The 57513-nt window shown below is 57.9% G+C and carries 51 protein-coding genes and 1 tRNA gene (2 of these 52 only partly in view); 33 read left to right on the top strand and 19 right to left on the bottom strand.

Features of this window, described 5'->3' with window-relative positions; genetic code table 11:
- The 6 genes from chpT to RBB47_RS16325 all read left to right on the top strand — a co-directional run.
- Positions 1-356: the 3' portion of a histidine phosphotransferase ChpT gene (gene chpT / locus RBB47_RS16300; protein ID WP_305986908.1), read on the top strand. The gene continues 289 nt to the left of window position 1, outside the view; 356 of the gene's 645 nt are visible here — the last part of the coding sequence; the start codon falls outside the window, past its left edge; it ends in the stop codon at positions 354-356.
- Between the two features lie 132 nt (positions 357-488).
- Positions 489-3296: a chemotaxis protein CheW gene (locus RBB47_RS16305; protein ID WP_305986909.1), complete on the top strand. Its 2808-nt coding sequence runs from the start codon at positions 489-491 to the stop codon at positions 3294-3296.
- On the top strand, positions 3293-3784 hold the full coding sequence (locus RBB47_RS16310; protein WP_305986910.1) for a chemotaxis protein CheW: 492 nt from the start codon (positions 3293-3295) through the stop codon (positions 3782-3784). Before RBB47_RS16305 ends, RBB47_RS16310 begins: the two co-directional genes overlap by 4 nt.
- 33 nt (positions 3785-3817) lie before the next feature.
- Positions 3818-4183: a PleD family two-component system response regulator gene (locus tag RBB47_RS16315; protein ID WP_305986911.1), complete on the top strand. Its 366-nt coding sequence runs from the start codon at positions 3818-3820 to the stop codon at positions 4181-4183.
- Positions 4184-4203: 20 nt separating this feature from the next.
- Positions 4204-5424, top strand: a complete 1221-nt coding sequence (locus RBB47_RS16320; RefSeq protein ID WP_305986912.1) for a chemotaxis response regulator protein-glutamate methylesterase — start codon at positions 4204-4206, stop codon at positions 5422-5424.
- On the top strand, positions 5421-6305 hold the full coding sequence (locus RBB47_RS16325) for a protein-glutamate O-methyltransferase CheR (RefSeq protein WP_305986913.1): 885 nt from the start codon (positions 5421-5423) through the stop codon (positions 6303-6305). The genes RBB47_RS16320 and RBB47_RS16325 overlap by 4 nt, the downstream gene beginning before the upstream one ends.
- Positions 6306-6344: 39 nt before the next feature.
- Here the strand turns inward: RBB47_RS16325 and RBB47_RS16330 are convergent, their stop codons facing one another.
- Positions 6345-7256, bottom strand: coding sequence for a LytTR family DNA-binding domain-containing protein (locus RBB47_RS16330; protein ID WP_305986914.1), 912 nt, complete (start codon positions 7254-7256; stop codon positions 6345-6347).
- Between the two features lie 291 nt (positions 7257-7547).
- Between RBB47_RS16330 and RBB47_RS16335 the strand changes: the two genes are divergently transcribed.
- Entirely contained in the window at positions 7548-8516 is a 969-nt protein-coding gene (locus tag RBB47_RS16335) for an MBL fold metallo-hydrolase (RefSeq protein WP_305986915.1), read from the top strand.
- Between the two features lie 207 nt (positions 8517-8723).
- Positions 8724-9089, top strand: a complete 366-nt coding sequence (locus RBB47_RS16340) for a VOC family protein (protein WP_305986916.1) — start codon at positions 8724-8726, stop codon at positions 9087-9089.
- Between the two features lie 108 nt (positions 9090-9197).
- On the opposite strand, the gene ctrA is transcribed toward RBB47_RS16340, so the two are convergent.
- Positions 9198-9890, bottom strand: coding sequence for a response regulator transcription factor CtrA (ctrA, locus tag RBB47_RS16345; RefSeq protein WP_299483262.1), 693 nt, complete (start codon positions 9888-9890; stop codon positions 9198-9200).
- A gap of 371 nt (positions 9891-10261) precedes the next feature.
- Here ctrA and fliI point away from each other — a divergent pair, with 371 nt between their 5' ends.
- The 3 genes from fliI (at position 10262) to RBB47_RS16360 (ending at position 12676) form a co-directional block, all read left to right on the top strand.
- On the top strand, positions 10262-11587 hold the full coding sequence (gene fliI / locus RBB47_RS16350; protein ID WP_305986918.1) for a flagellar protein export ATPase FliI: 1326 nt from the start codon (positions 10262-10264) through the stop codon (positions 11585-11587).
- A gap of 28 nt (positions 11588-11615) precedes the next feature.
- Positions 11616-12023: a flagellar export protein FliJ gene (gene fliJ / locus RBB47_RS16355; RefSeq protein WP_305986919.1), complete on the top strand. Its 408-nt coding sequence runs from the start codon at positions 11616-11618 to the stop codon at positions 12021-12023.
- 203 nt (positions 12024-12226) lie between these two features.
- Complete coding sequence (locus tag RBB47_RS16360; RefSeq protein WP_371932799.1) at positions 12227-12676, top strand: paraquat-inducible protein A; 450 nt, start codon at positions 12227-12229, stop codon at positions 12674-12676.
- Between the two features lie 33 nt (positions 12677-12709).
- Here RBB47_RS16360 and RBB47_RS16365 read toward each other — a convergent pair whose 3' ends face one another.
- A complete protein-coding gene (locus tag RBB47_RS16365) occupies positions 12710-13780 on the bottom strand; it encodes a DUF2336 domain-containing protein (RefSeq protein WP_305986920.1) in 1071 nt (356 codons plus the stop codon).
- Between the two features lie 291 nt (positions 13781-14071).
- On the opposite strand from RBB47_RS16365, the gene RBB47_RS16370 reads away from it, so the two are divergent.
- Positions 14072-16354 carry a mechanosensitive ion channel domain-containing protein gene (locus tag RBB47_RS16370; protein ID WP_305986921.1) on the top strand — a complete coding sequence of 761 codons (2283 nt, stop codon included), beginning with the start codon at positions 14072-14074 and terminating at the stop codon, positions 16352-16354.
- 175 nt (positions 16355-16529) lie between these two features.
- Here the strand turns inward: RBB47_RS16370 and RBB47_RS16375 are convergent.
- Positions 16530-16612: transfer RNA gene (locus RBB47_RS16375), tRNA-Tyr, on the bottom strand.
- Positions 16613-17375: 763 nt separating this feature from the next.
- Here RBB47_RS16375 and glpD point away from each other — a divergent pair.
- From glpD to RBB47_RS16430, 11 genes are all read left to right on the top strand, one after another.
- Positions 17376-18896: a glycerol-3-phosphate dehydrogenase gene (glpD, locus tag RBB47_RS16380; protein ID WP_305986922.1), complete on the top strand. Its 1521-nt coding sequence runs from the start codon at positions 17376-17378 to the stop codon at positions 18894-18896.
- A gap of 73 nt (positions 18897-18969) precedes the next feature.
- Complete coding sequence (glpK, locus tag RBB47_RS16385) at positions 18970-20463, top strand: glycerol kinase GlpK (protein WP_305986923.1); 1494 nt, start codon at positions 18970-18972, stop codon at positions 20461-20463.
- Between the two features lie 298 nt (positions 20464-20761).
- Positions 20762-22366 (top strand): ABC transporter substrate-binding protein, encoded by a 1605-nt coding sequence (locus tag RBB47_RS16390; protein ID WP_305986924.1) that lies wholly within the window; start codon positions 20762-20764, stop codon positions 22364-22366.
- A 116-nt stretch (positions 22367-22482) separates the two neighbouring features.
- Positions 22483-23490, top strand: coding sequence for an ABC transporter permease subunit (locus tag RBB47_RS16395; protein ID WP_305986925.1), 1008 nt, complete (start codon positions 22483-22485; stop codon positions 23488-23490).
- Positions 23491-23505: 15 nt separating this feature from the next.
- Complete coding sequence (locus tag RBB47_RS16400; protein WP_305986926.1) at positions 23506-24435, top strand: ABC transporter permease subunit; 930 nt, start codon at positions 23506-23508, stop codon at positions 24433-24435.
- Between the two features lie 3 nt (positions 24436-24438).
- A complete protein-coding gene (locus RBB47_RS16405) occupies positions 24439-25275 on the top strand; it encodes an ABC transporter ATP-binding protein (protein WP_305986927.1) in 837 nt (278 codons plus the stop codon).
- A gap of 1 nt (position 25276) precedes the next feature.
- Complete coding sequence (locus tag RBB47_RS16410) at positions 25277-26107, top strand: dipeptide ABC transporter ATP-binding protein (RefSeq protein ID WP_305986928.1); 831 nt, start codon at positions 25277-25279, stop codon at positions 26105-26107.
- Positions 26108-26181: 74 nt separating this feature from the next.
- Positions 26182-27522 (top strand): MFS transporter, encoded by a 1341-nt coding sequence (locus tag RBB47_RS16415; protein WP_305986929.1) that lies wholly within the window; start codon positions 26182-26184, stop codon positions 27520-27522.
- A gap of 68 nt (positions 27523-27590) precedes the next feature.
- Positions 27591-27941 (top strand): helix-turn-helix transcriptional regulator, encoded by a 351-nt coding sequence (locus RBB47_RS16420; RefSeq protein WP_305986930.1) that lies wholly within the window; start codon positions 27591-27593, stop codon positions 27939-27941.
- 25 nt (positions 27942-27966) lie between these two features.
- Positions 27967-28455 carry an arsenate reductase ArsC gene (locus tag RBB47_RS16425; protein ID WP_305986931.1) on the top strand — a complete coding sequence of 163 codons (489 nt, stop codon included), beginning with the start codon at positions 27967-27969 and terminating at the stop codon, positions 28453-28455.
- Between the two features lie 14 nt (positions 28456-28469).
- Positions 28470-29144: an MIP/aquaporin family protein gene (locus RBB47_RS16430; RefSeq protein ID WP_305986932.1), complete on the top strand. Its 675-nt coding sequence runs from the start codon at positions 28470-28472 to the stop codon at positions 29142-29144.
- A gap of 32 nt (positions 29145-29176) precedes the next feature.
- Here RBB47_RS16430 and RBB47_RS16435 read toward each other — a convergent pair whose 3' ends face one another.
- Together RBB47_RS16435 and RBB47_RS16440 are read right to left on the bottom strand one after the other, a co-directional pair.
- A complete protein-coding gene (locus tag RBB47_RS16435) occupies positions 29177-29614 on the bottom strand; it encodes a GNAT family N-acetyltransferase (RefSeq protein ID WP_305986933.1) in 438 nt (145 codons plus the stop codon).
- A gap of 78 nt (positions 29615-29692) precedes the next feature.
- A complete protein-coding gene (locus RBB47_RS16440; protein WP_305986934.1) occupies positions 29693-30340 on the bottom strand; it encodes a GntR family transcriptional regulator in 648 nt (215 codons plus the stop codon).
- A 274-nt stretch (positions 30341-30614) separates the two neighbouring features.
- Between RBB47_RS16440 and RBB47_RS16445 the strand changes: the two genes are divergently transcribed.
- The 3 genes from RBB47_RS16445 (at position 30615) to RBB47_RS16455 (ending at position 33221) form a co-directional block, all read left to right on the top strand.
- A complete protein-coding gene (locus RBB47_RS16445; RefSeq protein ID WP_305986935.1) occupies positions 30615-31241 on the top strand; it encodes a hypothetical protein in 627 nt (208 codons plus the stop codon).
- 159 nt (positions 31242-31400) lie between these two features.
- Positions 31401-32162: a hypothetical protein gene (locus RBB47_RS16450; RefSeq protein ID WP_305986936.1), complete on the top strand. Its 762-nt coding sequence runs from the start codon at positions 31401-31403 to the stop codon at positions 32160-32162.
- A 300-nt stretch (positions 32163-32462) separates the two neighbouring features.
- Complete coding sequence (locus tag RBB47_RS16455) at positions 32463-33221, top strand: hypothetical protein (RefSeq protein WP_305986937.1); 759 nt, start codon at positions 32463-32465, stop codon at positions 33219-33221.
- A gap of 2 nt (positions 33222-33223) precedes the next feature.
- Here the strand turns inward: RBB47_RS16455 and RBB47_RS16460 are convergent, their stop codons facing one another.
- Together RBB47_RS16460 and RBB47_RS16465 are read right to left on the bottom strand one after the other, a co-directional pair.
- A complete protein-coding gene (locus tag RBB47_RS16460) occupies positions 33224-35680 on the bottom strand; it encodes a Tex family protein (protein ID WP_305986938.1) in 2457 nt (818 codons plus the stop codon).
- A gap of 251 nt (positions 35681-35931) precedes the next feature.
- Positions 35932-36339 carry a nuclear transport factor 2 family protein gene (locus RBB47_RS16465; RefSeq protein ID WP_305986939.1) on the bottom strand — a complete coding sequence of 136 codons (408 nt, stop codon included), beginning with the start codon at positions 36337-36339 and terminating at the stop codon, positions 35932-35934.
- Between the two features lie 391 nt (positions 36340-36730).
- Between RBB47_RS16465 and RBB47_RS16470 the strand changes: the two genes are divergently transcribed.
- Positions 36731-37381, top strand: a complete 651-nt coding sequence (locus tag RBB47_RS16470; protein ID WP_305986940.1) for a TetR/AcrR family transcriptional regulator — start codon at positions 36731-36733, stop codon at positions 37379-37381.
- Here RBB47_RS16470 and RBB47_RS16475 read toward each other — a convergent pair.
- Positions 37365-38486, bottom strand: a complete 1122-nt coding sequence (locus RBB47_RS16475; protein ID WP_305986941.1) for an ATP-dependent RecD-like DNA helicase — start codon at positions 38484-38486, stop codon at positions 37365-37367. The two genes, RBB47_RS16470 and RBB47_RS16475, sit on opposite strands and share 17 nt — an antisense overlap.
- Before the next feature lie 331 nt (positions 38487-38817).
- On the opposite strand from RBB47_RS16475, the gene RBB47_RS16480 reads away from it, so the two are divergent.
- The 3 genes from RBB47_RS16480 to RBB47_RS16490 all read left to right on the top strand — a co-directional run bounded on the left by RBB47_RS16480 (position 38818) and on the right by RBB47_RS16490 (position 41078).
- Positions 38818-39738, top strand: coding sequence for a fatty acid desaturase (locus RBB47_RS16480; protein WP_305986942.1), 921 nt, complete (start codon positions 38818-38820; stop codon positions 39736-39738).
- 8 nt (positions 39739-39746) lie between these two features.
- Positions 39747-40562 carry a phosphate/phosphite/phosphonate ABC transporter substrate-binding protein gene (locus RBB47_RS16485; protein ID WP_305986943.1) on the top strand — a complete coding sequence of 272 codons (816 nt, stop codon included), beginning with the start codon at positions 39747-39749 and terminating at the stop codon, positions 40560-40562.
- Between the two features lie 210 nt (positions 40563-40772).
- Positions 40773-41078: a hypothetical protein gene (locus tag RBB47_RS16490; RefSeq protein ID WP_305986944.1), complete on the top strand. Its 306-nt coding sequence runs from the start codon at positions 40773-40775 to the stop codon at positions 41076-41078.
- A gap of 19 nt (positions 41079-41097) precedes the next feature.
- Here the strand turns inward: RBB47_RS16490 and RBB47_RS16495 are convergent, their stop codons facing one another.
- The 3 genes from RBB47_RS16495 to RBB47_RS16505 are packed head-to-tail and all read right to left on the bottom strand — an operon-like array spanning position 41098 to position 46591.
- The gene (locus RBB47_RS16495) at positions 41098-42474 is read right to left on the bottom strand and encodes a Xaa-Pro peptidase family protein (protein WP_305986945.1); all 1377 of its coding nucleotides are present in this window, start codon (positions 42472-42474) and stop codon (positions 41098-41100) included.
- Between the two features lie 48 nt (positions 42475-42522).
- Positions 42523-44958 carry an FAD-dependent oxidoreductase gene (locus tag RBB47_RS16500; protein ID WP_305986946.1) on the bottom strand — a complete coding sequence of 812 codons (2436 nt, stop codon included), beginning with the start codon at positions 44956-44958 and terminating at the stop codon, positions 42523-42525.
- A gap of 52 nt (positions 44959-45010) precedes the next feature.
- Entirely contained in the window at positions 45011-46591 is a 1581-nt protein-coding gene (locus RBB47_RS16505) for a trimethylamine methyltransferase family protein (RefSeq protein ID WP_305986947.1), read from the bottom strand.
- Between the two features lie 256 nt (positions 46592-46847).
- On the opposite strand from RBB47_RS16505, the gene RBB47_RS16510 reads away from it, so the two are divergent.
- Complete coding sequence (locus RBB47_RS16510; protein ID WP_305986948.1) at positions 46848-47765, top strand: phosphotransferase; 918 nt, start codon at positions 46848-46850, stop codon at positions 47763-47765.
- Between the two features lie 58 nt (positions 47766-47823).
- Complete coding sequence (locus tag RBB47_RS16515) at positions 47824-48870, top strand: ABC transporter ATP-binding protein (RefSeq protein ID WP_305986949.1); 1047 nt, start codon at positions 47824-47826, stop codon at positions 48868-48870.
- Between the two features lie 99 nt (positions 48871-48969).
- Here the strand turns inward: RBB47_RS16515 and RBB47_RS16520 are convergent, their stop codons facing one another.
- Positions 48970-50670: an iron ABC transporter permease gene (locus RBB47_RS16520; RefSeq protein ID WP_305986950.1), complete on the bottom strand. Its 1701-nt coding sequence runs from the start codon at positions 50668-50670 to the stop codon at positions 48970-48972.
- Positions 50671-50838: 168 nt separating this feature from the next.
- Positions 50839-51819: an ABC transporter substrate-binding protein gene (locus RBB47_RS16525; protein WP_305986951.1), complete on the bottom strand. Its 981-nt coding sequence runs from the start codon at positions 51817-51819 to the stop codon at positions 50839-50841.
- Between the two features lie 256 nt (positions 51820-52075).
- Between RBB47_RS16525 and gndA the strand changes: the two genes are divergently transcribed.
- A complete protein-coding gene (gndA, locus tag RBB47_RS16530) occupies positions 52076-53500 on the top strand; it encodes an NADP-dependent phosphogluconate dehydrogenase (RefSeq protein ID WP_305986952.1) in 1425 nt (474 codons plus the stop codon).
- A gap of 494 nt (positions 53501-53994) precedes the next feature.
- Here gndA and RBB47_RS16535 read toward each other — a convergent pair whose 3' ends face one another.
- The 5 genes from RBB47_RS16535 to RBB47_RS16555 all read right to left on the bottom strand — a co-directional run.
- Complete coding sequence (locus RBB47_RS16535; protein WP_305986953.1) at positions 53995-54414, bottom strand: thioredoxin family protein; 420 nt, start codon at positions 54412-54414, stop codon at positions 53995-53997.
- A gap of 23 nt (positions 54415-54437) precedes the next feature.
- Positions 54438-55154: a cytochrome c biogenesis CcdA family protein gene (locus RBB47_RS16540; RefSeq protein ID WP_305986954.1), complete on the bottom strand. Its 717-nt coding sequence runs from the start codon at positions 55152-55154 to the stop codon at positions 54438-54440.
- A gap of 150 nt (positions 55155-55304) precedes the next feature.
- Positions 55305-56123 (bottom strand): sugar phosphate isomerase/epimerase, encoded by an 819-nt coding sequence (locus RBB47_RS16545; protein WP_305986955.1) that lies wholly within the window; start codon positions 56121-56123, stop codon positions 55305-55307.
- Between the two features lie 84 nt (positions 56124-56207).
- A complete protein-coding gene (locus tag RBB47_RS16550) occupies positions 56208-57155 on the bottom strand; it encodes a glyoxylate/hydroxypyruvate reductase A (RefSeq protein ID WP_305986956.1) in 948 nt (315 codons plus the stop codon).
- A 141-nt stretch (positions 57156-57296) separates the two neighbouring features.
- On the bottom strand, positions 57297-57513 hold the final stretch of the coding sequence (locus tag RBB47_RS16555; protein WP_305986957.1) for a TolC family outer membrane protein. Its footprint extends 1388 nt past the window's final position; 217 of the gene's 1605 nt are visible here — the last part of the coding sequence; its start codon lies off the right edge, out of view; it ends in the stop codon at positions 57297-57299.

The following is a 57513-nucleotide window of genomic DNA, read 5'->3' on the forward strand; positions in this document are numbered from 1 at the left end:
ACGAAAAATCCGATCTAGTTTGGCAAGTGTCCCGGCACCTGATGCCGAAGAACTACGTCAAGCTTCTCCTTAACCTTATACTTATTGCCAACCAGTGTGTTCCGCGCGGAGGCGAAATTAAAGTTGAAATGGAAGGCGACCCGCAATCTCCGTCCTTTGTGCTGACGGCGAGCGGACTCAACCCCCGTATCCCCTTGGGAATGAAAGAAACTCTGGGTGGAGAAGAGCCTGAACGGGTGGATGCGCACTCGGTTCAGCCAATTTACACGTTGCTGCTCGCCCGAGAATCCGAAATGGTATTAACGATAGATAAACAAGAAGAATTGGTAAAAATAACGGCCCTTCCAAAGATCTAAATAGAGCTACAAAAGTCTCCGCTGGTTTCAGCGTATCTTAACTCTTTGAGGTCAACCTGCTCACATGGACTTTTCGGTCCAGACATCCGTTTCCGGATGCGGAACCAGTAACAAGTCGGGTGAGAGCAGGCCATGGACGACCTCCTCAGGGAATTCATTACCGAGACGAACGAGAGTCTCGATGTTGTTGACGTTGAGCTCGTAAAGTTCGAGCAGGAACCGAACAACGCAACCATTCTTGATAACATTTTCCGTCTCGTGCACACGATTAAGGGCACTTGCGGATTTTTGGGCCTGCCCCGGCTTGAAGGTATTGCTCATGCGGCGGAAACGCTCATGGGCAAGTTTCGTGATGGCGCGCCCGTCACGCAGGAAGCGGTTTCGCTTATCCTGATCTCTATCGATCAGATCAAGGACATCCTCCAGGAACTCGAGGCTGCGGAAGGTGAAGAACCTCAAGGTGACGACAGCGAGCTGATCGGCAAGCTGGAGGACATGTCGGCCAAGGCAGACGTGGCCATGGCTGGCGGCGGTGAAGCCGAAGCAGAGGTGGTCGACGAGACACCTGCTGCGGAAGAGGCTGAAGAGGTATCGGAAGAAGAAAATCCTGAGCAGACACTTGAGCGACCGCTGCGTCCCGGCGAGGTCTCTCTTGATGAACTGGAGAGGGCTTTCCAGGAGACCGAGATCGAGGTCGAAATCGCCGAAGTGGCACCGATTGAAGCCGAAGACATGGCTGATGAGATCGATGAGCCCGCACCGGCGCCGGTTGCCGCAAAGGTTGAAGCCAAGCCCGAGCCCAGCAAGGCGGTTGCCGCCAAGAAGGCCGGTGGTGACGGCGGTGAGAAGAAAGCTGCCGGTGGCGGTGTCTCAAACCAGAGCATTCGTGTTGCCGTCGATACGCTTGAGCACCTGATGACCATGGTGTCCGAGCTGGTGCTGACCCGCAACCAGCTGCTTGAAATCGTACGCCGGCACGAAGACAGTGAATTCAAGGTGCCGTTGCAGCGCCTTTCAAACGTGACTGCGGAGCTGCAGGAAGGGGTCATGGCGACCCGCATGCAGCCGATCGGCAATGCCTGGCAGAAACTGCCGCGCATCGTGCGCGATCTGAGCCAGGAACTGGCGAAACCGATCGAACTGGAAATGATCGGTGCCGATACAGAACTGGACCGTCAGGTTCTTGAGATGATCAAGGATCCGCTGACACATATGGTCCGCAATTCGGCCGACCATGGTCTGGAGCGCCCCGAGGAGCGCCGCGCCGCCGGCAAGCCGGAAAAGGGTATCATCACTCTTGCCGCTTATCATGAGGGCGGTCACATCATCATCGAGGTCCGTGACGACGGTAAGGGCATCGATGTCGAGAAGGTGAAAGCGAAAGTTCTGGAGCGTGGCCTGGCCACGGAAGCCGAATTCGAAAAGATGACGGATTCCCAGATCCACAAGTTCATCTTCCATGCAGGCTTTTCCACCGCCGCCGAAGTCACCAGCGTTTCCGGACGCGGTGTCGGCATGGATGTGGTGCGCAACAACATCGAACTGATTGGCGGCACCGTCGACCTGCGCTCTGCGACCGGCAAGGGTTCCAGCTTCATCATCAAGATCCCGCTGACGCTCGCGATCGTGTCAACGCTGATTGTTGAGGCCAGCGGTGATCGGTTTGCAATCCCGCAGCTTTCTGTCGTGGAGCTTGTCCGGGTCCAGACAAATTCCGAGCATCGTATCGAACGGATCAAGGACACGCCGGTCCTGCGCTTGCGCAACAAGCTTCTGCCGCTTGTCCACCTGTCCCAGCTTCTGGGAATTTATGAAGGCGAGGACGCCGACCAGGCGATTGATGCCGACAACGGTTTCATTGTCGTCATGCAGGTCGGCAGCCAGACATTCGGTGTTGTGGTCGACGGTGTCTTCCATACCGAGGAAATCGTGGTCAAGCCGATGTCGACCATGCTTCGAGCACTCGACATGTTCTCCGGCAACACCATCCTGGGCGACGGCTCGGTGATCATGATCATCGACCCGAACGGCATCGCCGGTGCAATGGCAAGCCATGCTTCGAGCGCGGTCGCCGAATCGCAGGAAGACGAACAGGAAGACCTGCAGCGCAAGGCCATGTCCGGCCAGAACGCAATTTCGCTGCTGCTGTTCCGTGCCGGCGCGCCGGAGCCAAAGGCGGTCCCGCTGTCGCTGGTCACCCGCCTGGAGGAATTCGAGGTCTCCAAGATCGAACGGTCCAACGGTCGGGACCTGGTGCAGTACCGGGGCTCGCTCATGCCGCTGGTCTATGTCAACGAAGGCGACTGCCACAAGACGGAAGGCACCCAGCCGATGCTGGTCTTCTCCGACTCCGGCCGCTCCATGGGCCTGGTCGTCGACGAGATCGTCGACATTGTCGAGGACCGCATGAACATCGAGGTCGGCTCTGAACGTCCGGGCGTGCTCGGGTCCGCCGTTGTCAAGGAACGCGCAACCGAAATCATCGACCTCGGCTATTATCTGCCGCAAGCGTTTGAAGACTGGTTCATGCGCAAGGAGATGGACATTGAAGCGCTGACGAAGAAGGTGCTCTTCGTCGACGACAGTTCCTTCTTCCGCAACATGCTGACACCGGTGCTGAAGGCCGCAGGCTATGACGTGACAACCTGCACCGGCCCGCAGCAGGCATTCGATCTCCTGGAAAACGGTGACAAGTTCCACGCGATTGTCAGCGATATCGAGATGCCGGAGATCAACGGGTTCGAGTTCTGCGAATCCCTGCGCCGCGATCCGCGCTTCCGCAACATCCCGATCCTCGCGCTGTCCTCGATGGTGACGCCGGCATCGATCGAGCGTGGCCGCCAGGCCGGGTTCGACGATTATGTCGCCAAGTTCGACCGGCCCGGGTTGATTGCTGCCCTGAAAGATGTCTTCTCCAATGAACTGGGAGCTGCCGCATGAGTGTCCTGGAAAACAAAGTCAACGGGGACGCTGGTGCTGCCAGCGATACGATCCAGTATGTGACGGTGGTCATCGGTGGCCAGCTCTTCGGCCTTCCGATCTCGCAGGTCCATGACGTATTCGTCCCCGAGAGTGTCACACGGGTGCCGATGTCAGCTCCGGAAGTGCAGGGTGTCTTGAACCTGCGCGGCCGTATCGTCACGGCGATCAACATGCGCCGGCGCCTGCATCTTCCGCCGCTGGAAGACGAGCAGATGATGGCGGTCGGGATTGAGTACAAGCAGGAAAGCTACGGTCTCGTCATCGACACTGTTGGCGAAGTCCTGACTCTTCCGGCAGCGTCCGCGGAGCCGAACCCGTCGAACCTCGACCGCCGCTGGGCGGAGATTTCCGGTGGTGTGCACCGCCTGGACGGACAGTTGATGGTCATTCTGGATGTCGATCGTCTTCTCGGCGCATTGTTTACCGAGCCGATGGCAGCAGCGTAACGGCCTGACGGCCAATGAGTGGAGTAACAGGTGATGAAACAGTGCCTTGTAGTTGATGACTCAAGCGTCATCCGTAAGGTCGCCCGCAGGATCCTCGAAGACATGGACTTCGAAATCACCGAAGCGGAGGACGGTCAGCAGGCGCTTGACGAGTGCAGGAAAACCATGCCGGACGCAATCCTCCTGGATTGGAACATGCCGGTAATGGACGGTCTTGAGTTTCTGACCAGCCTCAGAGCTGAAGAGGGCGGAGAAAATCCGATCGTTGTTTTCTGCACGACGGAAAACGACGTCGCCCATATCGCACGGGCGATCCGCGCTGGTGCAAATGAGTACATCATGAAACCGTTCGACCGGGAAATTGTCGAAGCCAAGTTTCAGGAAGTCGGTCTTATTTAGTTTCGAGTTGGGCAGTCTTAATGGCTTTTGCGCAAAGAAGCGTTCCTGCGGGCGCTAATCCGGGCAGCGACCCGATCAAAGTTATGGTCGTTGACGATGCCGTGGTCATCCGCGGCCTGCTGACCCGTTGGCTTGGGGAAGACAAGTCTCTCAAGGTTGTCAGTTCTCAACGCAACGGCAAACTCGCCGTTGACGATATAGAAAAAAGCAATCCCGACGTCGTCGTTCTCGATATCGAGATGCCTGAAATGGATGGCATGACGGCGCTGCCGCTGATGCTGGCGAAGAAGCGCGATCTTGTGGTCATCATGGCCTCGACGCTGACGCGCCGGAACGCCGAAATTAGCCTGAAGGCACTTTCGCTCGGCGCAGCCGACTACGTGCCCAAACCGGAGTCAAATTCCGAGGTCACGACGTCCATCGACTTCCGGCGGGAGCTTATTGAAAAGGTCAAGGCGCTCGGTGCTCGCGCGGTTCGCATGCGTGGTCCGGCCAGGACAATGCGCGCCGAAACGCGTGCCGGACAGACGGCGCAGCCTGTCAGGCCCGTGTCGGCAAGACCAGCGACCGATACGCGCGCAAGTTTCCGGGGAGCCGCAAAACCGGCACCGGCTGCAGCGGGGTCCAAGTTCCAGACACGTCCTTATTCGTCTGCCCGGCCGCGCATTCTGGCGATTGGTTCGTCGACCGGCGGACCCCAGGCCCTGCAGGACGTGATGAAGGAAGTCGGCACCGCGATGAACGACATTCCGGTCGTCATTACCCAGCATATGCCGCCGACATTCACCTCGATCCTGGCTGAGCATATGGGCAAGGCGGCGCTGCGTCCGGCCAAAGAGGGCGAGGACGGCGAAATCCTTAAGGCCGGCAACATCTACGTTGCGCCAGGTGGCAAGCATATGGTCCTTGAGAAGGACGCCGGCGCGGTCCGTATCCGTCTGGACGACGGGCCGCCGGTCAATTTCTGCAAGCCTGCGGTCGACCCTCTGTTTGACAGCGTCGCTAAGGCCTACGGATCGGCAAGCCTTGCCGTCATCCTGACCGGAATGGGCCATGACGGCGCAGACGGGGTCAAGACCATCGCCGCCGGTGGCGGCAGCGTTATCACGCAGGACGAGGCAACCAGCGTCGTCTGGGGCATGCCGGGTGCAGCTGCACAAACAGGCATGTGCTGCGAGATCCTGCCGCTGAACCAGATCGGGCCTAAGATTTCACGCGTTTTGAAGGGGAATACACGATGACTCCCAGCGAGTTCGAATTCCTCAAGAATTTTCTCAAGACCCGCTCCGGCCTGGTCCTTTCCAACGACAAGCAGTATCTCGTTGAGAGCCGTTTGCTGCCGATCGCCAGGAGCTCGAAACTTGAGACCTTGAGTGCTGTGATCCAGCAGCTCCAGCGCGGCACGAACCGCGCCCTGGAGACAGATGTCATTGAAGCCATGACGACGAACGAGTCGTTCTTCTTCCGCGACAAGACACCTTTCGAGCATTTCAAGGATACGATGCTGCCCTCCTTGATGGAGGCACGCGCCACGCGCCGGCAGCTCAAGATCTGGTGCGCAGCAGCTTCCACCGGTCAGGAGCCTTATTCGCTCGGGATCTGCCTGAAGGAATATGCGGCCAAAATGGCGGGCTGGCGCACGCGCATTCTTGGTACCGACCTGTCCCAGGAAGTGCTTGAGAAGGCGAAAACCGGGCTTTACAGCCAGTTTGAGGTGCAACGCGGCCTGCCGATCCAGATGCTCCTCAAATATTTCGAGCAAAAAGGCGACATGTGGCAGATCAACCCTGATATGCGGGCAATGATCGAATGGAAGAAACTGAACCTGCTCGAGAGTTTCACGCATCTCGGCGAATTCGATATTGTTTTCTGCCGGAACGTGCTGATTTATTTCGATCAGACGACGAAATCCGAGATTCTCGGACGCCTCGCCAAAACGCTTCCTGACGACGGCTACCTGGTTCTTGGCGCGGCCGAGACCGTGGTCGGACTGACGGACGCATTCAAACCGGTTGCCGGGAAACGCGGTCTTTTCCAGAAGAAGCAAGCGGTTCAGGCGGCGCCCGGAACCGTGTCCGGGCCGAGGCTTGCCGTTGGCGGCGGTGTTGGATTTCGCCGCTGATCCGAACCGGACAATCAGCTGGTAAACACAAATGGGCGGTCAATTGACCGCCCTTTTTGCGTCCGCTTCAAGCTTCCCGAAGCGTGCCTGGACCGGCGCGGTATATTTGCGGCTGACAGGGACCTTCGACCCATCCCTGACGACAATCCATAGACGGCCGCCATCGCGTGCGAGGTTTTCAACCGCGGCGAAGGCTATCCAGTGGCTTCTGTGAACCTGCATTCCAACGGTGTCCGGCAGTTCGGCAACAACATCGTTGAACCGGTAGAGAATCATGCGGTTTTCCTGATCGGTGACCAGACGGACATAGTGTTCCTGGGCTTCGACCCTCAGCAGTATGCCTTTCAACGGCTGGTCCAAATGCCGGAGGTAGCCTGCACCGGCGGACTGTGCTTTCTCGGCTTCTGGCTCCATCGCGCCGTTTTCGTCTGAGGTTTCCTCCGGGTCCTGCGCCGCGTCGGAAAGTGAGCCCGCGGTCGCGCCGGTGTTTGCAAGCGCTTGAAAGAGCTTGGGAGCCGTCAACAATAGGCACAGCGCAAGGTGATTGTCCGACAGGTAGACAATCTCCCGGAAAAAGGAACCAATCCGGCTGTCTGTAGAGCTCTGTGCGACAGCGGCTCCAGCTTGTGCGTTGTCAAATGACACGGATCCGTCAAGTTCCGGTAATCCCAAGATCAGGTCCATTGCGGTTATCGACAAGGCAAAGGGCACAAGACTGACAATCGCCGCCAGGGCGGCTGTTGTGAGAACATGTGGCTTCAAGCCAGGCAGGCGTCCGATCAGTTCGGCAAACGCCACAAAGAGGCCAGCCTCTATCAGGACACGGACAGTCCAGTAACCGTAAAGGCCTGCAAGCGACCAGTGATCGGGCCGCTGGGTCTGCGTTGATGCAAGCAGCAGCGCGGCGGCCAGTGCAAGAAACGAAATCTGTGCGGCGTAGGTCCGGATCATCACGAAAGTTCAAACTTCAGTCAGCGCGAGTATGACGAATCTGCCCCGCCATTCAAGAAGCATGAATTGCACGCAGTCTATCCCATTGAAATATAGACAATAGTTTTGTCGACAACGGCAATCCGAGAATTGGCGAAAAAGATCCCATCTGAAGAAGCTGTGTCTTTTCTTTCCAAAGCTTTGCGCCACTTTACGCGGTGAGACGAGCGGGACGTTGCCCTGTGGTTGTGTCCTCCGATATTTGCGCGGGCTCGTTGGAAACGGTCCATTGGACGCTGCTGGAGACTGAATATGACCATAAAAGTGGAACTGACACGCCGGGCCGCACTCATGGGTGCGGGCGGAGCCATTGCAGGGGCGAGCCTTGCCTCATCAAATGTTGCCTTTGCAGCTGCAGAAAAACAGGGACCGATGACCGCACCGATCGCCCGATACGCCGTTGGCGATTTCGAAGTCACCACATTGCTTGACGGTGCAGTGACTGTTGGTGAGCCCCAGAAAACCTTCGGCATGAATGTCGAGCCGGATGCGTTCGTGGCTCATTCCGATGACAATTTCATTCCGTCCGACACCTTCAAGGCGTATTTCACGCCGACCGTGGTGAATACAGGCAGCGAGCTGATCCTGTTCGACACCGGTGTCGGTGAGGGTGGCCGTCCGGCACGCGGCAACATGCGCGCGGCCCTGGAAAGCGCCGGCTATACGCCCGAGCAGGTCGATGTTGTTGTCATCACGCACATGCATCCCGATCACATTGGTGGCCTTATGGAAGGTGGGGCACCTGCTTTTGCAAATGCGCGCTACGTGACCGCGCAGAAGGAATATGACTTCTGGGCTGCCATGGATCCGGAAGCCAATGGTGTCACCAAGCTGATGACGAAAAACGTCAAGCCGCTTGCAGAAAAGATGACGTTCCTGGGCGGTGGCGGATCGGTCACCTCCGGCGTAACGGCGGTCGACGCGCATGGCCACACGCCGGGTCACACGGTCTACATGCTGGAGAGCGGTGGACAACAGCTGTTGCTGGCGGCAGACACGGCCAACCACTATGTCTGGTCGCTTGCACGCCCCGAATGGGAAGTCCGCTTTGATATGGACAAGGAAGCGGCAGCGGCGACCCGCCGGAGCGTCCTTGACATGCTGGCCACCGACAAGATCCCGTTTGTCGGCTACCACATGCCGTTCCCGGCTGTTGGATATGTTGCCGTGGATGGCTCAGGTTACCGGTATGTACCGGCGTCCTACCAGATGCATCTATAAGAAAAACCAGTGCACGTGGGGAGAAGAAAGGCCGGCATTGCCGGCCTTTCGCATGTCGCGAGCTTGGTTTTGCGGTTTGGAAAACCGCTGATAAGCCGCGATGCTGTGTTGCCTGACTTCGCGGAGCTTCTGAAGCCTTGCTGACATTGCACAGGGAGAGGTGTCATGATCAGGTTGTTCAGGCACTTCAGATGACAGGAGCGTGCGATGAAAAACCTTTTGGGAATCGGCGGTGTGTTTTTCCGCGCAAAGGATCCTGAAGCCCTTGCGCTTTGGTACGAGACACATCTTGGCATCAACCAGGCTCCAAAGGACATGCAGTCGCCCCCCTGGATTTCCGAGCGGGGTGTGACCGTGTTCGCTCCCTTTTCCGAGGACACGGACTATTTCCCGAAAGACCGGCAATTCATGCTGAATTTTCGGGTCCTGGACCTGGACGCTCTTTTGACAGAGCTTCGAGGGCAGGGCATTGCGGTTTCCCATGAAGAAAAAATGGACGGCATCGGGCGTTTTGCCAGGGTCCACGATCCGGAAGGAAACCCGATTGAATTGTGGGAGCCGCAAGGCAACTAGGGTCGCGTTGACCTCAGAGATATCCAACCTCTGCTTGATTGCGAAAGGCAGAAAAACAAAAAGCCCCGGGTGACCCGGGGCTTTTTTAATCCTTGAAGTGGCCGCCCGTCAGGCAGCAGCTTCGACATCCGGTTCGCGCAGAACGTAGCCACGGCCCCAGACAGTTTCGATGTAGTTCTTTCCGGACGTTGCCGATGCAAGCTTCTTGCGCAGCTTACAGATGAACACGTCGATGATTTTCAGTTCCGGCTCATCCATTCCGCCATACAGATGATTGAGGAACATTTCCTTGGTGAGCGTGGTGCCCTTGCGCAGCGAGAGCAGCTCCAGCATCTGGTATTCCTTGCCGGTCAGGTGAACACGCTGGCCGCCGACTTCGACGGTCTTGGTGTCCAGATTGACCTTCAGGTCGCCGGTCACGATCACTGACTGGGCATGGCCCTTGGAACGGCGGACGATCGCATGAATGCGTGCGACCAATTCGTCCTTGTGGAACGGCTTGGTCATATAATCGTCGGCGCCAAAGCCGAGCCCGCGAACCTTGTCTTCGATACCCGCGTTGCCGGACAGGATCAAAATCGGTGTTTTGACCTTGGAAACGCGAAGTGTGCGGAGAACCTCATACCCGGACATGTCCGGCAGGTTCAAATCCAACATGATAATGTCGTAGTCGTACAGTTTGCCGAGGTCGATGCCTTCCTCGCCAAGATCTGTCGTGTAGACGTTGAAGTTCTCGGACTTCAGCATCAACTCGATGCTCTGCGCTGTCGCGCTATCATCCTCAATCAACAATACACGCATGCCAATCCCCTTGTTCTGCCTTTCCTGGGCAAGTCGCAACGGCTGTGTCGGCGCCTGCTACGAAGGACTGTGTTAACCCCGACTCAAAGCTATCGATTAATGGTTAACAAAATATGATTCGCAGCGGCAAGCTCCGAAGAAGAGAATCTGTGAACAACGAACAACTTGTTGAATCCCCAGAAAAAACTCAGATTCACAAATCTTAATGTTGAACATTAACAAACGGATCTAAGCGACTCCGTTCAGATTCCTTTCAACAAAGCCGGTTTGACTTCGAAATGACCCTCGCTTGTCAGCCTTCCAAAGGTTAAGATTAACCAGAGTCGTAAACGATCGGTTACCAAATCCGTTAACAACGGAAGGAATTTTCATTGAAGGCGCTTTTCGCCGAGATTGATTCGCTCATGCCGACCGAGATTTACGGGCGGGTTACCGCGGTTCAGGGGCTTCTCGTGGAGATCGCCGGACCGATTCACGAAATGAGTGTCGGTTCACGACTTTTAATCGACAGCGGTGAGGATAACCCGAAAGTTCCGGCTGAAGTTGTCGGTTTCAGAGATGGACATGCGCTTTGCATGCCGTTTTCCGGACTGGAAGGCGTCCGGATGGGGTGCAAGGCCGTCATCAAGTCCCGCGAGAGTGTCGTGCATCCCGGAAACGCCTGGCTCGGCAGGGTGGTCAACGCACTTGGCGAACCGATCGACGGGAAGGGCGAACTTGCAAACGGGGAAGTGCCGCGAAAGCTGCGCAGCGCGCCGCCGCCGGCCTCCGAGAGACAGCGCGTCGGCCCGCCGCTCGATCTCGGCGTAAGAGCGCTCAACACGTTCGTGACCTGTTGCGAAGGCCAGCGCATGGGGATTTTCTCAGGATCGGGCGTTGGCAAATCGGTGCTGATGTCCATGCTCGCGCGCAATACCAAGTGCGATATCGCCGTGATCGGATTGATCGGTGAACGCGGACGTGAAGTGCAGGAATTCATCGAGGATGATCTCGGAGAGGAAGGTCTCGCACGCTCCGTCGTCGTAGTGGCGACTTCGGACGAGAGCGTCCTGATGCGCCGGCAGGCTGCTTATCTGGCGATGACAGCGGCGGAACACTTCCGCGACGAGGGCAAGAATGTCCTGTGCATGATGGATTCCGTAACACGGTTTGCCATGGCACAGCGGGAGATCGGGCTTTCGGTGGGCGAACCGCCGACCTCCAAGGGATATACACCGACGGTGTTCACGGAGCTGCCGCGGCTTCTGGAGCGGGCCGGCCCCGGGAAAACGGGCGCCGGTTCGATTACAGGGCTTTTTACCGTGCTTGTGGAAGGCGACAATCACAATGAACCGGTTGCCGACGCTGTTCGCGGCATCCTGGACGGTCACGTGGTCATGGAACGCGGCATTGCCGAGCGGGGACGGTATCCTGCAATCAATGTCCTGAAATCCGTTTCAAGGACCATGCCGAGATGCGTTCCGGACGAGCACATTCCCGTTTTGCGCAAGGCAAGGCAGTTGCTGTCGACCTATACTGATATGGAGGAGCTCATCCGTCTGGGTGCATATCGAAAAGGCTCCGATCCGACCGTCGATGAGGCAATTCACCGATTTGCGCTGATTGACGACTTCCTGAATCAGGGAAAAGACGAGGCGACGTCACTTTCTGAAGGATATTTGCAGCTTGCCAACCTTTTGGAAATGACTCCGGGGTAGACTGCCCGAGTTAGGGGAGTATTGAGTTATGAAAACCCGCGACAGTTTGATCCGTTTGAAGCGGTTTCAGGTTGATGAAAAACGACGGCAACTTGCTCAGATCGAGAGCATGATTGCCGAGTTCAACCGTATGGCTGACGAACTTGATGACCAGATTCGGTCCGAGCAGGAGCGCGTCGGGATCACGGATGTTACTCATTTTGCATATCCGACTTTTGCGAAGGCCGCTGCGGATCGCCGAGACAATCTGCGCAATTCCGCACATGAGCTGGACGATCAGTTGCAGCGTGCCCAGGATGAACTCAGTGAGGCGATCGAAGAACTGAAGAAGTTCGAACAGCTTGAGGAACGCGACCATCAGCGTGAGCGGACGGCTCAAGAGATTGCCGAACAGGAGCAGCTCGACGAAGTCGCTGCAAGGGCAAGAGCACGCTAGGCGGCGGGCTCTGGGGCTTTTTCTGACAAGACGGAACACTTCAAGGCGAAGTGTTCACCTGGTGCCTGATCGCCATCCCCGGCGATCGGGTTTTGTTGTTTGGGCTGGCTGAAATCCCGGGCGCAGCTTCAATTTGTTGAAAAGCGACCGCCCAATGTGCACTTGTCTGTGAGCTGATTTACGCAAAACCCGGGGAGTAAGCATTGTCGTTGCGATTATTTCTGGCTCTGCTTTTGCCGCTTGCAACCTTTTCCTTTGCGTTGGGGCTGACGCAGCCGCTGATGCGGTTTGAGCGGCTGTATTTCCTTGAGGACCGCCCGAACCTGATTGAAATGATCACGGAGCTCTGGATGCAGGGGGATATTGCCCTTGCGTCGATTGTCGGTCTGTTTTCGGTCGGTTTCCCGGCCGTGAAAATCCTCCTGATCCACATTGCGGCCTTTACCGGTGGCAATTCACGCTCGCTGGCGCTTCTTTCCACCGTCAGCAAGTGGTCGATGCTGGATGTCATGCTGGTGGCACTTGTTTTGTTCGCCGCCAAGACCAGTGGCCTCGCCGCAGCGGCAATCCTGCCAGGCCTTTGGTTCTATGCAGCCGCCACGTTGACGACCGCCGTCGCGGCAAGCCTGTGCGCGCGGACTTCAAACCGGTAGGAAAAATGCTGCGGCTGACTGGTCTTCGCGTGATCAGGACCTGGCGCGGCGCCGGGTCTGAAAATCCTCGCAACGGTGCTGCCTGGCCTTCGAAGATGCGATCTGCTTGACGTAAGCAGATGTCCATTCCGCTCCCTGTGCAGGAGAGATTTTAAGATGTGCGCAACGCGCCTTGGCCAGCAGGGCGAAGGCCGGCACGTTTAATCCCGCCTTGGTCGCGGTTCTGAGGACGACGTCAAGCTTGCCGTTGTATATCGCGTCCCTGAGGGACGATTGCGCGATCCGGCCACGTGCGCTCAGAAGCTCAATCGCGTGGCTGAAGCGCCCGTCCTGCAGCAGCAGGATCATGAGCTCATCAAGCGTGACAGCAGATCGCTCCGCTTCCCGCCAAAGTGTTCCGACATCCTGCGATTCCAGTGCGTTGCTGAAGGTCCTGCGCAGCACTTTCAACCTTGCAATCTGGTCGAGTTGTTCCTGTGACAAGGAACCCTCGATTATGTTTCGCAAGCGTTTCTTGGTCTCGTCGTCAACAAGCGGCAGCAATTCCTGGCACACCGCCGGCGAAAGGTCGGATCTGAGCGCGAGGTCTTCGCGCATCAACTCGTCTTCCGCAGCCAGTTTGACAAGCTTCAGCATGGTATCGCGGGAGAGTTTGATTTCCCTGTTGCCCGCCAGGATGCGCTGAACCGGCCGGTCGCCCTTGTTCACCAACACGTCCGAGACTTCCGTCGGCAGGTTTTTGCGCCGGGCAAGAACCTGCATGTGGGTCTCTCCGACCTGTTCGATCAGATCGAGAAGATCTTCCTGGCTCAACAACGGAGAGTCGGCGAGCACCGGCATCGCGACCCTGACTTCGTCCTTGGCAATCCTCAGAACAAGGTCAGACGGGCTGTGCGAGCACGGCGCAAGCTTTTGTGCCAGCCGAAGACGGTCTTCGGCAGTGCTGTTGCTGTAGAGCTTCAGCATGACTTCGGCGAAGAGGGCCAGCTCTGTGTCCGACCGGTCGTCCAGATCGGCAGCGACAAGCCTACTGACCTCGGCGAACAGTTGCCGTCGGGCCTCGACAGTCTCATCCTGTGCAAGTTTGATGAGCGAGCTTGTCATTTCTCCTCCATACTTGGAAGAATTAGTCAATATTGTTATTTTTACGTTACCGAAAAGTGGAGTTTCAATATAGTGACGTCACGTTAGTTCGTGGAAATTTGAAAAAATCAGTCTAGAGTCGACATTATTTGTCCAAATGAAATAATTCTTGGAACTGGTTTCAGTTTTTCTTTTCGATGTCTGAAAACCGTTGAGCGGCGGATTGAATGGCTTCCCTTTGGGCCGGGTTCTTTCCTATTGTCGATGCAAACGAACGCAACGCGTTCCGTATTTTAGCGAAGCGGGTTTGACATGAAGTTATTGCGCCTGTGCCTTGCAGTCTGTCTGGGGATGCTGCTTTTTTCTGCGGTTCCGGCTGCAGGTCAAAGCGAAACCAAAGCCCCTGAAGAGAGCGCGGATGTAAAGCAGGCGAGCGATGCGCTTATCAAGGTTCTGAACGATCCGGAAAGCCGCAAGCAGCTTATTGAATTGCTGCAGAAAAATGCTGGCGAAGGAGAGGAAACCTCCGAGCAACAGGGTGAAACGACGGGCGAAGAACAACCGGCGGAAGCTTCAGAACCGGCGGCTGGGCAGGGCTTTGTCATCCGCATCGGGGAGTACACGCGTGCCCTGGCTGATGAGCTCGGTGTGGTGCTGGACCGGTCCAGGCATTCCCTGAAAGGACTGCTGCTCGTTTTCCGCGGCGATATTCCCATCAAATGGGACCGTGTCCAGGAAGTCCTGCTGCAAGTCGCAATCGTTTTGGTCTGTGCCTATGCGGCGTTTTGGACGGGGCAGTATATCGCCCGCCGGATCTACCCGAAGATGGCCGTGCGCGCCCGTTATGGCGGCGGGCTTATGCGCGCATTCATCCTTGTGCTGACCACCATCATCGACGGCCTGACGGTCGCGCTTGGGCTCGGGGTTGGCTATTTCGTTGCCCTAACCGGCTATGGCGGACTGGAGACTGGTGTCACGATTCAGGAGAGCCTGGCGCTCAACGCATTCTTCATCACCGGAATGTCGAATGTTGCCCTTCGCTTCGTGTTTGCGCCCCGCAGACCCGAATTGCGCTTGCTGCCCTTTGCTGACGGGGCCTCGGACTACTGGTACTCGCGCTTGCGCATCTACATGTACTGGAACAATTTCGGCGTGTTCCTGGCGGTGCCGGCTGCAAACCTTGCGGTCTCTTTCGTCCTCGGAAATGCCCTCCGGTTCATTATCGTCCTGACGGGCATGTTGTACCTGATGGTGCTGATCGCGAAGAACCGGGTCAACGTTCGAGAGGGGGCCAAGGCCTATGCGGAGACCATGCACAGCATTCTGGCTCAACGCGCGCTCTCCAACCTCGGCAAACTCTGGCACGTTGGCGCCTACGGCTACATCATCGCGGTCTTTCTTGTCTGGGTGACGCGGCCCTTTGATGCGACAACCATCATCCTGCGGGCAACCGGCCTGTCCATCCTCACGATTATGGCCGGCATGCTGCTCTCCCTGATCATGACGCGGGCCATCAAGGGCGGCATCAGGCTACCTGAAGACATTCACCGCAAATTGCCGGCGCTGCAATACCGTCTCAACGCCTTCGTCCCGCGCCTGTTGAAGCTCATCCGCTTTGTCGTGTTTATCGGAACGATCCTGCTGCTGCTGGACATCTGGGGTGTCCTCAGCGTGATTGACTGGCTTTACAGCGAGGCCGGGTTCAGCCTGGTCAGCAGCTATGGTGCCGCCATTGTTGTGCTGCTTGTTGCGTTCACGGTCTGGCTCGCTGTCATGTCCTGGGTCGACCTGCGCCTGCAGTCCAGGGCCGGATACATCGTCAGTGCGCGCGAGCGGACCCTGTTTCAGCTCTTCCGCAACGCCTTCACCGTGGTGATCATCGTCATGGCGGTGTTGCTGGCGCTCTCTGAAATCGGCGTGAACATCGGACCGCTGATCGCCGGTGCCGGTGTCGTGGGTCTGGCGATATCCTTCGGTGCGCAAACGCTTGTGAAGGACATCATCACCGGTGCGTTTATCCAGATTGAAAACGCCATCAACGAAGGGGACGTTGTGACAGTCGCCGGCATCACAGGCACGGTTGAAGGAATTACAATTCGCTCGGTGCGCATGCGCGACCTGGACGGCACGACCCACATCATTCCGTTTTCGTCGGTCGACATGGTGTCGAACTTTATGCGCGGGTTTTCGTATCACGTCGCACTTATCGGGGTCTCCTATGACACGGACATCGCCTATGCCAAGGAAGCGATGGTGGACGCCTTCAAGCGGCTTCAGGAAACCGATTTCAAGTCCAAGATCTTCGGTGATCTGGAAATGCACGGGGTGACGGCCTTCGGCGCGAGCTCGATCGATATTCGCGCGCGCATCAAGACGGCGCCCGGCGACCAGTGGAGCGTGGGGCGCGCCTATAACGAATACATCAAGCAGGTGTTTGATGAGCGGAACATTGAAATTCCGTTCCCGCAGGTCACTTATCACGCGGCGACGCCGCCCTATGCGGCGGATGAAGAGGCACCAAAGCAAGTCGGCAAGAAGAGGGTCAAGGAGAGCGAGCCAACCGATGATGCTCCACCGGCTGACGAGGAACACTGACACAAGCCAGACAAGTTTTCATCAAAGAGAGTCAGCGGCGATTTCAACATTTTTCGGGCAATTCCAACCGGTGGAGCCTGGAAGAATGGCAGAGAGCGGCGGTCCCGACCCGCAAGCTTCAAGAAGCTCCGACAGATTAGCAATCTGCGCCAGCACCTAGCTGGTTCACTCTCTTTGGTGGAGCAGGCTGGAGTCGAACCAGCACAGCATAAGCGTCGAATTTACAGTCCGGTGGGCTCTCCAATGCCCAGCTGCTCCGATTGGCGGAAGACAGAGGTCTTGATCCCCAAACCCCTTTGCAGGGTTCCACACGCTTTCCAAGCGGTGCCGGACACCTGTCCGGTTTGTCTTCCAACTGGAGGAGAGCAGCGGTCCTGACCCGCAGACCCGTCGCCGGGTCCTGTCTGCTTTCAAAACAGCACCGGCACGCCTGTCCGGTTTACTCTCCAGTTTTGGCGGAAGACGGAGGTCTTGATCCCCAAACCCTTGCAGGTTCCATCCGATTTCGAAGCGGCGCCGGGCTCCTGCCCAGTTCATCTTCCCTGTCGATGACCCGGGCAACAAAAAACCCGGTAAGCTTTTCGCTTCCGGGTCGAAAACACTTCGATGTGCCTACGGTTTACCGCACATACAAAAGCCCTCGACCGCGAAGCGCGGACGAATATGAGCTCGATGAACTGTAAACTGCGATAAACATCTTCATTTCCTGATTGAAGGCGCAGCAATTACGCGATCTGGCCGCGCATGTCAATTCGCAAACTGCAAGTTCAGGTTGTTGCGCTCTTCTGTGCACCTGGCGCCGAAGAACGAAAATCGATCGAGACCCAGGTGCCGGTTTGAGATTGCCAGAGTGCAACCGTGATTGTGTTTCAGGGTTCGAGCGGGTCTCTTTCAGCTTGTGGCAATCCGATTTGTGCCCGAAGCGGAAAGAAAAGCTGATTGTTGATTGAATTTCGTGAAGTTTCGCTTTATTTTCGTTTTGCTGAGAATTTGCTTTTCATTTCGAGTTGGAGAGACGCCAATGTCGGCGGATTACGACCTGTTGGTTGTTGGTGGGGGCATTAACGGAGCGGGGATCGCAAGGGACGCGGTCGGACGCGGGGCATCTGTTCTGCTTGCGGAGATGGGAGATCTGGCCGGAGCCACATCCTCCGCCTCGACCAAGCTGATCCACGGCGGACTGCGCTACCTTGAATATTACGAGTTCGATCTGGTTCGAAAGGCGCTGAAGGAGCGGGAAGTCCTCTGGCACATGGCGCCGCACATTGCCTGGCCGCTGCGTTTCATCTTGCCGCACCACAAGGATCTGCGTCCGGCCTGGCTGCTGCGTCTGGGGCTGTTCATGTATGACCACCTCGGCGGACGCAAACTGCTTCCGGCCACCAAGACGGTGCGGCTAGATCAGGCTCCATATTCACAGGGCCTAAAGAAGCTCTTCCACAAAGGATTTGAATATTCTGACTGCTGGGTCGACGACGCACGCCTCGTTGTCCTCAATGCGCGCGATGCGGCTGATCGCGGTGCCGAAATTCTGACGCGTACGAAATGTGTCAGCGCAAGGCGCGACGGGGACAAATGGTCCGTCGTCCTGAGGGACCTGGCGTCCGGCGAAGAAAAAACAGTCACGGCAAGCGTGCTCGTCAACGCGGCCGGTCCGTGGGTCGCCGATTTCCTGCATGGCGTCGTCGGCGAGAACGACACGTCCGGCATTCGCCTGGTCAAGGGCAGCCACGTTATCGTACCGCGCCAGTTCGATCACGACCGCTGTTTCATCTTCCAGAATGGCGACGGCAGGATCGTTTTCGCAATTCCCTACGAGCAGGACTTCACGCTGATCGGCACGACTGACGTGGACTACAAGGACGACCTTGGCAACGTTCGGATTTCGGATGACGAAATCGCATATCTCTGCGCGGCTGCAAGCGAATACCTTGAAAAGAAAATCACGCCGGAGGACGTCATTCACACCTATTCGGGTGTCCGGCCTCTCTATGATGATGGGGCCAAGGATGCCAAGGCGGCAACCAGGGACTATGTTCTGGAACTTGACGGCGGGGATGGCTCTCCGGCTGTCCTTTCCGTCTTCGGCGGCAAGATTACGACATACCGCAAGCTTGCCGAGCAAGTGCTTGCGAAGCTGGAAAACCTCCTGCCGTTCAAGAAAGGACTGTGGACAGATAGCGAGCCGCTGCCCGGTGGTGACTTCAAAGTCGATGCGTTCGATTCAGAGGTTTCAAATCTTGAGCGGGACTATCCATACGTGGAGAAAGGTTTCGCAACACGGCTGATCCGTCTTTACGGCACCGATGCCCGGCGGATACTCGGCGATGCCAAGTCACTCGAGGATCTCGGCCAGGCTTTCGGTCACAACCTTTATGAAGCCGAGGTCAAGTGGTTGATGAGCCGGGAATGGGCCAGAACCGCAGAAGACGTGCTGTGGCGAAGAACAAAACTGGGCCTGCGGCTGACCAGCGAAGAAGCCGCTAATCTGGACAGCTACATGTCCAGCCACCTTGCGGACCAGACTGGCGCTGCTGCATAGTTCCAACAACTTTCTGACTTGCCGGACCCTCCGGCGGTCTTCTTAGATAAACAAATAAAATGGGAGGAGCGCCATGGCCGGATGTGTTTTGGCGATAGACCAGGGCACAACGTCAAGCCGTGCCATCGTTTTCGATGACGGCTTCAGCCCCATCAGCACAGGCCAGCAGGAATTTCCGCAGCACTTTCCGAAATCGGGATGGGTGGAACATTCGCCGTCGGACATCTGGACAAGCACACTCCGGGTTTGTCGCGAAGCCATGGAAAAAGCGCCTGACAGCGGTGCAGCCGTCGCGGCGATCGGAATCACAAACCAGCGGGAAACCACGCTTATCTGGGATCGGGCCAGCGGTGAGCCGATTTACAATGCAATTGTCTGGCAGGACCGGCGTACGTCTGATTTCTGCGCAGGATTGCGCGAGCAGGGGCACGAGGAAACCTTTACATCCAAGACCGGCCTGCTGCTCGATCCCTATTTTTCCGGGACCAAGATCGCCTGGCTTTTGAACAATGTTGAAGGCGCACGTGAGCGGGCCGAACGCGGGGAACTCGTCTTCGGCACGGTTGACACCTGGCTTATCTGGCAACTGACCGGCGGCAAGGTTCATGCGACGGATGCTACCAACGCCGCGCGAACGCTGATCTACAACATTCATGAGAACCGCTGGGACGACGAGCTGTGCCGCCTGCTCAACATTCCCATGAGCCTGCTTCCCGAGGTCAAGGACAGCGCCGATGATTTCGGGACGACCGAGACGGAATTCTTCGGCAGGCCGCTTCCGATCCTGGGTGTTGCCGGCGATCAGCAGGCAGCCACCGTCGGTCAGGCCTGCTTTGAGCCGGGCATGGTCAAATCGACATATGGCACCGGCTGCTTTGCGCTGATGAACACAGGTGCGACAGCAGTTCGGTCGAACAACCGCATGCTGACGACGATCGCCTATCGCCTGAACGGCAAAACCACATACGCTCTCGAAGGATCAATCTTCGTTGCGGGCGCTGCGGTGCAGTGGCTGCGGGACGGTCTCGGATTGATCGAAAGCGCCGGTGATACGCAGGCACTTGCCGAACAGGCCGACCCGAATCACGACGTCTATCTTGTGCCGGCCTTTGTCGGATTGGGAGCACCCTATTGGGATGCCGACGCGCGCGGTGCCATGTTCGGTCTGACCCGAAACACTGGCCCCAAGGAAATTGCAAGATCCGTTCTTCAAAGTGTCGGTTACCAGACCAGCGATCTTGTTGACGCGATGCAGGCGGACTGGCCGGACGCTGAAAAACCGGTCCTTCGAGTGGATGGCGGGATGACGGCATCTGACTGGACGATGCAGTTTCTCGCGGACATTCTGGGTGCACCTGTCGACCGTCCGACAGTCGCTGAAACAACTGCTCTCGGAGCGGCCTGGCTGGCCGGTTCGAAGGCCGGAATCTGGCCCGGCAAAGCGGCGTTTTCAGCCGAATGGAAACTGGAAAGACGGTTCGAGCCGCAACTCGCTGAAGAGCATCGACAGCGATTGCTTGCCGGCTGGCAGGATGCCGTCAATCGCACGCGTACCACGCAGGATTGAACAGTTCCATGGCTCTCGCGAAAGTGAGAGCCTTTTTTATTTCAAGTGCTTAGACCATTTGGTCAAAATTTCTTCGATTGGTATGCGTTTTCAACGCAATCGATACAACATGACAAAAAATTACGGCAGCATCGCTTACCTAGCAAAAATATTTCAAAATCGGGGTAAAATTAGAAAGATGTTGGTGGTTGATTTTCCACCAAAAAAACGCCTTAGTTTGCGCTGGCTCGGGCTCAACTCCTTTGCACACTTCAATGATGCAAGGCCCTTGCTCTTCATCAAAGGGGAGAACAGTTTGATGAATTTTCAAAAAACCTTGAAGGCAACCCTTCTTGGCGCCAGCCTCGCCGTGATCGCGGCTACCGGCGCATCCGCAAAAACTCTGGTTTATTGCTCCGAGGGGTCGCCTGAAGGCTTCGACACGGCGCTTTATACTGCCGGAACCACATTCGATGCGTCCTCCAAGCCGCTCTACAACCGGCTTGTCGAGTTCAAGCGCGGCACGACGGAAGTGCTTCCGGGCCTGGCAGAAAGCTGGGAAGTGTCCGAAGACGGTTTGGAATACACTTTCAACCTGCGCAAAGGCGTGAAGTTCCACACCACGAGCTTCTTCACACCGACTCGCGACTTCAATGCCGACGACGTGGTCTTCTCCTTCGAGCGCCAGCTCAAGAAGGATCATCCGTGGCACGAATACACGCCGGGCACTGCCTGGGAATATTTCAACGGCATGTCTATGCCGGACCTGATCAAGGAAATCGTCAAAGTTGACGATCACACGGTCAAGTTCGTGCTGAACCGTCCGGAAGCGCCGATGATCGCCAACCTGGCGATGGATTTTGCGTCCGTCGTGTCCGCTGAATATGCAGACAAGCTGGCGGAAGCCGGCACCAAGGAGCAGTTCAACCAGCAGCCGGTCGGCACAGGTCCGTTCTCTTTCGTGGGCTATCAGAAAGACGCCGTGATCCGCTATGCCGCACACCCGGACTACTGGAACGGCAAGGAAAAGATCGACAACCTGATCTTCGCCATCACGCCGGATGCAGCTGTTCGCCTGCAGAAGCTGAAGGCCGGTGAATGTCACGTCATGCCGTACCCGGCACCGGCGGACATTGCCGACATCCGTTCCGACAGCAACCTGACGCTGATGGAACAGCAGGGCCTGAACGTCGGTTACCTTGCCTACAACACCAAGGTTGCGCCGTTCGACAAGAAGGAAGTCCGCAAGGCGCTCAACCACGCGGTCAACAAGCAGGCGATCCTCGATGCCGTCTTCCAGGGCTCCGGCCAGGCGGCGAAGAACCCGATCCCGCCGACCATGTGGTCCTATAACGACGCCATCGAGGACGACGACTACAACCCGGAACTGGCAAAGGAAATGCTGGCAGCCGCCGGTGTTGAAAACCTGTCCATGAAAGTCTGGGCAATGCCGGTGCAGCGCCCGTACAACCCGAATGCCCGCCGCATGGCGGAAGTCATTCAGGCTGACTTTGCGAAGGTCGGTGTCAACGTCGAGATCGTTTCCTACGAGTGGGGTGAGTATCTCTCCCGCTCCAAGGATGTCGACCGTGACGGTGCCGTCCTGCTCGGCTGGACCGGTGACAATGGCGACCCGGACAACTTCCTGGCCGTTCTGCTCGGCTGTGACGGTGTCGGTGGTTCCAACCGCGCACAGTGGTGCAACGACGACTTCGAGGCTCTGATCCAAAAGGCCAAAACCGTGACCGACAAGGCCGAGCGTACCGATCTCTATGAGCAGGCGCAGGCTGTCTTCAAGGAAGAAGCCCCCTGGGCAACGATCGCGCACTCCGTCGTCTTCATGCCGATGTCCTCCAAGGTCACCGGCTACGTGATGGACCCACTCGGTGGCCACTGGTTTGACGGTGTGGACATCGCGGAGTAAACCCGCTTGAAATTAAGAGGCGTCGGCAGCAATGCCGGCGCCTCAAACATATTGACCGGCGGATGCTCTCATAGTCTGTGACGGTATCCGCTGGTTCTTCGTATCTGGAACCTGACATGCTCCGCTTTCTTCTAGGCCGCCTCGGCCTGTTGATCCCGACATTTTTCGGTGTCACGCTCGTCGCCTTCTCCTTCATACGCCTGCTGCCCGGCGACCCGCTGGATCTACTGGCTGGTGAGCGCGGAATCGACCCGGAGCGCAAGGCGGAGCTCATGGCCCAGATGGGCTTCGACAAGCCGCTCTGGCAGCAATATATCGACTATGTCATTGGCATCTTTCAGGGTGACCTCGGCACATCCTTTGCCTCCAAGAAGCCCGTCCTTGACGAGTTCATGACGCTATTTCCGGCGACTGCGGAGCTGGCCTTGTGCGCGATCATCCTGGCCGTCTGCCTCGGTATCCCGGCGGGGATCTTCGCCGCCGTCAAGCGCGGTTCCATCGCAGACCAGGCCATCATGGGGACGGCGCTTGTCGGGTACTCCATGCCCATCTTCTGGTGGGGGCTGCTGCTTATCATTTTCTTTTCGGGCATCCTGCAATGGACACCCGTATCCGGCAGGATCTCGCTGCTCTATTTCTTCCCGCAGGTCACCGGCTTCATGCTGATCGACAGTCTTCTGTCAGGAGAAAAAGGCGCCTTCCTGTCCGCGGTCCGGCATCTGATCCTGCCGTCGATCGTGCTCGCGACCATTCCGCTAGCCGTGATTGCCCGCCAGACGCGTTCAGCCATGCTGGAAGTTCTTGGTGAAGACTACGTCCGCACGGCTAGAGCCAAGGGCCTGCCGCCGCGCTCGGTGATCGGGCTGCACGCGCTTCGCAACGCCCTCATTCCGGTGATCACCACGATCGGTCTCCAGGTGGGTGTCCTGCTTGCCGGCGCGATCCTGACCGAAACGATTTTCTCCTGGCCCGGCATCGGCAAGTGGCTCGTCGACAGTATCGCGCGGCGCGACTATTTCGTCGTTCAGGGTGGTCTCCTGCTGATTGCCGGGATCATCATGCTGGTAAATCTGATCGTCGACGTTCTCTACGGTCTGATCAATCCGCGTATCCGTCACACCTGAGCCGAGGGCAATAATATGACTGAGACCTCCCCGGCCACCAAGGCCGATACAGCCAAACTGGAAGAGGAAAGCCGCAGCGCCGCAAAAGCGCGGCTCGCCGAGTTCTGGTACTATTTTTCGCAGAACAAGGGCGCGGTCGTCGGCCTCGTCGTGTTTGTTCTTCTTGTATTGATGGCCGTCTTCGCTTCGTTGATCGCGCCGCATAATCCGGATGTTCAGTATCGCGACAGCTTCCTCGTGCCACCGGTCTGGCAAGAAGGCGGCAAGACCGAGTTCCTTCTCGGCACCGACGCGGTCGGCAGAGACATCCTCTCTCGCCTGATCTACGGCGCGCAGTTCTCGCTGTTCATCGGTGTCGTCGTCGTCACCATTGCACTCGTTGGCGGTATCACGATCGGGCTTGTTGCCGGGTACATGCGTGGCGCGGTCGATACGTTCATCATGCGCGTGATGGATATCATCCTGGCGTTTCCCTCGCTGCTGCTTGCCCTGGTGCTCGTTGCCATTCTGGGGCCGGGCCTGATCAACGCCATGATCGCGATTGCGATCGTCCTGCAACCGCACTTCGTTCGCCTGACGCGTGCGGCGGTTCTGGCGGAACGCTCGCGGGACTATGTGGTGGCGGCGCGCGTTGCCGGTGCAGGCCATTTCCGGCTGATGTTCAAGACCATCCTGCCGAACTGCCTGGCACCGCTGATCGTTCAGGCGACGCTTTCCTTCTCCAACGCCATTCTGGATGCCGCCGCGCTTGGCTTCCTCGGGATGGGGGCACAACCACCGACGCCGGAATGGGGAACAATGCTTGCCGAGGCGCGGGAATTCATCCTGCGCGCCTGGTGGGTCGTGACCTTCCCCGGCCTTGCCATTCTGATCACGGTGCTCGCGATCAATCTTGTTGGCGACGGGTTGCGTGATGCACTCGATCCGAAACTGAAGAGGAGCTAGAACATGTCTCTTCTTGAAATCAGAAATCTGAAGGTCGAGTTCGACACCGCGAAGGGACCGTTCAAGGCTCTGGACGGCGTCGACTACACCGTTGACCCGGGCGAGGTGCTGGCCATCGTCGGTGAATCGGGGTCCGGCAAGTCCGTTGCGATGCTTGCGATGATGGGGCTTCTGCCGAACACGGCGACCATCACTGCCGACACCATGACGTTCGAGGGCCTTGATCTTCAGAACCTTACGGCGAAAGACAGGCGCAAGGTCATCGGCAAGGATATATCGATGATATTCCAGGAGCCGATCGCAAGTCTCAATCCGTGCTTTACGGTTGGTTTCCAGCTTGGCGAAACTCTGAAGACCCACACCGACCTCAAGGGAAGACAGATCAAGGACAAGGTCGTCGACCTGATGACCTCCGTCGGCATTCCCGATCCCGCCGGACGGCTCAATGCGTTTCCGCACCAGATGTCGGGCGGCCAGTGCCAGCGCGTGATGATTGCCATGGCGATCGCGTGTTCGCCCAAGCTGCTGATTGCCGACGAGCCGACAACCGCGCTTGACGTGACCATCCAGAAACAGATCCTCGATCTTCTGGTCAAGCTGCAGCAGGACAGCGGCATGGGTCTCATCATGATCACCCACGACATGGGTGTGGTAGCGGAGACCGCCGACCGTGTGATTGTTCAATACAAGGGCCGCAAGATGGAGGAGGCCGATGTGCTGTCCCTCTTTGAAAGCCCGCAAAATCCCTACACCAAGGCACTGCTCTCGGCGCTGCCTGAAAACGCGACCGGCGACAGGCTGCCGACCGTGAGCGACTTCGCCGAAGCGGGAGGGTTCTGATATGTCCGAAGATGTGATCCTGAAGGTTCGCGACGTCTACAGGACGTATGACATCAAGGGCGGGCTCTTCAAAAAGGCATCGACGCTGACGGCGGTCAAGGGTGTCAGCCTGGATGTGGAACGCGGGACGACGCTCGCCGTTGTCGGCGAAAGCGGCTGCGGCAAGTCCACGCTCGCCCGCATGCTGACAATGATTGATGCGCAGACGTCCGGCACGATCGAGATTGACGGCTTGCCGATAGACATTTCCAAGACGGGTATCTCCAAGGAAATGCGGCAGACGGTGCAGATCGTCTTCCAGAATCCTTATGGCTCGTTGAACCCGCGTCAGAAGATCGGCCACGTTCTGGAAGAGCCGCTGCTTCTGAACACGGATATGCCGCCGGCCGAGCGGCAGGATCTGGCGCTGCAGATGTTGCAGAAGGTCGGGCTTCAGCCGGAGCATTACGGGCGCTATCCGCATATGTTCTCCGGCGGTCAGCGTCAGCGCATCGCGATTGCGCGCGCGATCATGATGAAGCCGAAGCTCCTGGTGCTGGATGAACCGGTTTCAGCGTTGGACCTGTCAGTCCAGGCGCAGATCCTGAATCTTCTGGCCGACCTGCAGGACGAGATGGGGCTGACCTACGTCTTCATCTCGCATGATCTTTCCGTTGTGCGTTATATCGCTGACAAGGTCATGGTGATGTATTTCGGCGAAGTGGTTGAGTACGGCACGCGTGACGATGTTTTCAACAATCCGCAGCACGAGTATACCAAGACGCTGTTTGCGGCGACGCCGCGCGCGGATGTCGACAGCATCAGGAAGCGCCTGGCCGCCAAGGCTGCCTGAGTGCGGTGACCCGAAAGCACATGTCCTGCACCAGGAATATGCGTTAGGCTTCCGGGGGATCTCCCGGGGGCTGCATGAATCTGATCACCGAACAAAATCGCAAATGGTGGCTGCTCGGCGCTGTCAGCTGCGTGCTCGGGCTCGTGCTTCTTGACGAAACCGTCGTCGGCATCGCTCTACCCTCTATCCAGAAAACGTTCGGGCTTTCGAACAATACCGCTCACTGGATCGTCAACGCCTATCTCCTGACGCTGGCCTGTTTCGTCGCGGTTGGCGGCAAGCTGGGCGACCTGTTCGGTGTTCTGCGCATGTTTCTTCTCGGGCTCGGCAGCTTCGGTGTCTTCTCCGTTATTTGCGGATTTGCGCCAACAGGAGAGGTCCTCATCATAGCGCGGGCGCTCCAGGGGCTCGGCGCTGCGGTCATGTTTCCGCTGTTCATGGCAATGGTGACCATGACCTTTCCGAAAGAGCAGCACGGCACCGCGCTTGCAGTTTCCGGGTCAGTCGGGACGATTTTCCTGTCGCTCGGTCCGCTGGTTGGGGGGCTCTTTACCGACTTGCTGACATGGCGCTGGATTTTCTGGATCAATCCCTTTCTCGTGGTCGGCATAGGGTTCGTCGTCACGATGACATGGCGCGACGTCGAGCACCCGCCCGGACGCCGTATCGACTGGACCGGGCTGGTGCTGATCGCGAGCGGAATGTTCTGTCTGGTATTTGCACTCATGGAGGCCGACGACTGGGGATGGCACAGTCTGGCGACATGGCTGTTTCTGGTGCTGGGATTTGTCCTGCTGGGTATTTTCTGCTGGTACGAGACGACGATTGCGACACCTCTGATCAAAGTTGATCTGTTTGCAAATCCGGTATTTTCAGCAAGCAATGTGAACCTGTTCATGGCGCAATACGCGAAAATGCCGATCTTTGTCTTTGTCGCCCTTTATGCCCAGACGGAGCTGAAACTGAGTGCCATTGCCGCCGGGCTCCTGGTCATGCTGACGCCGATCCCGCAACCGTTTGTGGCAGCTTATTGCGGCCGCCTGGTGGGAAAGGTCCATCCGCGCAAGCTCGCCTTTTTCGGTCTCGTGCTTTTGTTTTCCTGCCTGCTGTGGCTCTTTTTCACCACGCCGCTGAACAATGCTTTCATCTTTGCGCCTGGTCTTCTGGTTGCCGGTGCCGCGTTCCCGTTTCTGTTCGTCCCGAGCAGAGCGGCGATCATGGGGTCGCTGCCGGAATACAAACACGGGCAGGGAAGCGGCATCGCCATGGCATCCCAGATGATCGGCGGGACGGTCGGCCTTTCGGCCTCGAGCGCTGCGTTTGCCGTTGCCGGATACCAGGGAGTGCTGGGTCTTGCAGCGCTTCTGATCGCACTCGCATTTGTCTACGCCCTGTTCGCCTACCGCGAAGTCTGACGTTCCAGCACGGAAGATTTCACTCTCGTGTGCATTGCATTATTCGTTAATTCGAGTATTCTCGAATTATGGAAAAAGAAGATGCATTGCACGCCTTGGCGGCGCTCGGTCAGGAAACGCGCCTCGACGTTTTTCGCCTCCTGGTGAAAGCGGGAAAAGAAGGCATGACCGCCGGCGCAATAGCAGATGCTCTCAATGTGCGCCCGAATACCCTGTCGACCCACTTGGCCGCCCTGTCGCGTTCCGGTCTTGCAAAGGCTGAACGCGACGGGCGTTCCATCCATTACAGCGCGGATCTGACCACGATGCAGTACCTGGTGACCTATCTCCTGCAGGATTGCTGCGGCGGAAATCCGGATCTGTGCGCGCCGATCGCCAACTTGGCGTCCGGCAAAAAGTCAAAAGCCGAAGTTCATTGAAGCTTCAAGCGGGGGCAATCAGACAATGCGTAATGTCTTAGTCTTATGCACGGCGAATTCGGCCCGGTCCGTTTTGGGGGAGGCGCTGTTTCGCCACCTGGGACAGGGCAAATTCGCCAGTTTTTCTGCAGGGTCCACTCCCAGGGGAGCGGTCAATCCCGATGCCCTGTCCTGCCTGGAACGGCGGGGCCTGCCAACCGAAGGCTTCCGGTCCAAGAGTTGGGAAGAATTCGCAGGTGTTGATGCACCGAAAATGGATCTCATCGTCACGGTTTGCGACAACGCCGCCGGCGAGGCCTGCCCTGTATGGCCGGGGCACCCCATGGTCGTGCACTGGGGCATTCCGGATCCGGCGTCGTTGGAAGGCGACGAGGCCACGCGCGGAGAAGCATTCGATCTGGCCTACGACAGACTGGAGCGCCGGATCAACGGCATGCTGGCGCTTGGCGATGACGTATTTGGTGCCGAAGACGGCAAAACCAGGCTGGCGGCCATCGGCGCCATTGCCGACTAAACAGGAATAAATTCATGTCAGACTTCAGCATGTCCCGGCGCCTTGTGGCCGAGGCGCTCGGAACCGCGATGCTTGTCGGCACGGTTGTCGGATCCGGTATCATGGCCGACCGGTTGTCGGACGATGTTGCCGTTTCGCTTTTGGGGAATACGATCCCGACCGGTGCGATCCTGGTGGTTCTGATCACCATACTCGGGCCTATCTCCGGGGCTCACTTCAATCCGGCCGTCACCTTCGTTTTCTGGCTGAAACGCAATCTCAGTTTCACGGTCGGCGTGAGCTACATCATCGCGCAGATTCTCGGCGGCATATGCGGTTCGCTGATTGCGCACGTGATGTTCGAACTGCCAGTCCTGCAGGCGTCGACAACCGTACGTACCGGGGCAGGTCAATGGGTGGCTGAAGTGGTTGCGACCTTCGGATTGCTTGCTGCCATTCTGGCCGGTATCCGGTTCCGGGAATCGGCGGTGCCCTGGCTGGTCGGGCTCTACATCACCGCCGCCTACTGGTTCACCGCGTCGACGTCTTTCGCCAACCCGGCGGTCGCCATTTCCCGGGCCTTCACCGACACGTTTGCCGGCATTCGACCGATCGATCTGCCAGGCTTTATCGTTGCCGAGTTTATCGGAGCTGCCCTGGCGCTCGCGCTCTTTTCCTGGCTGTTGACGTCTGAAAAATCCTCAGACTGAGTGCACCGGGCTCGTCCATTGCCGCCGAGGGTTCACAAGTGCTTTTGCATGAACCAGCGGCGGTGGCCGGGCAATGCCTGGTCCGGCCTGTTCGCCAGAACGCCGAAGTCATTGTAGCCGAGGTCGAGATAGAACTTGTGTGCGGCCTCATTTGACGTGTCCAGCCAGGCGCCGTGGCACCCGAGACGGCGTGCTTCGATCTCGGCCAATTCGACGAGGCGGCTTCCCAGGCCCGACCCCCTGACCGACTCCTCCACCCAAAGCGTCTTGATCAGCAACCAGTGATATGAGGTGCTTGCACGCAGCCCACCGAGCAACCGGGCATTCTCGTCGGTTGCCTTCAGCACAAAATCTTCGTTCAAAGATTGTGTGTTTTCCTTTGCCAGAGACTGAAGCAAGCGGTCTTCGATAGCGTCTGCAATGGCCGCCTTGTCAGCCTCGTTGGCAAACGAGATATCGACATAGGTCATTTCACGTCCGCTGATCAGCTGTTCAACCACAGCATCTTACGAGTGGCGAAGTCACGTCAATACCCGGAAGAGCCGGCCTTATCTTGGACCGCTCAGCAGTGCGGTTGCCTGCCGGCGGAGATAGAGCATCAGGTTTTCAACCTGTTCCATTGCCTCTTGCTCGTCACCGTTGGCGATGGCTTGCATGACTTCCAGGTGGCTCCAGGCAGCCGGGTTGAGATCCGCCCTGCCGAAGTGCCGGTACCAGAACCGCCGGCTTTGGGTCTGCAAGGGCCCCAATGCCTTTGCCGCAAAAGGATTGCATGCAGCCAGTGCGACAACGTCATCGAAAGCTTTGTCGAGACGCAGGTACTCCTCGACATCGGGTATAGAGGCTGCATTGCGCATGTCCTCGGCAATCCGTTCAAGCGTGCGGCGTTCTTCCTGACTGGCAAGCCGTGCAGCGGAGCCGGCAACAAGACGCTCCAGTGCATGCCGCGCATCCAGCACCTTGATGAAATCCGCCGGGTTCATTTCCGCAACAATGACACCAAGGCGCGGGCGGATCGTCAAAAGTCCTTCCAGGCTGAGACGCTGCAGCGCTTCGCGGATCGGCGTTCGCCCAAGGCCGAGGCGCTGCGCCAAGGTTACCTCGGTCAGGGCCTCACCGGGCTTCAGCTTCAGCGTCACGATGGCTTCTTCCAGCTGCCTGTAGGCTTGGGCGGATTGGCTCAGGTCATCTGTCACGCTGCGGGGTGTCCTGTCTACACTAGATGTGTGCTTGATATATCACTTGTCCAAACAAAGAAAGGATCGTTTGTCCCGCGCCTAAACGTCCTTTTTGCCTGGTCTTCAAAGCACATTTGAAAAAGAAACCGGGCTCCGGCTTGAACATGGTTTGCCCACCTGCACTTGAGCGCGGTAACCCAGTGGCGCAGATGGCCGACTTGTGTTGTGCTGCCTGCATCCTACACTGAAGCCGATGATCCCGTATCCAACCCTGTTCTGGTTCGCAGCGCTCTTGTCCGCCATCTGGAATGGCTGGACGTTTGTCAATTACTCAATCGCCTATTCTTTCCATCCGATGGCTGCAATGGGCGACTCGCTTCGGGTGGTCAAAGAAGTCGCCCTTCTCGCGCCGATTCCCATCGCGGTGACACTGTTCCTGCTCTGGCTTTGGCGCCGACCGTTGGCGAACCGGGCTTACATCACCGGTATTGCCCTTATCGTCGCGGCAACATTGCTGCCCTGGTTGCCACGTATCGAGGGCGACTATCGTCAGACTTACTGGCTGGGGGAGACGCGGCACGATATCCCCTGGTACTTCGCCCCCTCAAGCGGCAGCCCGGAACCGGGTGGCGAACTCTTTTGGGTGAGCGTGTCGTTCCCGGAACTTGAGCCGCGATACAAGACGAAAGACAAACTGATCGCGGTCGGGAAGGCTGTGGATTTTGAAAATAGCAATGGCGGCGCAGCGCCCCGGGAACCGTGCATTGAACATCAGACTTACACCCGGTGTGAGTGGCAACACGGTGAGTTTGTGTACATGATCAGCACCCATCCGGAACTGTTTCCGTCGGATGTTTCAGGCTTTATGGCCGCTGTTACTGAACTGCTCGATGGTTTTGAGGTGCGTGAGCCCAGGTAGCATCCGGGCGATTTCAATCGGTTCTCACTTTTCGCGCCTGCCACCCGCTGCGCCGATTAATAGTTTGTTTTTCAATATGGCTGTCGTTGACGATCGTAGTTGAACTCAAACTCGATGCATGGCTTAAGGGAACCACGAAATACAATTTAGAGGTGTGTCTTGAGGTCGGATCTAAATATTTTCTCGCAAGCCTTCGCGGCGATTGCCGCTTGCTGGAAGTATTTTTTCGGATTGGTCGCTGCGATCTTCGTTCTTGAGACCGTTAGCTTGGTGTATGACCTCGGTACCGGACTGTCGATTGGAAGGGCGTTTATCGAAGCGGCCACCATCTTTTATCTCTGTGCGACCTTGCTGGGACTGGATGTAAAATCAAAGGAAACAAGCAGAAAGTATACCGGGATCTTGATCCGCTATGCCTGTCTGTTCTATTTGCCGGTGTTCGTGATCGCCCTGGTTTTCATTTTCAGTATATCGGCGGTAGCTGAAGACAGCGTGCAGGCACGAGACTTTTATCTGGGCGTAATCATGCTGGCTGGAATGTGTGTCGCCTTTCTGTCCATGTATCTGTTCGGAACCGCCTTTCCTGCACATCTGCTGGGTGTCAGCACAGGGATCGGGACCGCCGTCAACAGATCGTTTCGACAAGCAGGTTACATAATTCCCCGACTTCTGTTTGGAAGCGGCCTTATTGCTGCGCTCGGATTTGCGATCCTGATTTTCTTTGAAAACATCGGCATCGGGTCCGATCCGATCACACCTGCAGGAACGCCGAACATACCCGGCGGGCTGGTTTTGCTGATCGCGAAGCTGCTGGTCGGCTACAGCTTTGCGGTTTTCTCGGTGGTTGTCTGCCGGGCGTATCTCAAAGACCTAGAAGAGCGCGGCGAGCTGCCTGCAGCAGAGGCGGACGTTTTCGCATAGGCGTTGTAGGCGCTTCTTTTTCGATTAAAGCCCTGCTTGTCAGTCAGCACATAAATCGCCAAAGCTATTGCTGCGAATGCACAAAGAGATTGCTTGTGACGAACTGTACTTACGACTTCCTGATCGACAAAAACTCGCGGTCTTTAACTGTCGTGACGCCAAGGACCGCAGCAGTTGAAAGCCAGACCCTGCTGAGCAATCAAGATGCACTTGCACAAGAGATAGTCTAAGCCATCTCCGACTGAAGCCGCGGACCAAAACCATCGAACAAAATCGAATAACAATCTGGCGGTCGATCTGGTGAAAGAAAAGAACGCGTTAATCCAAACCTGGGATGTACTCGAAGCCCAAAGAACTTACTGGGTTGTTTATTACATTCTTTCCTGCGGATTGGTTTTGTCTCGCGTTTTCGATGATTTAAGTATTATAAAAGCATTGTTAAACTTAGCATTAGAAATTACGTCTTCCTTTTTTGCGTTTATCGCAATTCAGAATTTGTGTTATTCAAGATATATTTTTAAAATCACAAATTTTCTGAAGTATGCTGTAGTCTATTTCCTGTTTGTCAAAATTCCCTTTGCCTTAGGCTTTGCGAGTGTTGGGGGATTCATAGAAACTTTGCCTACCTATGAAACGGATTGGCGCGTTTTCTTCGTTTTTGTTAGTTTTTACGCAAGTGCTATGCATCTTTTACTAATGGCGGTACTGGGAACCGCGTTGCCAGCTGTCCTGATTAGAACAAAATGGGGAGTTTTTACTTCTGTCTCCAGGTTTTTCAGGCAAATCCGCTATCTGTTTCCACGCATTTTGTTAGGTCTCACTTTCATAGCTTTGATTGCTGGTTTTCAGTTTTTGTTTGCTGAGACAATCGTGTACAGACTGGCGCCGAGAACTGTGTTTGGCAACGTAAACCCAGTTGGTGTTGCTTACGTTCTGAGCTGGCAAGCCATTCGCATCTTTGGGCTAGCCCTCATTGTGGTTGTTGTTTATCGCGCCTTCCTCAAAGACGCGAAAGAGCGCGGCGAGCTGCCTGCAGCTGAGGCGGACGTTTTCGCCTGAAGTCACTTCCGCTTCTTGTTCATCGCCGCCGCCAGCGCTGCTGCCATGGCATTGTTGCCGCCGCCATCACTGGAACCTTTCGGTGCGCCGCCCTTGCTGCCGCGTGGGCCGTTGCCGCCGGGTCCCTGGCCGCCAGGGCCACGGCCACCGGGACCGCGATGTCCCTGGTGGCGCGGCGCCGAGCCCGGTCTGTCCCGCTCCGAGCGCTCTCGCTGGCCCTGATAGTCGGCCTGGGATTTCATGGTCATGGAGATCCGTTTGCGCGGCACGTCCACGTCCAGGATGGTCACCTTGACGATGTCGCCGGCCTTGACCACCTGGTGCGGGTCGTCGACGAAACGGTCGGCTAGCTGGGAGACATGAACAAGACCGTCCTGGTGCACGCCGACATCGACAAAGGCGCCGAAGTTGGTTACGTTGGTGACGGTTCCCTCGAGCTTCATGCCCGGTTTCAGATCCGAGATTTCTTCAACGCCGTCCTGAAGGGCGGCGGTCTTGAATTCCGGGCGCGGGTCACGGCCCGGTTTTTCCAGCTCCGACAGAATGTCCTTCACCGTCGGAAGGCCGAATTTCTCGTCGGTGAATTCCGACGGGTCCAGTCCCTTGAGCACGGAGGCGTCACCCATGAGCTGGCGTACATCGTGCCCGCAGGCTTTCACGATCCGCTTTGCGAGCGGATAGGCTTCCGGGTGCACCGAAGAGGCATCGAGCGGTTCCTTGCCGTCATTGATGCGCAGGAAACCGGCGCAAAGTTCAAATGCCTTTGCTCCCAGTCTCGGCACGTCTTTCAGCTGTGACCGTTTTTCGAAGCGCCCGATGGAATCCCTGTGCTCGACAACCGCTTTCGCGAGACTTTCGGAAAGACCTGATATCCGCGAGAGGAGGGCGGGAGAGGCGGTGTTGAGATCGACACCAACCGCATTCACCGCATCCTCGACAACCGCGTCGAGTGCGCGCGCGAGTTTGGTCTGGTTGACGTCATGCTGGTACTGGCCGACACCGATGGATTTCGGCTCGATCTTGACGAGCTCGGCCAGCGGGTCCTGCAGCCGGCGGGCAATTGATGCGGCGCCGCGCAAAGAGACATCGATGTCCGGCATTTCCTTCGCCGCCAGTTCGGAAGCCGAATAGACAGAAGCGCCTGCTTCGTTGACGATCACCTTCACCGGACGCTGCGCCGGTGGAATGTCGGAGAGCACATCGCCGGCAAGCTTGTCGGTCTCCCGGCTTGCGGTGCCGTTACCGATGGCGATCAGGCCGACCTTGTGTTTCGCAATCAGCGCCAGCAGAGCGGCTCTTGAGCCGGAAATGTCGTTGCGCGGCTGGAACGGGTAGATCGTGGCGGTGTCGACCAGCTTGCCGGTGTCGTCAACGACGGCAACTTTCACCCCGGTGCGGATACCAGGATCAAGACCGAGGGTCGACGTGGCGCCAGCGGGTGCTGCCAGAAGCAGATCCTTCAGGTTCCTGGCAAAGACTTGGATCGCCTCTTCCTCGGCTTTGTCGCGCAAAACACCCATCAGGTCGAGTTCCAGGTGAAGGGCGAGCTTTACCTTCCAGGCAAAACGGGCGACATCCATCAGCCATTTGTCCGCCGGGCGGCCTCGGTCGGCGATCCCATAGGTGTCGGCAACCATTTTTACGGCCGGCAGAACGGGCGAGACGTCATCGGCGTCCACGCTCAGATCGACAGAGAGGATGCCTTCATTCCGTCCCCGGAAAAGCGCAAGGGCGCGGTGGCTCGGGATCTTCGACCATTTTTCAGAATAATCGAAATAGTCGGCGAATTTCGCTCCCTTGTCCGCCATTCCGTCGATCAGCTTCGATTGAACGACACCGCGATCCTCGACATAGCGGCGCAGCCGGCCGACCAGTTCGGCATTTTCCGCAAAGCGTTCCATCAGGATCTGGCGGGCTCCGTCGAGTGCAGCCTTTGTATCGGCTATTCCCTTGCTGTCATCCACGTAACTGCCGGCTTCTGTCTCCGGTGTTCTGGAAGGATCTTCAAGAAGGAGATCCGCAAGCGGCTCAAGACCCGCTTCGCGTGCGATCTGGGCCTTCGTGCGCCGCTTCTTCTTGTACGGCAGGTAGATGTCCTCAAGCTGCGATTTCGTTTCCGCTGCCTGGATGTTCTTGCTCAATCCGTCCGTGAGCTTGCCTTGTTCGTCGATCGATTTGATGATCGCGACACGCCTGTCCTCCAGTTCGCGCAGATAGATCAGCCGTTCTTCAAGTTTGCGCAACTGGCTGTCGTCGAGGCCACCCGTGGCCTCCTTGCGGTACCGGGCGATGAAGGGAACAGTCGATCCTTCATCCAGGAGCTGGACCGCCGCATTCACCTGGCCCGCCTTGCATCCGATTTCGTCTGCGATCCGGTGGGAAATGCGAAGGGCCGTATCCGCCGAATGAGCAAGGTTCGGGGTCGCAGACACAGCGTCGGTGGTCGGGTGGGTGGTCATGAATGCAGATACTCTCAGGCGCGACAGGCTTTCCGGGAAGCAGGATATTCCGTTTCAATTGAGCGTGGAATATGGCGATATCTTTTTCTTTTGTTGCCTGTTTTTCAAGGCCTTATCAGGCTTCAGACTTGAACATTGAATGGTGAAAGACAAAACTCGGGTCAACGCGGGCGTGCGATCATACGCGCCCACCAGCTAATTCCACCAAGGTTCACGGTCAAGCCGATCCGGGTGGCTTCCCACAGTTCCGGTCAGTTTGTCCCGTCCAGGAAGGGAATGGGATCCGAATGATGGGCAATCAGTTTCCAGGCACCCTCTTCCAAACGGAAGACATTTGTGCCTCGAAGGCTCAGAGCGCCTTCGCCGGCATTTGCCAGATGGGTCGCCTCGGCGACATGGTGAACCACGGCAAGTTGCGGCGATTGGGTGACATGGCGTTCGGTGACTTTAATCTCACCCCCCATTTTCAGGCCGCCCTGAAATTCCCAGGAGGGCCGAATGTTCGACCAGCCGACCAGAACCTTGTGGTTCGGACCCATGTAAACCGCATCTTCCGAGTGCGACCACAGGGATAACATCGGCGCAACGTCGCCGGTGAACATTCGGTTCAATGCCTCGAAAAATCCCTCGTCTGCCGAGATCACGTCGTTGACCGTCATGTCCGTGCTCCTTCTTAAAGCCGTAGTGCTGAAAAGGGTAGCAGAGAGATGCCACTGTGCAATGACACGTCGGAGCGTCGTAGGTTGCGGGTATTTGCCGAGGTGAATGTGAACGCGGGGTTGGTTCGGGGACAGCAGAGGCGCCGTCAAATCTTTCGCCTTCGTGGTACAATCTTGTTCAAAAGCGCAATCAATATACACTTTCTGATTGTTTTTTGACTGCATGTTGAACGAACTGCAAAAAAATACGTATCCTGCATTGCGCATTTGACGTTATCCTTTCGCCAAATTGTCATGATCGAGTTAACTGTTTCGCAACCATTGGATCCGCTGGCCGAAGGTGCTGCCAGTTCCGGTCCCACGACGAAGTTGCTAGAGGGAGTGCAGAGGGATGGCACGTGGACGGCCGAGGAAAGTTGACACCAAGGACGCCCTGCAGTCCGTCATGGTTGCCTTCTGGCAAAACGGATATGCCGGCACATCCATGAACGATCTTTCCGACGTGTCCGGTATGGCAAAGCCGGGCCTATACGCCGCATTCGGCGACAAGGAAGCCCTGTTTGAAAAGGCTCTGCTGCATTACTTCGAAACATATGGCGGGCCGGTTTTTGCGCAGCTCCAGGCAGCCGGCAAGCATGTCATCGAGGACTTCCGTGACTTCCTCGGTGCGATCGCGGACCTGACGCTCGACAGAAATACGCCTTCAGGCTGTTTTCTTGTGAACGCCATTGTCGACTGTACTTATGGCTCGGAGCGCCATCAGGAGGTGGTCAACGGATTGCGCGAGTCCCGTTTTGCAGCGATCCGCGAGCGTCTGATCAAGGCGGTGGCTGCCGGTGAAATGTCCGTCGACACCGACATCGACCGCGCTGCCACGTTTCTGGACGGTCAGTTTTCGGCGATCGCGATGCTGGGCCGCAGCGGTATTTCAGAGCCTGACCTGAAGACCTTCATCGAAACGGGGTTGCGCGCGCTGCCGGTCAGTGAACCGGACCGGGTGTTTGACGGCCTTGATCTGAGCACGCCTACCTTACGACAGTGATCCGCTCGGCGGCACGCGTAACAGCGGTGTAGAGCCATCGGCTTTTGTGCTCGCGGAAGGCCCAGCTTTCATCGAACAGAATGACGTCATCCCATTGTGACCCCTGTGCCTTGTGCACCGTCAGGGCGTAACCGTAGTCGAATTCGTCCGCCTTTCGCCGGATCGCGTAAGGGATGCTCTCCGCGCCATCTTCGAACATCGCCGGCAGAACCTTTACCTTGACCGTCGTCCTGGCAATGTCCTCTTCCGACACGACGTCGAAGCGAAGCGTGTTTCCGCGCGGTTGTCGGAGGCGTTTCACCGTCCACAAGCCGCCGTTCAACAGTCCCTTGGTCTTGTCGTTGCGCAGGCAGACGAGCTTGTCTCCGACAGCCGGCATCGGCGTGGAAAAATCCTTCAGTTCCCGGATCCTGCCGTTGTATAGGCGTCGGGTTTTGTTCGTGCCCACCAGAACCTGATCGCTTGAGAGGATCTGGTCCTTGTCGATCTCGCGGCGATGAATAACCCTGCTTTCGCCGAACGTGCCGTAATCGAGCTTGCCGCCGTCCCTGATGGTCATGGACATTCTCACAATCGGATTGTCCTGTGCCTGCCGGTGAACTTCCGTCAGCATCACGTCCGGTTCGGCCTCTGTAAAGTAACCGCCACCCTTGACCGGGGGGAGCTGGGCGGGGTCGCCGAGCACCAGAACGGGTGTGCCAAAGGACAGGAGGTCCTTGCCGAGTTCCTCGTCGACCATGGAACACTCGTCAATGACGATCAGCCTGGCGGTTGCCGCGGCGCTATCCCTCTTGATTGCAAATTGCGGTCCGGCGTCGTCGTCATCGTCGTCCAGCTCCTCTTCTTCCTTGGCCGAGCGTGGACGATAGATCAGCGAATGAATGGTGCCGGCATCCTCGCAGCCTTTCTGGCGCAGGACGTGGGCCGCCTTTCCGGTAAAGGCTCCGAAGCAGACGTCGCCGTCTATGTCTTCCGCCAGATGCCGCGCGAGCGTCGTTTTGCCGGTTCCGGCATAGCCAAACAGGCGGAAGACCTGGCGGTCGCCCCGCTTCAGCCAGGCGGCTGCTTCCTTCAGGGCTTCGTCTTGCTGAGGGGACCAGGTCACCGGATTGCTCCAGAAAATTGCGGACCCGGTTGCTTACCCTGATTTGTCTGATTCCGCCAAGGGAGAATGACGCTGTCGTCTCGTCAATGTTTGCCTTTTGTTCGATAGTCGGGACCGTTTGCCGGGGTTGACGTTGCTCGCTGCGCCGTTCGAAAAAGGCAAAAATCGTGAAAATTTTCACCAAGAGAGGAATTTAATTAACTCACTGCGGAGTTTTTGAAAGTTTGCGGAGTTTGTTCCATACTCTCAAATTGCACATCCGGATTTCTGCAGGCAACCTGTTTCAGGGGTTGCCGGATAGTCCGGTTCTTTCAACAATTTGGAGTGAAATGTGCCGCGCGCTTTTTTTCGCGAGTGGCCGACGCTGGCTCTATTAGTGGCCGCGGCGGCGATGTGGATGCTGTTGATCGGAAATTATTCCGGGCTTAGCCCTTGGATCGTATGCCCGTTGGCGGCGATCGTGGTCACGCTGCAATCGTCACTGCAGCACGAAGTGTTGCACGGACATCCGACACGCAATCCAGCCGTGAACGAAGCGCTGGTCTATTGCTCGCTCGCGCTGTTCATACCTTACCGCCGGTTCAAGTCGTTGCATCTGCGGCACCATAACAATGACCGTCTTACCGACCCTTACGACGACCCGGAAACGTTCTATCTTGCCTGGGCTGACTGGAAGAAGTTGCCGGCAGGTCTGCAGTTTGTCCTCACAATGAACAACACCTTGCTCGGGCGGCTGCTCCTTGGTCCGCTTGTGTCGATGATCGGGTTCCTTGGCGCGGAGATGCGCATGATCGCGGCCGGCGACAAAGCTGTCATGCGTGCCTGGCTGCATCACCTCGTCGGAGCCGTTCCGGTGGTTTGCTACATGACCCTTGTCGGCGGCATGCCGGTCTGGCTTTATCTGCTGTGCGTTTCTTATCCGGCGATGAGCCTCTTGATGCTGCGTACCTATGCCGAGCACCGCGCGCATGAGAATGCGGAGGCAAGATCGATCATTGTGGAGTTCTGTCCGATCTTTTCTTTGCTGTTTTTGAACAACAATCTTCATGTTGTGCACCATGCCCACCCGCGCGCAGCCTGGTATGAGTTGCCAAAAATGTACCGGTCGGCAAAGGAAGACTGGCACCGCCGGAACGAAGGGTATGTCTTTTCCAGCTACCTTCAACTTGCCAGAAGCTATCTGTTCAAGGTCAAGGAGCCGGTTCCACATCCCTTGAAGCGCCGCTCCGCAGATGAGGCTGCGTCTTCTTGAGCCGTCGCATGTTTCATCCGGTCCGCTTGCCGATGTATGACTGGCCGGAGGTTCGTGCTGCGACCGCTGAACTGGAGTTGGCGCTTCAGACCGCGCTGATTGATTGCCTCGACCTGGACCCGGTAAACCTGCAACCATGGCCGGAGGAGTTTGATGCGCCATCCATGTGGGACGAGCCCGGCGTGCTCCTTACCCAGACCTGCGGCTACCCGCTGACACATGGCTTAAGAGGTCTGGTGCGCCTCGTCGGCGTGCCGCATTACGCTGCTGAGGGCTGTATCGGCGGCCGCTATTGCAGTCAGCTTGTTGTTGCGGGCGAAAGCTCTTTCAAGACGCTGGCCGACCTGCGCGGCCAGCGTGCTGCTTACAATGGCAGCGACAGCCAATCCGGCATGAATGCGTTCCGCCACTCTGTCGCGCCGCTGGCCGGTGGTGCGCCGTTTTTCTGCGAAGTTCTGAAGAGCGGCAGTCATCTTCAATCGATGAAAGCGGTCGCTGAGGGCAGAGCGGACATTGCAAGTGTCGACGCTGTGTGCTGGCACCTTGCCAAAAACGAACTGCCGGACCTGACGGCTTCGCTGAGACCAATCGGACAGACGGCTTCGGCGACCGGGTTGCCACTGATCACGTCCCTGCGGTTTTCGCAGGAAGATACGAGCAAAATCGCAGATGCCGTCGAAAGGGTCTTCCATAGCCCGCTCACGGCCGATTGCCGCGACCGGCTTGGCATTTGTGGCTTTTCCCGGCCGACTTTGAACGACTACGCAGATATTCTGCTGATGGAACAGGAAGCCGAACGTCAAGGCTATCCGATCCTGGCATAGCTCTGCCGGCACCTTCGCCAATATCGAATCCGGAACTAAAAAGCTTTCTCAGCTTGCGGCCAAGTTCAAAAGTGTCTCATTTTAAGACATACGTTAACGATATTCTTCTTTGAGCAGGGTCTTTTCTGGTGAATTTGGCTGAAACACTGGCGCAAAGGTTAACGAAGGGTTACGATTCTAGGTAAACCAATAGTTAACAGTGAGTGCGACATGAAAACGGTTTTGAAATCATTGGTTGCCAGCGCCGGTCTCGTAGCTGTTCTGGGCTCTGCAGCCTATGCCGAGAGCGGGACCATCCGTATCATCCATGATGAGCCCTATGGCGCGATCGTCACCAAGGAGGCCGGCGTACTGGTGTTCCGTGGCCTGCCACCGACCCGCAAGGTTGTGGTCAATCCGGAAGGCAAGACACCGCTTGAGTTGAAGGAAACGACGGTTCGGGAGACCAACGTCGTCGTCTTTACCCAGGACGATTACATCCGCGGCCTGGGCGCCAAGGTCATCAGGCTTAGATAAACGGCTCGGGATTGGGCCGTCAGCGTGGACGGCCCATCAACCTGTCGTCATAGGGATAGGTGCTGAGACGCTCAAAGCCCGTCTCGGTGATCAAAAGCTGTTCTTCCAGCTTCACGCCTTCATGGCCACCGTGCCGGCCGACATAACTTTCCACACAGACAACCATGCCCGACTCAAGCGTGCCGTCATAGCCGCCGCTCGCCCAATCCGAAGGATAGGGGACGGCAGGGTATTCATCGCATAGCCCCACCCCATGGAAGAGAACCGAATACCGGTTGGCAAGGTAGTCTTCCGGAAGGCTGGCGCCGTTGTGGGAGAGGTCCCTGAATGACCGCCCGGGCGCGAGGAGCGCGATATTGGCCTCGATCTGCTCATAAGCCATCTGGTAAAGCGAGCGCTGTTCGTTGGTGGGCTGACCGTCGCCGCATAGCCAGGTGCGGGAAATGTCGCAGCACATGCCATAGGGGCCCACAAGATCGGTGTCGAACGCGACCAGATCACCCGCTTCAATTACCCTCGCCGAGGCTTCCTGGAACCAGGGATTTGTGCGCGGACCGGACGCGAGCAGATGCGTCTCGATCCATTCACCGCCCCGGCGGATATTGCCTGCATGAAGCAGAGACCAGAGATCCCACTCGGTCATTCCGGGAACGAGTGCCTCTTCCATCTCGCGCATGGCGGCTTCGCAGGACGCGATAGAGCGGCGCATCGCCTTGATTTCGTCCGGGCACTTGATGGCGCGCGCCAGTTCCATAACCTCTTCGCCGTCATGGAGCGTGATGCCGTGGGCTTCGAGTGCCGTAACGCCTTCGCGCCGGGCCTTGTCAAGCGCAATGCGGTGATTGCCGCCGCCATAGGTCTTGACCAGGTCTGCGAGCTCATCCGCCCATTTGAGAGCGAGTTCATTGGATCGGGGCCCGGACTCGAAGTAGAACCAGGGAATCCCGTGGCGCATTTCGTCTACGAGGAGATTATGGGCCGACAGGTGTTCGCAATTGTGAAAGTCGAAAGCGACGACCGGACCTTCCAGCGCAACAAAGGTGTAGCGAACGGCGTTGTGGGTCGACCAGACCTGCATGTTGGTTGCGTCGGTGGCGTAGCGCACATTGAGCGGGTCGCACAGGATCGCAGCACTCAAATCACGCTTTTCGAGCTGCGCGCGAATGCGGTTTAGCCGGTAGTTGCGGATGGTCTCCAGGTTGGGGGCGTCCAGGCCGAGCGCCGCCCATTCCCCTTCCACGAACTCGCCATAGCCGAGCACGTGACGGTTCAGCGCCGTCGCCTTTTCGCTGGCATAGGCCGACAGCGCCTCGTAGCCTGCACGCTCGCCGGGATGAGCGGGCAGCACTGCCGGCATGATCTTCCGCCTGTGGCGGCCAAAGTGTTCGGTATTCATGAACGCCTACGCCTCCTCCTGCGCCGGCTGAATTTGCAATTGAAAACGTTACATGCGCATGCGTTCCGCTTTGGGATCGAACGGCGGTTCGGTAAGGATGGTTGCCTTGCACATCTCACCCAGGATCTCGATCTCGAAGGCGTCTTCTGCCGTTTCGCTCGCGAATTCGGATGGGACGTAGCCCTGGGCGAGCGACTTCCCGACGTAATGGGCATACCCGCCGGACGTGATCCAGCCGATGACCTTGCCGTCATGGAAGATCGGTTCATCGCCCATGACATCGGCGTCAGATGCCTTGACGTCGAAGCTCACACGCTGGCGTTTCGGACCGTCCTCGAACTCCTTGCGGGCAGCCTCCAGCCCGATGAAGCGGTTTTTGGTCAGCTTGACGAAGCGGCCGAGATCGGCCTCGTAAGGCCCGTAGATCGGGCGGAATTCGCGGAACCAGGTGCCGAAATTCTTTTCAAGACGCATGCAGAGCAGGGCACGCATGCCGAAGTTGCGGATGTTGAATTCGGCACCGGCGTCCATCAGGGCGTCGTAGACCTGACGCTCATATTCCGGCGTCATCCAGATCTCATAGCCAAGATCGCCCGTGTAGGTGATCCGGTTGACCTTGCACGGCGCAGAGGCAACATCCATTTCGCGGAAGTCCATGAAACGAAACGCTTCGTTCGAAACGTCCTCGCCGGTGACCTTTTGCAGGACCTCGCGGGCATTGGGGCCGGCTATGGAGAGGCCGACCCAGCCGAGATTGATGGCCCTCAGGGTGACCGAGCCGTCCTTCGGCAAGTGCTTTTCGAACCAGCGCATGTGATAGATCTCGGCCTGGGACGAACCGAACATGTAGAATTTTTCGTCCGCTGCACGCGCGATCGTGAAATCGCCGATCAGCTTGCCGTTTTCGTTCAGCATCGGCGTCAGCACGATGCGGCCCACCTTGGGCATGGTGTTGGTCATCAACAGGGACAGGTAGTCTTCAGCGCCCGGCCCGCTGATCTCATATTTTGCGAAATTGGCGATCTCGGTGATGCCGACGCTTTCGCGTACGGCGCGGCATTCGGCACCGACATGCTCGAAATCGTTGGACCGGTGGAAGGAAAAAATATCCTTTGCTTCGACGCCCTCGGGAGCAAACCAGAGCGGAGTTTCAAGAGCCCAGCTGTCGCCCATGACCGCACCTTGCGCCAGCATGCGATCATAGAGTGGGGTGGTCTGATGCGGCCGGGCTGCGGGAAGCTCCTCGTTCGGAAAGCGGATGCGGAAGCGGCGGCGGTAATTCTCCCGCACCTTGGCGTTCGTGTAGGAAAGGGTCGCCCAGTCGCCGTAGCGGGCAACATCCATGCCCCAGATGTCGTAACCGGGATCGCCATTGATCATCCAGTTGGCGAGGGTAAGGCCCACGCCGCCACCCTGACTGAACCCGGCCATCACGCCGCAGGCAACCCAGTAGTTCTGAAGGCCTCTGACCGGGCCGACCAGCGGATTGCCGTCCGGAGCGAAGGTGAAGGGGCCGTTGATGATCTGCTTGATGCCGGCATTTTGCAGCGCGGGGAAATGCTCGAAACCGACTTCAAGTTCCGGTGCGATGCGGTCGAGATCCGGCGCCAGAAGTTCATGGCCGAAGTCCCACGGGGTTTCGCGCGGGCTCCAGGGGCGGCAGTTCTGCTCATACGTGCCGAGCAGCATGCCCTTGCCCTCCTGGCGGGTGTAGATCTCACCGCCGAAGTCGAGGATGCCGATCAGCTCCTTGCCGGTGGCTTCGTTGTGGGCAACCACTTCTGGCATCTCGTCTGTGAGCAGGTACATGTGCTCCATCGCGAGGATCGGCAATTCAAGCCCGACCATGCGTCCGCATTCGCGCGCCCAGAGTCCGCCCGCATTGACGACATGCTCCGCCCGTATCGTGCCCTTGTTGGTGATCACGTCCCATGTGCCGTCCGGCGTCTGGACAAGCTCTTCAACCTTGGTGTGCCGGTAGACGGTCGCGCCGTTTACGCGCGCAGCCTTGGCATAGGCATGGGTTGTCCCCGATGGATCGAGATGACCTTCGATCGGGTCCCAGAGCGCCCCGATGAAGTGCTTTTCATCCAGCATCGGGAACATGGTTTTTGCTTCTGCAACGGAGATCAGTTCCAGATCCATGCCCAGGTAGCGCCCCTTGGCCTGCGCAAGACGCAGAAAGTCCATGCGCTCCGGCGTGTCGGCCAGCATGACGCCACCGGTCAGGTGCAGGCTGCAGGACTGTCCGGAGATCTCTTCAAGTTCCTTGTAGAGATCAACGGTGTAGCTCTGTAGCTGGGCAACGTTCGGATCGCCGTTGAGCGTATGGAAGCCACCTGCCGCGTGCCAGGAGGATCCGGACGTCAGTTCGTCGCGTTCAACCAAAGTGACGTCGGTCCAGCCGAGTTTGGTCAGGTGATAAAGGACACTGCAGCCAACGACGCCGCCACCGATGACAACGACCTGAGTGTGGGTCTTCATGCGATTACTCCGGACTGCCCGCGCGGTGCCGGCGGGACTTGAACTTCATGGATCAGAAATCGGTTGGAACGCCGCCCTCGGCCTTGCGCCGGTCGACGAAGGCTGAGATCTCCTCGTCGATGGCCGGATCGAGTGGCGGCTGCTCATAGGCTTCCAGCGCCTTCTTGTAGAGCATGTTGGCCTTGTCATAGGCGATCGGGCTGCCAGCCTCCGCCCAGGTTTCGTAGTTGCGCCAGTCCGAAACGATCGGCGGGTAGAACGCATCCTTGTAGCGCGCTTGGGTGTGTTCTGTTCCGAAGAAGTGGCCGGCCGGACCAACATCCTTGATCGCATCGACGGCCAGCGATGCCTCCGAAACGTCCAGAGGCGTGAGGTACTCGGCAATCTTTTGCAAAAGGTCGATATCGGCGATGAACTTTTCGAAACCCGCGCTCAGGCCACCTTCGAGCCAGCCGGCCGCATGTTTGATGAGGTTCCCGCCGCCATTGATCGCGCCCCATTGCGACAAGGTGGTCTCGAGTGCCGCCTGGTAGTCGACCGTGTTCGCCGCACAGACGCCAGACGTTCTGAAGGGAAGGTTATAGCGCCTGGCGAGCTGCCCGCTCACCAGAGCAGCTTTCATGTATTCAGGTGTTCCGAAGGCCGGTGCGCCTGACTTCATGTCGACATTGGAGGTAAAGCCACCATAGATGACCGGCGCGCCCGGGCGCACCAATTGTGCAAAGGCTATGCCTGCAAGCGCCTCGGCATTTTGCAGTGTCAGGGCACCCGCGATCGTGACCGGCGCCATGGCACCTGCCAGCGTGAACGGCGTAACAACAGAGACCTGCCCGGCCTTTGCCATCTCGATCAGCCCCTGCAGCATCGGCGTGTCGAGGCGAAGCGGCGAAGACGTGTTGATCACCGTCAAGGTGACGGGCTTGTCAATCAGTTCCTCGGGCGTCAATCCGTTGGCGATCCTGGCGAGTTCGATGCCATCCAGATTGCGCTCTTTGCCGAGCGAATAAAGGTGCAACGCCTTGTCGGTGAGCCTGGCGGCGTCGGCGATGCAGTCGAGGTGTCGAATGGAAGCGTGCAGGTCGACGGGTTCAACAGGGTATCCGAGCGGTGCGTGGATAATATTGAAGAACTGTCCGAGTTTCAGAAGCTTGCGGAAGTCTTCCTGGTTTCCTGGACGGCGACCGCCCTCACGGTCAACGACATTAGGCGTGCTGGCAACACAGGAAAAGACGATCGCGTCGCCGCCGATGTGAAGGTTGTGGTTGGGGTTTCGCGCATGAAGCGTGAATTCGGACGGCGCCTTGGAGATCAGGTCCTCCACCATCGCACGGTCCATGCGCACCCGGTCTTCACCAGGGGTTACCTCAGCGCCGGCTTCCTTGAGCATCGCCTTGGCTTCTTCATGAAGGAAATCAATGCCGATTTCCTCAAGCACGCGCAGCGAGGCGTCATGGATGGCTTCGAGTTCGTCCTGCGATATGGCGTCCAGCGGTTTGAAAATGTGCCGGGGCTGCCGGAAGGGCTTTTGCGGGAAAAGATCGCGCGCCGATTTTTCGCCGCCACCTCTGCGCCGCCGCCCGCGCCTTGCCGGTGCCGATTCATTCAAGGATGCTGTTTCAGGGTCAGCTATCATCCGATCCGCCAGGTTTGATGTGTAGGACGGGTCAACGTCCGACCCGCCGGCAGAGGTCTCATCTGCGCTTGTCCGATGACTGTAGCGGAGGAGGCGATTTTTGCGGGCAGTCTGAGAGCGACGGCAAGTGCTTCAACTCCGACATGTCACCTGTCTGGAATCGTGTTTGAAAAACGGCTCTTTGAAACTTCGACTTGACGAACGGTATCATCAAGGCGATCAGAGATTTATCGAAGACAACACGGACCGACCCGGCGTGAGCGAACAGCTTTCCGATACAGACCTGCTGGCGTTTTTGGAAAACCTTCTTCCGGTGACGGACTGGAGCACGGCACGATTGCGACCGTTGCCGGTCAACTACACCAGCCGGTTCTGGCGCCTTGATACGCCGGAGCGAATTTTCGTCATCAAGGAGTTTTTCCCCGATAACGAGGACAATCCGCTCTACCCGACGCTGCCGGATCAGGAAGCCGAGGCTTTGAATTTTCTCGCGCGCTACGATCTGGCACCCGAGCTTGAGACCTATTCGCAAAGTCCCGCCGGAACACCGCTGCTCGTCTATGGCTACGCCCCCCCGGTGAATGACGAAATCGACGTCGGCGAAGCGGCAGATCTGATCGGGCGAATTGCAGCACTGAAAGAACCGGTGCCCGGGCACCAGACTGTCCCGGCCGGATACCACGAAGTTCTGGAGCGGGGGGACGCCATGCTGGCGGCCATCCCCGACAGCCGGAAAGCCGTCAACCTCAAACGGCTGCGGCCACAGGACGATGCGATCAAGCGGCGCGCTATCCAGCGAACCCTCGTCCACCGCAGCTTTTGCCTTGGAACCATTCAAGCAACTGCAGACGGCGCACGGCTGATCGACTGGCAGTTCGCGGGCTACGGTGATCCGGTGGAAGATCTGGCCGGGTTCGTTTCGCCCGGGCTCCTGAGGCTCTATGGACTGCATCCGCTTGTCGCCTACGCGGAAGATATGTTTCTGAAACACTATCCAAACCAGGAAACGGCTGAACGGTTTGTGGAAGAGCGTAGCGCCTACCACTGGCGGCTTGCCGCATATTGCTTGTTCAGGCATGAAACCTTGGGCGAGATCAACGCTCCGGCGGCTCGCGCCTATGGGCGTGCCCTGGAAGAAGAAGTGGATCTGCTGTTAAGGCTGCGGGTAAAATAACACCTCGACAGTTCTTGCGATGTAATTGACTTGTCACAGGGGGAGGTTAACGGGGGACATGTCCATTTCCGTTGCTTCCGTTTCCAAATCATTCGGCGCGCACCTGGCTTTGAACAAAGTTTCGTTGTCGATCGACGACGGGACGTTCTTTGTGGTTCTTGGCCCGTCAGGTTGCGGCAAGTCCACTCTGCTTCGGGTTATTGCCGGGCTTGAGCCGGTCGATGCAGGTGAGATCACGCTGGGGGGCGTGCCTGTCGCGGGCAACGGGTTTCACGTGCCGCCGGAGGACCGGAGCGTTGGTGTTGTGTTTCAGTCCTACGCCCTTTGGCCGCATATGAGCGTTGCGGCGAACGTCGCGTTTCCTCTCGAGACTGCCGGCAAATCCAGGTCTGACGTATCGGCGCGTGTGGCGGAATGTCTTGAGACAGTCGACCTCACGCCTTATCGCAATCGCAAGCCTGCTGAACTTTCCGGCGGGCAGCGTCAGCGCGTTGCACTTGCAAGATGCCTGGCGCAGGGAGCGGACACGGTCTTGATGGACGAACCGCTGGCCAATCTCGATCCGCATTTGCGCGGTGCCATGGAAGAGGAGCTGGCAAGGTTTCACAAGGCAAGCGGGGCGACGACACTGTTCATCACGCACGACCAGCGCGAGGCGATGGCGCTGGCGGACCAGGTTGCAGTTATGTGGGACGGTGAAATCCTGCAGGTCGACGAGCCGGACCGGATCTACCGCCGGCCGTCGTCAAGACGCGTTGCCGGATTTATCGGCCGCAGCACTCTGGTGCCCGTGACGGTCGAAGATGTCAGTGGTGAACAGGCAACAATACGCTTTGGTCGCATTTCAGTAGACGTGGATTGCCCGATTGGAACCGCATCCGGGCCGGCAACGCTGCTGCTTCGGCCGGAGCATCTTGTGCTCGAAACGGACCGCTCGGGGTTCGCAGGCACCGTGCAGCGAACCATCTATCGTGGCGGTGCCTGGGATGTGTTCGTGACAGTGGATGGTCTTGACGATCCGCTCATGATGACGCTGCACCGCAAGGCCGAGACAGGAGAGAGTTTGCGGCTTTCCATTTTGCGCGGCTGGGTGTTGCCGGATTAGTGCCAGCCCGGTGCACTGATTTTCCTGCTCACATTGTCATCGAAGCCACGCCATGGGACGATCGGGGTGACTATTGCGAGGGTCCTGGATTGCCTGGCGTCAGTCCTTCCAGGGGATGGTTCCGGCGGGCACACGCTTTGCCAGAGCGTTCATCGCCAGCATGATGACGATCGTTGCCGCGACCACGACGGCGGACATGGCGGCCGCCAGCGTAGTGTAGCCACCGTCTTCGTAGTTGAAAATCGTGGTGCCGATGGTCTCGTTTCCGGTTGACCAGAGCAGCGCGGACACGGTGACTTCGTTATAGGCGGTCAGGAACACAAGAATGGCGCCCGAGGCGGCCGCGGGGGCCGCGAGCGGGGCGAAGATCCGGCGCATGCGGCGGAAAAAGCCGGCGCCGGAGACCCTGGCGGCATCTTCCAGGGAACCGTCGATCTGGAGAAACGCAGCGGCAACCGGTTTCAAACCAACGGCGAGGAACACGGATACATAGGCGATCAGGATGATCCATAAGGTGCCGTAGAGCGAAACGTTCAGGATCGGCAGCGGCCTTATGAAGGCGAGAATGAAGGCGATGGACATCACCAGGCCGGGCACGGCAAATGCAATTTCCGACTGGCTAAGGGCAAAACCGGCCCAACGTCGATGTGTCTTTTTCCTGTGCGAAAGAAAATAGGCGAGCAACAGGCTTACTGCAGCAATGACAAGGGCAGCAATGCCGGCAATGAAGGTCGAATTCGCGAAAGCGCGCAACGTCACCGATTGGCGCCAGAGCACTTCCGTGAAGTTATCAAGTGTTAGCGTGTCGAGGGAGAGCGGCAGACCGTAGGTTCTGACCAGCGATGTCGCCAGCAACGATGCGGCCGGCAAGAGCAGGACGCAGGCGACGAACAGCCAGACCACGGCTTCGACATAGGGCCGCTTCTTGCCAAGCGAAATGGCAAGGGGGTCCTGTGGCAGGCCGATCAGGCTGGAGCGCATCCGCCGCTGCAGCAAGCTCTGGAGAAGAATTGCGACAAGAGCAACCAGCGCCAGAATAACTGAGATCACCGCGACATTCGGCAGGATATCGGGCCCGAAACTCGCAAGTCGGCGCCATACCAGAACCGGCAAGGTGGTGTACCGGGCAGGTATCCCGATCAGCGCATTGATGCCGAAATTTCCAAGGGCTGCGACGAACGCAAGAGCAAAGCCGGCCAGCAGAGACGGTCCAAGGAGCGGCAGCGTGATCCGGCGTAGCATCGTGAAAGAACCGGCGCCCGAGATGCGCGCAGCGTCGGACAATTCACGCGGAAACGACCTGAGCGCGGCCCGCACCAGCAAGAACACAAGAGGACTGTGCTGAAGTGTCAAAAGGAGAACAAGACCCTCGCGGGAATAGAGCGGATGGGTCGAGCCCAGCTCTGGCGCGATGCCGAGCCAGCGCAGCACGGGGCTCGCCGGTCCAAGCGCCTGGATCCACGCGATTGCCGTCACATGCGGCGGGATCATCATGGGCAGAAGAATGAGAAAGACGAGCAGGCCCTTGTGGCGGATATCCGTCAGCCCGACCAGGAGCGCCAGAACGGTGCCCAGCACGGTTGCCGCAACTGCGGACAGAAAACTGCTTTCTATGGAGTGCCACAGCGCCCGCTGAACGGATCGGCTTTGGAGCGCTTCGGTGAGCGGGCCGAAATCAATCCCGGTGCCGCCTGTGAGCCCGGTCTTGAAGAGAAGCAGCAGCGGCAGGCCGCAGATGACCGTGGCGCCGATAACAAGCGCGACCAGGGTTGATCTTTCGGAAATCGAAACCGACTGCATTGTTTGCGAGACTACTTTGTCATTCCACCAAATGACACCGTATCGTTCAAAAGAGCGCTAGCCGCATGCCTGGCTGGAATCCAGCGATACTCGTGAGAGACGTCTTGAGAAGACAAAAAAGCAGTGCGGCGGGTACCGCACTGCGAATTTTGTTTTTCTGCTAGATCCTCAGCCGCCGAAAATCTCGGTGAACTTGAGCTTGTTTGCCTGGTCCTGCTCAAGGGCTTCGGCCGGGCTGAATTCCATCAGCTTGATGTCATCGCGTGCCGGAAAACCTTCCGGTGCAGCGACGGCCGGGTGAGCCGGCAGGTAGCCCTGCGAGGATGCCAGCTTCTGTCCATCTTCTGACAGCAGGAAGTCGACAAAGGCTTTTGCAGCAGCTGGATTTTGTGCTGTTGAAAGGATTGCGACCGGCTCGGTCACTGCCGAAACGCCCTCTTCGGGGAAGACAAACTCGACGGGCGCGCCTTTCAACTTCTCGCGGATCGGCAGGAAGTCAACGACAAAACCGTAGAGCTTTTCGCCGCCGGCAATTGCCTTGTAGGTGCCGCCGTTGCCGCCTTTGGGGTTTGCACCCTGATCGGCAAGGCCTTCGTAAAACGCCCAGCCGAGGTCCGGGTTGGAGGTCAGTGCCGCCATGTGGATGGTCGCGGCGCCAGAGGTCAGCGGAGACGGCATGGCCAACTTGTCTTTCGCCTCTTCCTTGAGAAGATCCTTGTAGGAAGTCGGTTTCATCGGAGCGTTGGTGTTGTAGACGATGCCCGTCGTGATCAGCTTGGTTGAGAAGTAAGTCTTGTCGTCATCCATGATCGCAGGATCGTAGGCGGAAACGTCAGCCTCTTCGTGCGCCATCAGGCGGCCTTCCTTCTTCAGGCCTTCCATGGTCACCATGTCTGCGATGAGAAGAACGTCGGGCTTCGGGGCGCCAGCTTCAAACTCGGCGCGCAGCTTCGCCATCATCTTGGTGGTGCCGTCGCGGACCCACTCCACGTCAACGCCCGGATGCTTTGCCTTGAAGGCGTCGACGGTCGCTTGGGCGTCTGCATTCGGCTGAGACGTATAAAGCACGAGCTTGCCAGTGACATCTTCCGCAAAGGCGGGAGCGGAAGCCACGGCCAGAAGCCCGGCAGCAATCAATAAATTCTTCATCAGTCATATCCTTCGAGCAATGCAGCTGGAAACTGCGGGTGCCAAGGGCGTAGCAGGCTTCTGTGACAGTAATTTTCGCCCGCTAAGTAAAATTACGTGCGGACGATTTTTTTAGGCTCTTTTTTCCGGAGCTCAGAAATTTACGATCAAGAATACGTGCCATTCCCCGCAGCGGCCGACGCAGGCATTGCCCGGAAAGGACGGGTCGGCTATCACCGCGGCACAAAGACAAATCAATTCAGGAAAGGCAACGTTGATGAGTTCTAAAGGCGCTGTTGCAGACGTCGGCCTGATCGGCCTTGGCACCATGGGCGGAAACCTTGCTCTCAACATTGCTGAAAACGGGTTCCAAATTGCGGTCTATAACAGAACGGCTGAAAAAACCGATCAGTTCATGGCAAAGGCCGGGGAGCTTGCCGAGAGGCTGGTGCCGTCGAAAGACCTCGAAGACTTTGTCGGATCCATCAAGAAGCCGCGCGCTGTTATCCTGATGGTACCGGCAGGTGAAGCCGTGGATGCGCAGATCGAAGCGCTGCGCCCGCTCCTGGATGAGACAGATCTCATTATTGACGCTGGTAATGCCAACTATCACGACACCAACCGGCGGGCAGAGGACGCTGCCCGTCGTGGTCCGCGGTTTATGGGGATCGGTGTTTCCGGCGGCGAGGAGGGTGCCCGTTTCGGCCCGTCGATCATGGCTGGCGGGGCAAGCGACGCCTGGGATCAGGTCGGGCACATTCTTGAGGCAATCTCGGCAAAGTACGAGGGGGAGCCATGTGCAGCCCATCTCGGCGAAGCCGGTGCGGGGCATCTGGTCAAGACCGTGCACAACGGCATCGAATATGCCGACATGCAAATGATCGCGGAAGTCTACGGTGTGATGCGCGACGGCTTCGGCATGCCGGCCAGCGAAATCGGCGATGTGTTCGAAACGTGGAACAACGGGATCCTGCAATCCTACCTGATCGAGATCTCCGGCAAGGTCGCCAAGGCGAGTGATCCGGAAACCGGCAAGCCGATGCTCGACATCATCCTCGACCGCGCTGGCCAGAAGGGCACGGGCCGTTGGACCGCAATCGAGGCGTTGATGCTCGGAACACCTGCGAGCACGATCGAGGCGGCGGTTGCCGTGCGCAACATGTCGTCCCGGCTGGATGAGCGAAGGGCGGGGCAGGAAGAGTTTGGCGCGGCTCCAAGGACGATGGACCGGGGCGCTGTCAGCATCGAAGCCATGGAGGCAGCGCTCGTCGCCGGCAAGATCGTCTGTTATGCGCAGGGCTTCGGGCTCATTCTGGAAGCAGCAAAGCAATATGGATGGGCGATGCCCTTGCCGGAGATTGCAAGGATCTGGCGGAACGGCTGCATCATCCGCTCCGCCATGCTGAACGACATGTCGGCGGCCCTTGCCGACGATCCGGAACGGAACCTGATGCTGGCGCCGTTTTTCTCCGCCAAGCTGAAGGAGACCGAGGCAAATTTGCGCCTGCTGGTGTCGCAGGCGGCGCTTCACGGCTTGCCAGTGCCGGCGCTATCCGCCGCCTTGTCTTATTTCGACATCATGCGCACGGCGCGCTCGACCGCCAACATGCTTCAGGGACAACGCGACTTCTTCGGTGCGCACGGGTTCGAGCGCACCGACAAGGACGGCAGCGGCTATCACGGCCCCTGGGCGATGGGCTGACAAACAAAAACCTCCGCTGGTGTCGCGGAGGTCTTTTTATCGATCAGTTAGCGGCTCCTGCGCGAGAAATCAAATCATCCGAGAAAGTAGAATCTCATCCTGAGGAAGCGCATTTGCGCTGTCTCGAAGGATGGGCCACGTGCTCCAGTGCTTGCCACCCATCCTTCGAGACAGGCCTGTGGCCTTCCTCAGTATGGGATGGACGCTTCTTGAATGCGACCTTCAGAGCGAGGTTCGTTACCTCTCCCCGTGGGAGAGGTCGGCCTGATAGGCCGGGTGAGGGGACAGACGTTTCAGTTTTCCATGATGGATTTGACCCCTCACCCTGGCCCTCTCCCCAAGGGAGAGGGAATGGGACCGGACTGCTACAAGCGGAACCGAAACACCATGGTCACCTCGAGACAGGCCTATGGCCTTCCTCAGGATGAGGTTTCAGTGCGCGTAGCGGCATGAGACCCGGGGTCCGCGGGACGCGAGCGTCGTGTCCGAGGACGTCAGCTGCCGGCCTGAAGTCCGGTGTCGAGCAGGGCCTTGATCTGCTGCTCGCTGGTTCCGGCAACGACACGGCCAAGCTCCTGGTTCCCTTTCAGCACGAGAAGGGTGGAACGGCGCGGGATCTTGCGGGAGGTGGTGACTTCGTGACGACGGTAGTCGTCCCAGTCGACGCGCACGAAAACCATTGTGCGGTCATAGTTGGGATTGGCCTCGCGCAGGGCGTTGATCACCCGTTCCTGGCGTGCACAAGTGCCGCACCAGGAGGCGGAGTAGTCGACGAAAATTGTCTTGCCGGCAGCCAGATGCTTCTGGATAAGACCCGGCGAATACTCGACCATTTCCGCATAAGCGCTGGTCGGAAGAAATGCGGTTGCAAGCAAAGTGCCTGCAGTGGAAGCAAGAAAGAAGCGACGGTTCATTAGGTTTCCTTTCCTGTTTTCGATCAAAATCGGACAGACAGATCCTGAAGCCAGATAGGCATGACGCTCATGGCCCAGGCATCGAACATGTGATGGACATTCATGAGCAGCAGCACGCCGACTGCAATGAATACGAGGCCCATGACGGGTTTGGATTTCTCGGCAAGACCGCGCAGTTTGCTGGCGCGGCGCCGAATGGTTTCACCGGCACCAAAACCGAGGCCGACGATCAGCGTCGAAACGCCGAGGGCGAAGAAGCACATGATCAGAGCGGCCCAGAGAAGGTCTTCCCCCTGGGAAGCGAGGGCGATTGCCCCGCCAAGAGTGGGTCCGATACAGGGTGACCAGACCGCACCGAGGAGCGCGCCCCCCAGAAACTGACCACGTAAGCCGCTGGTGTCTGTGTTCTGGAGCCTTTGGTCCGCTGAGCCGGCGAGGCCCGCGGCCGCGAGTTCAAAGCGCTGGTTGAAAGCGGGAACGAGAAGAATGACACCGAAGACGATCATCAGGGTGGCGCCAACCCGGGCCATCACTTCTTCCGTCAGGCCGATCGTGTAGCCGAGTGTCGACACCAGCATGCCGAAGGTCACGAAAGAAAGGCTCATGCCGGCCGCAAGCGCGAGCGGTGCGCGCCGGTCGACGTTGAGTGCAGAGGCAAGCACGATGGGCAGCACCGGAAGCACGCACGGATTGATCAGCGTCAGCAATCCGGCAAGATATGCAAGCGGGAGTTCGAGCATTCGGTCAGTACCCTGGCTAATTCCGTCGCAACCCATTCGACCCGGACAATTGACCGGCCGTTGGCGCATTACTTAGGCACAGGTTGCTATCCTGTCCGTTAAAGCCTCTTCACAAAATTGTGGGGTGGCACAGAAACGCTGCAAACAGCCCTATTGGGCCAATCCGAGCGCGGCCATGTTGGCGATCGAAGCCGGTAATTCGGAATGATCCCTCAGTTCAATAATCAACCGCGGGTCGCTGTCGAGTTCCGACAGGGCACCAAAGACCGAATGCCAGTTGATTGTGCCTTCGCCCAAGGCCCAGTGCCGGTCGGCGTAACCGTCAGCGTCCTGTAGGTGAACATGGCGTAATGCGTTGCCGGCGGCCTTAACGTAGTAGTCGACAGGAGGTGCCCCGGTCACGCCGTGCGCATAGTGTGCGTGGCCTGTGTCGATTGAGATCTTGACCGACGAGGACCCGAAGCTCTCGGCAAGTTCGATCCGCGCATGGGGATCCTTGTCTTCGATATTCTCGATGACAATTTCGCAGCCAATGTCCTCAGCGCGCCGGACCGCGTCCTTCATAGTCAAGTGGCACACTTCGATTTTGCGTGCGCGCGCGTTCGCGTACAGGTCGAGATTGTTGTAATCCCAGGTGGAGTAGGGGCTGTGAAGGACCATTTGCGTGCCGCCGAGTGCCTCGCAAACCTCCAAACCCTGCAGCAGCCGTTTCTTCACCACCTCACGTATGTCAACGTCTGCGGCCGAGATCGAGAAGCCCCAGAATGGACCGTGAATACCGAGCCGGCCCTGGTGGCCGTCGAGAAGTTTCTTTGCCCGTTCCACCAGCGGTGTCCAATCGCCGTTCAAGACCTCAGCGGAACAAAAGTCCTGAAGTTCCAGGTCTCTCGGCTTGTCGAGCATCAGTGTGCGATGGGTTTCAAGTGTGTCGACGATGAGCGCTGCGCCGAGGACCGGAAGATCTGACATGAATCACCTGCTGGGACTTGGAAAATGCATCTGCCTGATTCGATGGGATTCTTGACATTATCGCGACGCAAGCAAGCAGAAGCGTCAGTATCCACGCTTTCGGTCGACATGCTGCGGTATCTGACCATTCTTAAGGTAATCGCCGATGTTCCTGGCAACGATGTTGGTGGCGGTGCCGGTGATGGTCGGGGCCGAAATGTGCGGAAGAACCGTAACCTTGTCGTGCTGCCAGAGCGGGCTCGCCGCATCGAGGGGCTCCTTGTCGAAGACATCAAGGACTGCGTGAGAGAGATGCCCATTGTCCAATCCCGAAAGAAGTGCGTCGATATCAAGCACCGGTCCGCGCGCGAAATTGATGAGGGCGGCTCCCTTCTTCAGGTCTCCGACCGCCTTTTCGCCGATCATGCCGCGTGTTTCTGCGGTCAACGGCACCAAAAGCACAAGAATGTCAGTTTGTCCGAGCAGATTTGTCAGACCGTCGGAACCGTGAAAGCACTCCACTCCGTCCAGGTGTTTCTCGCTGCGGCTCCAGCCGATGACCCGGAACCCGTTGGCTTTCAGGCGCTGGGCAGATGCGCTTCCAAGCTTCCCGAGCCCCAGAACGCCGACTGTCCGTTCTTGCGGTGTTTTCAAAAGCAGTTCGCGCCAGACTTTTTCGCGCTGCTGTAACCGGTAGCGCGGCATGTCACGGTGCAGATAGAGGGTCCAGGCAAGCACGGCCTCAGACATTGTGTCGGCCATCTGGGGGTCCTGGAGGCGGACGATCAAAGGCCCGTCCTCTGGCAGTTCTGCCGTCAGGCGTTCGACCCCGGCCCAAAGGCTTTGTACCCAGACAAGGTTGGGCAGGGCAGCGACGTCTGCCGGGTTCGGATTGGCAACGATTGCCACCTTTGCGGCCACGCGTTCGTCGTCCGTCAGCTGGTCAAAAGGTTTGACCTCCGCGAATGAAGCCAGGTTCTTGCGAAGTTCTTCCTCCCAGGTTTCGCGTTCGACGGAATCCGCCTCGGGAACGAAGGGAATGACCGGCTTCATTTTTGGTACTCCTGACAGCTCAATGGTTCCGGATGGCGACCGGGATGGAGGATCGGTGTTTAGCGGAGACTTAGTTCATCACAGGTGGCGGAGACAAGCCTATTTGCAGCAACACTGACTGCCTGAACGGATGCAAGTTTGTTAGAACTGATGCAAGCCGAGCGCAGCGAGCGACTTCCACAGTTTCTGTGTGCGGCTTGCCGGTGCCGTAGGTCCGGCTTCGTGATTGTCGCCGTTCCTGTAGGGCCAATTCACCCAGTCGATAGAGCCTTGATTTTTCGCCTGGTAACCGAGTGGTTCGACAGGTGTCTTTTCTGCCACCTGCACATCGCCCGCATCGTTTTCCGTCGGGCCCAGT

The organism is Roseibium sp. MMSF_3544 (assembly GCF_030732845.1).
Taxonomy (GTDB): Bacteria; Pseudomonadota; Alphaproteobacteria; order Rhizobiales; family Stappiaceae; genus Roseibium.

What these genes read in the sequence shown, in the direction of transcription:
- RBB47_RS16305 (WP_305986909.1), top strand. Translation starts at nt 489, where the DNA reads ATGGACGACCTCCTCAGGGAATTCATTACCGAGACGAACGAGAGTCTC.
- RBB47_RS16310 (WP_305986910.1), top strand. Translation starts at nt 3,293, where the DNA reads ATGAGTGTCCTGGAAAACAAAGTCAACGGGGACGCTGGTGCTGCCAGC.
- RBB47_RS16315 (WP_305986911.1), top strand. Translation starts at nt 3,818, where the DNA reads ATGAAACAGTGCCTTGTAGTTGATGACTCAAGCGTCATCCGTAAGGTC.
- RBB47_RS16320 (WP_305986912.1), top strand. Translation starts at nt 4,204, where the DNA reads ATGGCTTTTGCGCAAAGAAGCGTTCCTGCGGGCGCTAATCCGGGCAGC.
- RBB47_RS16325 (WP_305986913.1), top strand. Translation starts at nt 5,421, where the DNA reads ATGACTCCCAGCGAGTTCGAATTCCTCAAGAATTTTCTCAAGACCCGC.
- RBB47_RS16330 (WP_305986914.1), bottom strand. Translation starts at nt 7,256, where the DNA reads ATGATCCGGACCTACGCCGCACAGATTTCGTTTCTTGCACTGGCCGCC.
- RBB47_RS16335 (WP_305986915.1), top strand. Translation starts at nt 7,548, where the DNA reads ATGACCATAAAAGTGGAACTGACACGCCGGGCCGCACTCATGGGTGCG.
- RBB47_RS16340 (WP_305986916.1), top strand. Translation starts at nt 8,724, where the DNA reads ATGAAAAACCTTTTGGGAATCGGCGGTGTGTTTTTCCGCGCAAAGGAT.
- ctrA (WP_299483262.1), bottom strand. Translation starts at nt 9,890, where the DNA reads ATGCGTGTATTGTTGATTGAGGATGATAGCGCGACAGCGCAGAGCATC.
- fliJ (WP_305986919.1), top strand. Translation starts at nt 11,616, where the DNA reads ATGAAAACCCGCGACAGTTTGATCCGTTTGAAGCGGTTTCAGGTTGAT.
- RBB47_RS16365 (WP_305986920.1), bottom strand. Translation starts at nt 13,780, where the DNA reads ATGACAAGCTCGCTCATCAAACTTGCACAGGATGAGACTGTCGAGGCC.
- RBB47_RS16370 (WP_305986921.1), top strand. Translation starts at nt 14,072, where the DNA reads ATGAAGTTATTGCGCCTGTGCCTTGCAGTCTGTCTGGGGATGCTGCTT.
- glpD (WP_305986922.1), top strand. Translation starts at nt 17,376, where the DNA reads ATGTCGGCGGATTACGACCTGTTGGTTGTTGGTGGGGGCATTAACGGA.
- glpK (WP_305986923.1), top strand. Translation starts at nt 18,970, where the DNA reads ATGGCCGGATGTGTTTTGGCGATAGACCAGGGCACAACGTCAAGCCGT.
- RBB47_RS16390 (WP_305986924.1), top strand. Translation starts at nt 20,762, where the DNA reads ATGAATTTTCAAAAAACCTTGAAGGCAACCCTTCTTGGCGCCAGCCTC.
- RBB47_RS16395 (WP_305986925.1), top strand. Translation starts at nt 22,483, where the DNA reads ATGCTCCGCTTTCTTCTAGGCCGCCTCGGCCTGTTGATCCCGACATTT.
- RBB47_RS16400 (WP_305986926.1), top strand. Translation starts at nt 23,506, where the DNA reads ATGACTGAGACCTCCCCGGCCACCAAGGCCGATACAGCCAAACTGGAA.
- RBB47_RS16405 (WP_305986927.1), top strand. Translation starts at nt 24,439, where the DNA reads ATGTCTCTTCTTGAAATCAGAAATCTGAAGGTCGAGTTCGACACCGCG.
- RBB47_RS16410 (WP_305986928.1), top strand. Translation starts at nt 25,277, where the DNA reads ATGTCCGAAGATGTGATCCTGAAGGTTCGCGACGTCTACAGGACGTAT.
- RBB47_RS16415 (WP_305986929.1), top strand. Translation starts at nt 26,182, where the DNA reads ATGAATCTGATCACCGAACAAAATCGCAAATGGTGGCTGCTCGGCGCT.
- RBB47_RS16420 (WP_305986930.1), top strand. Translation starts at nt 27,591, where the DNA reads ATGGAAAAAGAAGATGCATTGCACGCCTTGGCGGCGCTCGGTCAGGAA.
- RBB47_RS16425 (WP_305986931.1), top strand. Translation starts at nt 27,967, where the DNA reads ATGCGTAATGTCTTAGTCTTATGCACGGCGAATTCGGCCCGGTCCGTT.
- RBB47_RS16430 (WP_305986932.1), top strand. Translation starts at nt 28,470, where the DNA reads ATGTCAGACTTCAGCATGTCCCGGCGCCTTGTGGCCGAGGCGCTCGGA.
- RBB47_RS16435 (WP_305986933.1), bottom strand. Translation starts at nt 29,614, where the DNA reads ATGACCTATGTCGATATCTCGTTTGCCAACGAGGCTGACAAGGCGGCC.
- RBB47_RS16460 (WP_305986938.1), bottom strand. Translation starts at nt 35,680, where the DNA reads ATGACCACCCACCCGACCACCGACGCTGTGTCTGCGACCCCGAACCTT.
- RBB47_RS16465 (WP_305986939.1), bottom strand. Translation starts at nt 36,339, where the DNA reads ATGACGGTCAACGACGTGATCTCGGCAGACGAGGGATTTTTCGAGGCA.
- RBB47_RS16470 (WP_305986940.1), top strand. Translation starts at nt 36,731, where the DNA reads ATGGCACGTGGACGGCCGAGGAAAGTTGACACCAAGGACGCCCTGCAG.
- RBB47_RS16485 (WP_305986943.1), top strand. Translation starts at nt 39,747, where the DNA reads ATGTTTCATCCGGTCCGCTTGCCGATGTATGACTGGCCGGAGGTTCGT.
- RBB47_RS16490 (WP_305986944.1), top strand. Translation starts at nt 40,773, where the DNA reads ATGAAAACGGTTTTGAAATCATTGGTTGCCAGCGCCGGTCTCGTAGCT.
- RBB47_RS16495 (WP_305986945.1), bottom strand. Translation starts at nt 42,474, where the DNA reads ATGAATACCGAACACTTTGGCCGCCACAGGCGGAAGATCATGCCGGCA.
- RBB47_RS16500 (WP_305986946.1), bottom strand. Translation starts at nt 44,958, where the DNA reads ATGAAGACCCACACTCAGGTCGTTGTCATCGGTGGCGGCGTCGTTGGC.
- RBB47_RS16505 (WP_305986947.1), bottom strand. Translation starts at nt 46,591, where the DNA reads ATGATAGCTGACCCTGAAACAGCATCCTTGAATGAATCGGCACCGGCA.
- RBB47_RS16515 (WP_305986949.1), top strand. Translation starts at nt 47,824, where the DNA reads ATGTCCATTTCCGTTGCTTCCGTTTCCAAATCATTCGGCGCGCACCTG.
- RBB47_RS16520 (WP_305986950.1), bottom strand. Translation starts at nt 50,670, where the DNA reads ATGCAGTCGGTTTCGATTTCCGAAAGATCAACCCTGGTCGCGCTTGTT.
- RBB47_RS16525 (WP_305986951.1), bottom strand. Translation starts at nt 51,819, where the DNA reads ATGAAGAATTTATTGATTGCTGCCGGGCTTCTGGCCGTGGCTTCCGCT.
- gndA (WP_305986952.1), top strand. Translation starts at nt 52,076, where the DNA reads ATGAGTTCTAAAGGCGCTGTTGCAGACGTCGGCCTGATCGGCCTTGGC.
- RBB47_RS16535 (WP_305986953.1), bottom strand. Translation starts at nt 54,414, where the DNA reads ATGAACCGTCGCTTCTTTCTTGCTTCCACTGCAGGCACTTTGCTTGCA.
- RBB47_RS16540 (WP_305986954.1), bottom strand. Translation starts at nt 55,154, where the DNA reads ATGCTCGAACTCCCGCTTGCATATCTTGCCGGATTGCTGACGCTGATC.
- RBB47_RS16545 (WP_305986955.1), bottom strand. Translation starts at nt 56,123, where the DNA reads ATGTCAGATCTTCCGGTCCTCGGCGCAGCGCTCATCGTCGACACACTT.
- RBB47_RS16550 (WP_305986956.1), bottom strand. Translation starts at nt 57,155, where the DNA reads ATGAAGCCGGTCATTCCCTTCGTTCCCGAGGCGGATTCCGTCGAACGC.